This is a genomic window from Amycolatopsis bullii (assembly GCF_014654205.1).
GTDB classification, from domain to species: domain Bacteria; phylum Actinomycetota; class Actinomycetes; order Mycobacteriales; family Pseudonocardiaceae; genus Amycolatopsis; species Amycolatopsis plumensis.
In genome coordinates, this window is sequence record NZ_BNAW01000017.1 from 53,608 (window position 1) to 111,278 (window position 57,671).

The window sequence follows — 57,671 nt, forward strand, 5'->3', positions numbered from 1 at the left end:
CCGCTCCAGTTCGTCGCCGGTCAGCTCGATGCCGAGGTCCTTGAGGGTCGTGTCGAGCTCGTCGGGCGCGACGGTGGAGGTCTTGCTGCTGCCGTCGGGTTTCTCGACGGTGAGTTCCCGCCCGAGGAGCTTGCGGCTGACGCCCGGTTCGATCGTCATGATCACCAGCCGCCCGGTGAACGGCGACTTCGGGTGCGTCGACGTGTAGTGGTGGTAGACCTCGTAGTCGATGGGGTGCATCTCGTTGAGGCGGAATTCGAGGATGTCCTCCTCGCCCTTCTGCAGCGTCCACCAGCCGTTCCGGTGGGTGATCCGGTGCGGCCACCCGGCCTGGTCGACTTCGTGGCCGTCGACGAGCGGCATGGGGTCGAGGATCCCGGCCCCGAACCCGACGTCGGCGAGGAAGCTCTGCTCGTCGACGTCGACGACGAGCGTCATGTGCGTGTAGGGCCCCGGCCGCCGCGGCTGCACGCGCGCGGACAGCCGGTGCACGGTGTAGCCGAGTTGCTCGAGGACGGCGGCGAAGAGGCCACTCTGCTCGTAGCAGTAGCCGCCCCGCCGCCGTCCGACCAGCTTCGCGCTGACGACGTCGAGCGAAATCCCTTGGTGCTGCCCGAGAACGACGTCGATGTTCTCGAACGGGATGGTGTTGACGTGGGCACGCATGAGCGCCTTGAGCGCCGCCTCGGACGGCGCCCGCCGCGGCTGCCCGACGCGCGCGAGGTAGGCGTCGAGATCGACGGCGCCGATGCCCCATTCCCCTTCGGTGGTCATGGATCCATGGTGGACCCTCGACCTTGCTGGAGGTCAACCTTCATGGACGATCTTCCGCACCTCGACGGCGGTGTACTCGGCGTCGGGGATCTTCGCGGCCAGCTCGACGGCGCGCTCTTCGCTTTCGACGTCGACGACGTAGTAGCCGCAGAGGAAGGCCTCCGACTCGACGTAGCCGCCGGTTTTCGTGTGCGCCACCCCGTTCTCGACCCGGACGGTCTTGGTGTCGCCGGGTTCGGCGAGCGCCTTGGTCTCGACCATCTCGCCGGAGTCGGTGATGAGCCGGCTGAAGGCACCGTGACCTTCGTAGACGGCGTTCTTCTGGTCGTCGGTGAGGGTGGCCCAGAGGGTGGGGTTCATGTGGAGGGTCAGCAGGTAACGCATTTTCGGCTCCCGTGGGTGGGTGGCGCGCCCCTGGTGGGCGGCCGTTCGCCGAGGGGTCGGTGCTACCGCTGAAGTCCGGACACGGCATTCCGCGGTTCACTCGTTCGGCCTAGCGCGTCATCGTCGGCTGACGAGCACGTACCGTTCGTCTTCGATCGGGCCACCCCACAGGGCCGGGTCGTCGAGCCGGGTCACGGTCGCCTCTTCTCGCCGGGCCAGGACGAGGCGCTCGCACTCGGCCGCGGTGATTCCGGCCCCGGTGAACCACCGGCCTTCGACGAGCACCAGCCGGCCGCCGGGCTTCAGCAACCGCACCCAGGCCCCGAGCGCGGCGGCCGCGTCGGGCATGGCCCACAGCACATGCCGCGCCAGTACGACGTCGTAGGAATGAGGTGGACACGGCGGATCGGCGGCATCCCCCACCCGGAAGTCCACCTCGGCGGTCTTCCCGGCGGCGACAGCGAGCATCCGCGGCGAGAGATCAACGCCACACACGGCATGGCCGGCCTGCGCGAGCAATAAGGAGAGGCTTCCGGTCCCGCACCCGAGGTCCACGACGGCCGCGGGAGCCGGCGGCATCCGCGGCAGCAGCAGGTCCGACCACGCAGCCCGCACGGCGGGGTCCCGCAGGCCGTGGTCGGGCTGGTCGTCGAAAGTGGCGGCTTCGGCGTCCCAGATGTTCGTCACGGTGACATCGTGCCGGTCCGCACCGACAGTTCCGCGCGCCCGCGGACGCGGTATGAATGCCGCATGGCCTACGTCAGGTTCCAGAGCGCCGAGCCCACCGCCGAAGGGCGCCATCCCGGGTTCTTCGGGTTGATCAACACCTTCAGCAGGGCCGGTCGGCTCACGGCCGAGCAGGAAGAGTTCCGCCGGACCAACCACGCTTGGTACGAGTCCCACTACACCAACCCGACGACTGCCGACCCGACCGTCTACGACCACTCGGTCAACCCGGGGGCGACTGCGTGGTTCAAGGAGTCGGCCGAAGCGCTCGTCGCGCGCGCTGCCGGCTACCTGGAAATCCTCGACGCCCACGGCATCCGGTGCGACAAGCTGGTCTCGCACGAGGCGCCCGGAAGGATCGTCTACGAGGACGACGACCAGATCGTCGTCGTGCCGTTCAGCGCTTGACGGCCGGCCGCAGAAACAAGAAAGCCGCCTTGACCGGAGTCAAGACGGCTTCTTCGTGCGTGGCCAGGGCCGGGGTCGAACCGGCGACCTTCCGCTTTTCAGGCGGACGCTCGTACCAACTGAGCTACCTGGCCGGGAACGCCGGCTAGGAGCCGAACGATCTTGCGACCCTGACGGGACTCGAACCCGCGACCTTCGCCGTGACAGGGCGACGCGCTAACCAACTGCGCCACAGGGCCTTGCATTTACATCGGTACTGCGTACTCCCAACGGGATTCGAACCCGCGTTGCCGCCTTGAAAGGGCGGAGTCCTAGGCCGCTGAACGATGGGAGCCCGGCCGGTTTCGGGTGACCGACCGACCGCGCTCTCAGGTTCCCCTGGGAGCGATTACAAGCATAGGGCACGCCGCCACCGCTTTGCACAGGGGGTTCCTTAAGCCCCCGGCGGCGCTCAGACCTGCACAAACATCGCCAAGTCGGCCAGGCGTCGATCAAGCTCGGCGCGCTCCGGCTCGGTCAGCGCCGACGCCAGCAGTTCGCCGATCCGGTCGTCGGTCAGGGCTTCGGCGCGCTGCCAACGCTCTCGCAGGTCCGGCTTGCGCTCCGCCGACGCGATCAGCTCGTCGGCCGCGGCCTCCGGCCACGCCGTGCGCAGCAGGCGCGCGCGGCCGCCCTCCGGGTCCGCGACCACCGCCTCCGGGACCGACAGACCCAGCGCGCGCAGGGCCGCGAAGTGGAGGCCGCCGCGCAGCTCGCGGAAGACCATCAGCGCGAAGCCGAGGCGCTCGACGTCCCCCGCGGGACGCTCGGCGTTCTTCCACCCCGCGAACAGCGCCAGCCCGCTGGCGTCCGCGGCGTCGACGACCCGGAACAACAGCTCCGCCAAGCGGCCGGGCTCCGATACGGCCGAAAGGCTGACGCGCGACCACCGAGCCGATGACTCCGCGTAGGCGCGAACCGCGGCGGGCGCGTCGAGGACCGCCGTTGCCGGCGGCAAGACGAGGTCGAAGAGCCAGTGCGGGAAGATGCCGAACAACTCCGCGGCCACCTTCGGCGGGACGTCCCCGAGCACCGCCGACCGCCCCCGCACGTACAGCGAACGCGGCGGCAGCCCCACTTCGGCTTCCACCGCGGCCAGCTCCGGCGACGTCATGAACTTCCCGCCCAGTACCTGCACCACCGGCCTGATCCGGTTCGCCAGACTCGCCGCGCCTTCGATGGTCGTCATGCCGTTCCCCTTTCGACACCACAACCGTAACACTGTTACGAAACCTGCGTCAACCAACCCGGAACAGCCTGGCAATCACTGCCCGAAAAGGGCCACAACCTGCGGAAATATCACGGAACGGGCCCGGCGCGACCACGCCGGACCCACCCGCTCAACGCTGAACCGGCGCCTGCCCGTCCTCATCCAGGTTCAGACCCAGCATCTCCAGCAACTGAACACAGTCCTCGACCCCCAGGGCACCATTCGCCACCGCCAGCCGAGCCCGCCGAACCTGATCATCCGACACCCGCTGCGCATCCGCCGCCCCACTCCGCTGCGCCGGCAACGCCCCGGCAAACGGCGCACTCCCCCCATCGGCACCTTCGTACCGAAGGAGGAACTGCCGCACTTCAACAGACCCGCTCATAGCCCCTCCACACGGCTCACAACAACTTGGCCGCGAGGCTAACCAGCACCAGCCACCACACACAGCCCCCCGGAGAGTGAACCTGAGGCCACGCTCCGCTCAACGCAGCGCAATCGGCAACCCCGGAGAAGAACCCCACCCGAACGAACGTCACCCCCCAGCCAAAGTGACACCACACGGGGAAATTTCCCGCTCTCCACTCGCCCAACCACCCAACTCGTGCAACAATCGAAGAGCTGACACACCCCCGGTCAGCGCCTGTGGAGATCCCCTCCGACCCCCGCGTTCCTCCCCCTGGCGCGGGGGTCCTCCATTTCTTGGGCCGCTCCGGGCTTCGCCCTTCGCCTGGCCCAATCATTTCGGTGTGCTGACCCGGGGGGCCGAGCCCCCCGGACCCCCCACGGTGCCTCTGGCTCAGCTCCCAGCGTGGTCCCTTTTGCCTCGGGCGCTGCGCGCCTCGGCCAACCCGTGCCCATCCTCGGGCGGGCGCTGCGCGCCCTGCGAAGCTGTCCCCACCCTCGGGCGCTGCGCGCCCTGCCGGAGTGCTCCCCGGCCTCGGGCGCTGCGCGCCCTGGCCTCTGCGGGGGGAAGGGTGCGTGAGAGGCGGTGATCGACTCGGTGGGTTAGGTGGGGGTTGCTTTGAGTGGTTGGGGGTTGGGCTGAATGGGGGTTTGTTGGGCTGAATGGGGAGGGTGGGGGGCGTGTTGTAGCTCACAGTGGTTTGTGTGGCGAGATACAAACGTTATCGTGGCGGCGTGCCTCTTCCCTCCCTTGGCCGCTTGAGCAGCCGCACGAACCTGAAAGCCGCCGCGTCTTCCGGGCGTCATCGTGGTGCCGCGAAGCCCGTGGACGACGGTGTTGTCGAGGACACTGAACTCACGTCGTACCTGGCGGCGCTGGCGCCCGACAACGACCTCGAAAGCACCGGATCCGGCAAGCGGTTCGGTGAGGCGCAGGTCATCCAGCTGCGGATGAGCCTCGTGGCCAACCAGCAGCTCAAGGACATCGCCGCCGAGCGGCAGATCTCGCCGCAGGCGCTCGCTCAGGAGTGGATCCTCGAGCGGCTCAACTGGGAGGGGCAGGCCTCCTCCGCGCAGGACCAGCGGCAGCACGCCGTCGACGAGGTCGCCGGCCTCACCGACCTCACCGACGAGTTCCACTTCCCCGCCGACGCCTTCGACGCGCCGGCCGTCGCGCGGCGCTGAACCGCAGCGACCACACCGACCCACGAGAAAGGGCCCCCGGCGGAAGCCGGGGGCCCCTTCACTCAGGCCTTAAGACGCGCAAAAGGGCCTGCGAGGCTTGTGCAGCCTCAGTTTCAGATCGCGCGGACCTTCTGGGCCTGCGGACCCTTCTGGCCCTGGCCGACCTCGAACTCCACTCGCTGGTTCTCCTCGAGGGTGCGGAAACCGCGGCCCTCGATCTCCGAGTAGTGAACGAACACGTCGCCTTCGCCGCCGTCCTGCGCGATGAAGCCGAAGCCCTTCTCCGCGTTGAACCACTTCACAGTGCCTTGCGCCACCGCTGTACTCCTCGTTACACAGATCCGCTTCGAATGCCACCGAAGCGGCACCCCGACCGTCCCGGGCGGTTCCAACGAGTCGAGTCAAGAGCGTGTCGGCTCCATGGCTCGCGTCAGAAGTTCCGCGAGTGTGAAGCCACTAACACGCAAAACGACGGCCTGAGAGCAGACTACCGGGATCTGGCCAAAGTTGAACCCCGTGATCGAGGCGAAAACCGGCTCTGGGCACCAAGGTCACCGGAACGTCGTAGGGCTTCCACCCCGTTCCGTCGTACCCACCGGCTAGTCTGGCGCAGCACAGCGGCGCCGTGATCACCGGATACGGCTCGGAGTCGCCCGTGCCCCCTCCGTGAAAGCTCTCCGCGACTATTGTGACGTTCGTCACGCCGTGGTTGCTCAACGTATCCGGTTCACGGGACGTCTCGGAGAGGGGAAGCACTAAAGGGGCAAAGGGGATTGGGTGTGACGGTGAGGATCTCCACGCGGCGCCGGGGCGCTGCTGTGGCACTGGGACTGGTCGCCGCGCTGGCGCTGGGGGCGTGCAGCAGCGAACCGACGGTCTCGGCGAGCGGTTCGTCGGGCGGCGGCCCGACCAGCTCGCCCGCGCCCAGTGCGCAGCCCGCGAAGCTGACGGTGACACCGGCCGGCGGCGCACAGGACGTGGCGCCCGGCGAACCGGTCGGGGTGCAGGTCACCGACGGCACGATCATGTCGGTCACCCTGACCAACCCGGACGGCAAGCAGGTCCAGGGGCAGGCCTCGGCGGACAAGAAGAGCTGGACCACCACCGAGCAGCTCGGCTACGGCAAGACCTACACCTGGACCGGCCAGGTGCAGGGCGCCGACGGCAAGAACGTCTCGATCTCCGGCGCCTTCACCACGGTCAAGCCGAAGAAGCAGATGGCGGCCAGCCTGAACGTCGGTGACGGCCAGACGTACGGCATCGCGATGCCGATCGCGCTGACCTTCCCGAGCCGCGTCACGGACAAGGCTTCGGTCGAGAAGGCGCTGTCGGTCGAGACCACGCCGAAAACCGAGGGCTCCTGGGCCTGGATGCCCGGTGACGCCTCGGTGCACTGGCGGCCGAAGGAGTACTTCAAGCCCAACACGCAGGTGAAGGTCAACGCGAAGATCTACGGCGTCAAGATCGGCGACGGCGTGTACGGCAAGCAGGACGTGTCGGCCAGCTTCGCCATCGGGCGGTCGCAGATCGTCAAGGGCAACACCCAGCAGCACACGATGCAGGTGATCCGCGACGGCCAGCAGATCGCCGACTACCCGGTGAGCTACGGCCTCGACTCCGACCCGGGCCGCGTCACGCACAGCGGCGTGCACGTCGTCATGTCGAAGCACGCGACCTACTCGATGAGCAACCCCCGGTACAACTACACAGACGTCAACGTGCCGTGGGCGGTCCGGATCTCCAACAACGGCGAGTTCATCCACGGCTTGGCGGCGTCGGTCTGGGCCCAGGGCAAGAAGAACATCTCCCACGGCTGCCTGAACCTCTCCCCGGCGCGGGCCAAGGAGTACTTCGACGGCGCGCTGACGGGCGACCCGGTGGAGATCACCGGCAGCACGCAGACGCTGACCTCGAAGGACGGCGACTACAGCGACTGGACCTACGACTGGGCGAGCTGGCAGAAGCTGTCGGCGCTCGCCCACTGAACCACCGCGGAACACCGGGCGGCCGGGAAGTCCACTGCGGGCTTCCCGGCCGTTCGCGTTTCCCCGGGAAACCCGCGAAATCCGATGCAACCCCGGTGATCACCCGCCGCATGACTACGGGCAGAGGCGCAGCGATCCCCAGCTGCGCCCGCGAGAATGAGGAGCTGTCTTGCGTATCCGCATCGCCCTGACCCTCGGCGCGCTCGTGCTCGCCGGCGGCGCCCTGACCGGTGGCATCGCGCTGGCTTCGGAGGCGCAGGCGCCGGCCGCCCCGAGCCCGACCCAGACGACCCGGCCGGGCGAGCCGACCGTGGCGCCCGCCCCGGCCACCCGGACCCGGCCCCAGCAGGCGCCGAGCGCTGTCCCAGCGACGTCGCGCGCCCCGATCGCCGTCCCGGCCCGCCCTGCGCGCGTCCCCCGCGCCGTCCCGGCCGGGCCGACCGGTGACCTGCACCTGCCGGCCGTGTGGGAGACCCGGTAACCAGGTGATTTCCCGCTCCCGTCCGTCGACCGGGCCGGGCTCGCCGTGGGACGGCGAGTTCGCCCGGTACTTCGGCGAGCGCGCGCACAGCCTGCGATCGACCGCCTTCCTGCTCTGCGGGGACTGGCACCAGGCCGAAGACCTCACGCAGGCCGCGCTGCTCAAGCTCTACCTCGCCTGGCCGAAGCTGTCGCGGCACGATGCGCTGGACGCCTACGCGCGCAAGGTCGTCCTGCGCACGTTCCTCGCCGAGCACCGGCGCAGCAGGTGGAAACGGGAGCGGCTCACCGATGCTCCGCCGGAACTCCCGGCGGAGCCCGCCGCGAGCGACCAGGACGAACTGGTCCGGCAGGCGCTGGCCGTACTGGCCCCCAAGCAGCGCGCCGTGCTGGTGCTGCGGTACTTCGAGGACCTGAGCGTCGAGGAGACGGCGAAGGCGCTCGGCTGCAGCACCGGCACGGTGAAGTCCCAGACCTCGCGGGGCCTGGCCACGCTGCGCAACCGGCTCGGCCCGCACTACGGTGCGCTGACCTTCAGCGCCCGCACGGAGGGGAGGTGACGAACATGGACCCCGAAGACGACGTCCGCGCGTTCCTGACCGGCGCGGCCGGCGGCTCGCAGCCGCCGATGCGCCTCGAAGCCGCCGACGTGATCGAGCGCGGCGGCCGGGTCCGGCGACGGCGCAAGCGCTTCGCCGTGGCGGGCACTTCGGCCGCGACGGCGGTCGTCCTCGCGGTGGCCGGTTTCCTGGCCGGCCACCGCGCGGGGCCGCCGGAGCCGGTGCAGCCGGCCGGGCCGGGACTGTCCACGGTCGGCACCACGTCCCCCGCCCCGACGCCCACCGAGCTGCCGGTCCCGGCGACGTCGATCGCCCCGGTGTCACCGTCGGCCGAGCCGGGCCAGACCCGGCCGCGCAGCCCGCGGACGTCCGTTCCCCAGGCGCCGTCCGCGGGCCCGCGGGAGAACTCCCGCTCGTCGCTGCCGGCTCCCACGAGCACGGCCGTGACCCGGCCGGGCGCACCGACGGCGACCACGCGCTAGCCACTCCCCCGACGCACGTGTGCCCCGCCCGGACCACCGGGCGGGGCACACGATTTCCGCAGACCGCTCAGCGCTGAGCCGAGGCCAGCTTCCCGCTGTTGTCTTCGGTGTCGATCTGCTCCATCGGCACCTGCGACGTCTCCGGGATCTTGATGATCGGGATGATCGCGATCAGCGCCGCCGCCATCAGGTAGTACGCCGGCCAGTCCTCGTTGCCGGTGCTCTTGATCAGCGCGGTCACGATGACCCCGGCGGTGCCGCCGAACAGCGACGTCGAGATGTTGTAGCCGATCGCGAACGAGCCGTAGCGCACCCGCGTGGGGAACATCGCCGGGAACGTCGAGCCGATCACCGCGAGGATCAGGACCAGCAGGATCGCCACGATCAGGAACCCGACGAACAGCCACAGGATGCTGCCGGACTGCATGAGCTTGAGGCTGGGCCAGCTCAGCACCAGGAACCCGATGGCCGCGGTGAGCAGCAGGGGTTTCCGGCCGATCCGGTCGGACAGCGCGCCGAGCGGGATGATGATCGCCATCTGGATGACCTCGACCGCGATGATGATCAGCGTCGCCGTATTGTCGTTGATCTTCAACGTGTCGGTGAAGTACGTCGGCATCGTCGTCAGCAGCAGGTAGTCCGCGACGTTCAGCAGCAGCACGATGCCGATCAGGTTGAGGATCATCCGCCAGTTGCGGACGAAGATCTCCTTGAGCGGTGCCTTCTTCGGCGCCTCGCCCGCGGCTTCCATCCGGCGGAACTCGGGGGTGTCCTCGAGCTTGTTCCGCAGGTAGAGCCCGATCAGGCCGAGCGGCAGCGCGACGAAGAACGGGATCCGCCAGCCCCAGGCGTCGACCTGGTCGGCCGACAGGGACAGCGTCACCGAGAGCACCACCAGGTTGCCGAGCACGTAGCCGGCCAGCGTGCCGAGCTCGAGGAAGCTGCCGAAGAAGCCACGGCGTTTCGTCGGGGAGTACTCGGCGATGAACGTCGCCGCGCCGCCGTACTCGCCGCCGGTGGAGAAGCCCTGGATGATCCGCAGCAGCAGGATCGCGATCGGCGCCGCGATGCCCATGCTGTAGCTGCCCGCGTACGTCGGCAGGACGCCGACCAGGAACGTGCAGCCGGACATCAGCAGGATCGTGATGGCGAGCACGCGCTTGCGGCCGAGCTTGTCGCCGAGCGGCCCGAAGAAGGCCCCGCCGAACGGGCGCACGATGAACCCGATCGCCAGCAGCGCCAGCGACTTCAGGACCGCGTTGCCTTCGCCGGGGAAGAACTGCGTGCCGATGCTGACCGCGATCGCACCCGAGGTGAAGACGCCGTAGTCGTACCACTCGGTGGCGTTGCCCATGGCCGACGCCCACACGGCGCGCTTGACGGTTCTCTCGTCCACTGACGGTTTGCCCGTCGTTGCTGCTGGTTCGCTCATGCCGGCGACGACTCCTCCCGTGCAGTGCCCACTGGGCCGTTCGAGCTCATCCGCCCAGTCTCGACCGGCTCTCCGCGGTCGGCAGCCTGAGCCGCGAATTGTCTACGGTGGGGAACTTTCCGGCTACTGAGAGATATGCGTGCCGACATACCTGGCGGGCCGGGCGCGCCCGGCGGCTACTCGCCGGTTAACGTCAGCGCATGAGTCGTGTTTCTCAACCGTGGCCGCCGGTGCCGGTGGAGCCCGCGGTCCCGCACCCCAAGGCGCCGGCGCCGGGCACCGAGCTCGGCGTGCACTTCGCCGAGTGCTTCGGGTGCGGCGACGAGGCCGACGCCGGGCTGCACCTGCGCTCGACCGTCGGCGAGGGCCAGGTGGTGCACTCGCGGTTCACCGTCACCGCGGCCCACCAGGGCGCGCCCGGGCTCGCCCACGGCGGGCTGCTGGCCTGCGCGTTCGACGAGGCGCTCGGTTCGGCGGTCGGCAACCTGATGCGCCGCCCGGCGGTGACCGGCAAGCTCGAGACGGACTTCCGGCGGCCGGTCCCGGTCGGTTCGACGTTGTTCATCGCGGCCCGGCTGGACGGCGTCGCGGGCCGCAAGATCTACGTCAGCGCGGACGGCCGCCTCGACGCCGAGGACGGCCCGATCGCGGTCAGCGCGCGGGCGTTGTTCGTCGTCGTCGGCTTCGAGCACTTCAGCACCCACGGCGACCCGCAGGCGCTGGAGAAGCTCGCCGCGCAGCACGAGAAGAACCAGCGCGAGCGCGGCGAACGCGACTGGGAGATCAACCCCTGACCCTCTTCCGCGGCCGGTCGTGAGTGGTAAAGCGGGTTCGAACCCGCTTTACCACTCACGACGGCGTCAGGTGAGGGTGCGGGGGCGGATGGCGTTGGCCCGGTCGACCAGCTCGATGCGCTCGTCGAGCGTGCCCGCCAGCCGGGCCAGCGCCCGGTAGCACCGCTCGAGACCGAACCGCAGCTCACGTTCCTCGAGCGAGCACCCCAGCACGCGCGCGCCCGGTGTCGGCTTGCCCTGCTTGAGCCACTCGTGCGCGGCTTCGAGCACCCCGGCGGACAGCCGCGTCCGGCGTTCGGCGTCCAGCCGGAGCCGCTCGAGCCGGGCCGACGCGTCGAGCAGGTCGTGCTCGGTGACCGGGGTCTCGCGGCCGTGGGCCTTGGTCACCGTCGTCTTGATCTTGATCGCCGCGACCTGCGCGTCGACGTAGTGGGTCGAGGACGGCGGCACGGTTTCGAGCACCTCGACCGCGCTCGACCGCGCGCCCTGCGCCAGGTACACGCGGGCGAGACCGAAGGCGGCGCTGACGTAGGTGCGGTCGGTGCGCCAGACCAGTTCGTAGAACCGCGCGGCGCCGAAGTAGTCGCCGACGCCTTCGGCGCTGATGCCCAGGGCGAGCTTCGGGGCGATCTCGCCCGGCAGGTCGTCGTACACCGCTTCGAACGCGACGTGCGCCACCCGCGACCGGCCGCCCGCGAGTTCGATCAGGCCGCGGTACCAGTCGATCCGCCAGTCGTGCGGGAAGCCGTTCTTGATGGCCAGGTACTGCGCGGCCTGCAGCTGCCGCTGCGCCTCCGCGAACTCGCCCAGCTCGATCCGGGCGCGCACGATCCGCAGCCGCACCTCGATCGACTCGCGCGGCGCGCCGGCCAGCGCCTCGATCGCGGCCCGCGGGTCGAGCGCGGTCGTGGTGGCGAGCACGCCCGCCGCCGGGTCGTCCGTGTCGACCTGCGGGATCGGCAGCCCGGCGACGACCTCGTCCGCGCCGGGCAGCGGCACGCTGGCGCCGGCTTCGGGCACCACCAGCTGGACGCCGAACGTGCGGCTCTCCGGGCCGAACACCGTGGACACGCCGGGCCGCGGCTTACCGGTGCCGAGCGCCATGATCTCGCGCAGCACCCCGGTGAGCTGGTCAGCCATCTCTTCGGCGGAGAGGAACCGCCGGTCCGGGTCCGTGTGCGTCGCGCGGCGCAGGAACCGGTAATACGAACCGAACAGCGTGAACAGCGGAACGGCGTCCGGTCCGGGCAGGGTCGTCTTGTACTTGGTGGTGTAGCCGGTGAACTCGAAGCTGAGCACGGCGAGCGTGCGCCCGACGGTGAACAGGTCCGACGCCACCGACGCACCCTGCGTCGGCAATTCCGGCGCGCTGTAGCCGGTGGTGAAGAACAGCGGGCTCTCGTAGTCGTCGGTGCGGCGGACCGCGCCGAGGTCGATCAGCTTCAGCTGCTCGTTGGTCTGGATGACGTTGTCGGGCTTGAGGTCGCAGTACAGCAGGCCCTGGCTGTGCAGGTAGCCGAGTGCGGGCAGGATCTCCAGGCCGTAGGCGATGACCTGGCCGATCGGCAGCGGCTCCGGACGGCGGCTTTCCCGGTGGTGGGCGAGCGCGAGCTGCCGCAGCGACTGGCCGCCGACGTACTCCATGACGATGTAGCCGGTGGTCGTCCCGCTGTGGGCGTCCGGGTGCTGCACGAAGTTGTGGATCTTGACGATGTTCGGGTGCTCGACCTCGGCGAGGAACCGCTGCTCGTTGGCCGCGGCCGCCATCGCCGTCGCGTCACCGGTGTCGATCAGTCCTTTGAGGACGACCCAGCGGTCGCTGACGTTGTGGTCCTGCGCCAGATAGATCCAGCCGAGGCCGCCGTAGGCGATCGCGCCGAGCACCTCGTACTGGCCGCCGACGAGCTCGTGCGGCTGCAGTTTCGGGAGGAAGGAGAACGGCGCGCCGCAGTTCTCGCACTTGCCTTCCGGTGCGCCGGGCTGGCCGTCCTTGCCGCGGCCAACCTTCGCGTTGCAGCTGCCGCAGAACCGCTTTTCCTCCGACACCACCGGGTTCGTCAGCACCGCGGACGCGGGGTCGCGCGCGGGCACCGGCGGGACCTCGACCAGACCGGCGCCGAGCCGGCCGCGCCGCGACCGGGACGTCCGCGACGACGTCCGCCGCGAAGTGCCGGGGAACGAACCGGATCCCGAGCCGGAGCCGCTGCCGGTCCCCGTTCCCGTGCCGGTTCCGGTCCCGGTGCCGGTGTGCCGCCCTTCGCTGGTGCGCTCGGGCAGCACGCTTTCGGTGCCGGGGTCCGGCAACGGCGTTCCCGGGCCGGTGTCCGGCCGCGGCACCGGCGGCATGATGCTCTGGGTCTCCGGCGCCGGCGCGGCGAGCACGCTCGTCGGCTGCGGCGCTTCCGGGTCCGGGCGGACGGCCTGCGTCGGCTCGACCGGCGGCGCGACGGGGTTCATGCTGCCCGGCGGACGCGTCGGGTCCTCGGCGCCGGGGATCGTCCCGCGCATGGGTGCGGCCTGGCCGCCCGGTGGCGTCGGCGGACGGCGCACGGGCGCGTGGAAGACGGTCTCTTCGCCGCCGGACGGCTCGCCGTCGTCCAGGCGGCCGGAGATCGACGGCTCCGGCGTCTCCCACCGCACCGGTGGCGGCGGCTGCCAGTTCGGCTTGGCCCCCTGCCCCTCGTCCGGCGCGGCGTGCCGAGGACGGCGCGGCTCCTCCGACACTGCTACCTCCCGGATCCCCTGCGACGTGCGGAGATCGATCCTAGTCGCGCTGTGTTCACTGGTACTGCGGTGACGGCGGCGAAGCAGGTCCGAGACGGGCCTCCACCCAGCGGCGGTAGCTGTCCTGCCAGACGCCGTTGCCGCGGATCTGGTCGAGCACCGCGTTGACGTAGCGGACCAGGTCCTGGCGGTCCTTCGACACGCCGATGCCGTAGTTCTCCTGCGTCAACGGCTCGCCGCGGACCTCGAGCGTCGAGTCCTGCGCGGCCATCCCGGCGAGGATCGTGTCGTCGGTCGACACCGCGTCGACCTGGCCCTGCTGGAGCATGACCAGGCAGTCCGACCAGTTGTCCACCGAGACCGGCACCGGCTTGGCCGCGTCGGTCGCGATCTTCGCCAGCGACGTCGACTTCTTGGTCGCGCACACCCGCTTGCCGCTCAGGTCGGACAGCTTCTGCGCCTTCGACTCCTTCGGGACCAGGATCTTCTGGCCCGCCACGTAGTAGACGGAGGAGAACTCGACGTCCTTCTTGCGGGCGCAGGTGATGCTGTAGGTCCGGACCACGACGTCGACCTGGTGCTTCTTCAGGACTTCCTCGCGCTGCGACGACGGGATCGCGCGGAACTGGACGTGACCGTCGGCCGAGCCGAAGATCGCCTTGGCGATCGCGTAGACCATGTCGATGTCGAAGCCCTCGAGGTTGCCCGACGTGGGGTTGCGGAACCCGAACAGGTAGGTGGTCTGGTCGACGCCCGCGATGAGCTTGCCGCGCTTCTTGATGTCGGACATCGTCGAGCTGTCGGGGACGGCCGTGCTGGCGGCCGGCGCCAGGCTGGCGAGCGGGTTGCAGCTGGTGTCGGAGGTGCCGCCGGCCGTCGCGTCCGGGCCGCCGACGTGCGCGGGCTGCGGCCAGCCCGCGTTGCCGACCGGCGCCGGGTCGACCGGTTTCCCGGGGCTGCCGCAGGACGCCGCCAGCAGCGCGACGAACGCCAGCACGCCCGCCCGGACCGTGTTGCCCCGCCTGCTCACCGGTACTCCCTCAGTCGTTCCCGGATCCCCATGGTGACACCCGCCGCGGCGACGATCGCCAGCACGGCCAGGCCGGGCGCGAGGAAGGTCAGCGCGCGGTCGCCGTTGTGGGTGTCGTCGAGGAAGTCCTGCCTGCCGACGTCGATCGCCGCCTGGAGGCTGTCGTCGAGCTGCCGGAACGCCGGCGCCGAGCCGCCGTTGGCGTCTTCCTGCACGGCGGAGTTCACGGCTTCCTGGTACGCGCCGGCGTTGTCCTGGTCGCGCACCTGCCCGTGTGCCTTCATCCAGTCGGTGGCGGCCTTCGACGCGTCATCGACCTTCGCGGCGCCGGCGCCGTCTTTGATCAGGCCGCGGGCTTCGCCGAGGAGACCGCCCTGGCCGTCTTGGCCGACCAGCTGGACCGCCTTGTCGGCGAAGTCCTTCTCGTACGCCCCGCCGTCGCCGCGGGCGACCAGCGTCAGCGTTTCGTCGGCGCGGGCCTGCAGCGCGGCGATCCGCGCGCGGACGAGCACGTCGACGCGGTGCGAACCGTCGTCCTGGCCGCTGCCGACCAGGCTGCCCTGGACGATCAGCGCGACCGCGCCCCACAGCAGCGACACCACGACGGCGGCCGTCGCGACGACGAGCCCGACGTTGAGCAGCCGGTTGGTGCGCCGGGTCAGGTAGACCTGGGCGACGATCAGTGCGGCCAGCAGCGCGACCACCAAAATCGTGGCGAGCCACGGGAAGCCGGTGGCGCTGTCCTGCTCTTCGATGAGCCGCTCGGTGTCGATCCGGTAGAGGTCCTGGGCGGCGGGCAGGATCTTCGCCCGCATCAGCTCGGACGCCTCGCGCAGGTAGGACGCGCCGACCGGGTAGCCGAGGCGGTTGTTCGCCCGCGCCGTCTCGACGAGCCCGGTGTAGACCGGCAGCTGCTGGTTCAGCACGTCGACCGGGCCGGCCGCGTCGGCGACGTCCGCGGCGTCCGAAGCGGCCTTCGCGAGCGCGGCGCCGGCTTCGGCGATGTCCCGCTCGTAGCGCTGGCGGAGTGCGGGCGGCTCGGTGCCGATGGAGAGGAACGCGCTCGCGGCGGTCGCGTCCGCGTCCGAAAGCGAGCGGTAGACCTGCTGCGACGCCGCGGCGAGCGGCTCGCGGTGGTCGATGACGCCGGAGATCGTGTCGTCGCGGTCCTGCACCGAAAGCGTCGCGACCAGCCCGGCGACGAGGGCCAGCAACACCAGCCCGACGGCGATCACGGTGAGCCGGCCGGGGGTGGTCGCGGCCGAGCGGACGACCGCGCGGACGCCCTGGCCCGGCAGGTCGAGCAGCCCCAGCAGGCCGCTGCGGCCGGCGGTGCGGTCACGGCCGTCCGGCGGCGACGGTGGGGGTCCCGGCGCCGGCGCCGCCGGTCCCGGGGCCGTCGCAGTGCTGGTCATCCCCGAATTCCTCCCCCTGCTGTCCGGGGCCTCGCCCCAGGCCGGGGGCCTGGCCACCCCGGAGCCCCCGAAAAACTCGCTGTGAGCCGTACCCGCAGAAGGTAGCCGAGTCGCCGCACGCACAGCCACCGGCACCGCCCGCTGTCATCAGCACGTGATCTGCGCGGACGTGTTCCTGCGCACACCGGTGATCAGGTCCGGACTTCCGCCAGCACGCGCCAGTGGCCGTCTTCGGGGCCCGACGTCAGCGCGCCGCCGGCGAGCGCGAGCCGCTCGCGCATGCCGGCCAGCCCGAACCCTTCACCTGTCCGGGTGAGAGCCGGGAGGGCGTTGCGGACGTCGAGGCGGACCGCGCCGGGCGCGTGGCTCAGCCGCATCCGGACGTCCTCCCCCGGCGCGTGCTTGCCGGCGTTCGTCAGGGCTTCCCGTGCGATGCCGCCCAGGGCGACGACCGCCGCGGACGGCAGCGGCCGGGGTTCGCCGTCCGCCTCGAAGTCCACGGTGACGCCGTGGTCGCGGGCGTGCGCGGCGGCCACTGCGGCGAGGGTTTCGGTGAGCGGCGGGACGTCCTGGCGGAGCGCGGCGACGGCGTCGCGTGCCTCGGCCAGCCCGTCCGCGGCGAGCTTCCGCGAGCGCCGGACGGACCGCAGCGCACCGTCCACATCAGACCGTTCGGCCAGCAGCGCCTCGGCGAGCTCCAGCTGCACTCCCAGCGCGCCAAGGGAATGCGCGAGGACGTCGTGGAGTTCGCGGGCGATCCGGGTGCGTTCGTCGAGCGCGGCGGCGCGGGCGTGTTCGGCCTGGGCGAGCCGCGTCTGCTCCAGCAGCGCCCGGCTCTGCGTCGCCTGCACCTCGTACTGGCGGCGGTTGAGCCCGAGCAGCACCAGCAGCAGCATCACGCCGGCGTCGGCGAGCGGCTCGCCGAGGGAGTCGCCGGCGAGCGCGTGCGACGTCACCGCCAGCACGACGTCCAGCAGGGCGGCGGCGAGGATCGCGCCGACGCTGACCGAGGTGAGCGTCGCGAGCCGGCCGAGGGCGATGACGGACAGCAGGATCGCCGACGAGTCCCCGGCCCAGCCGACGATCGCCGCCGGCAGCGCGCTCGCCGCGGCGAGCAGCACGGCCGCCGTCTTCGGCCGCCGCTGTGCCTGCAGGACGAAACCCAGCCAGCCCGCGGTCGCGACGCCGTACGCGGTCCAGATGCGCGGGTCGGTTTCCCGCGCGGTGAGCAGGGTCGCCGCGAAGAAGAGCGTGCCGAGCAGCTGCACCACGAGCCAGCTCGGGGCGATGGTGTCGGGCAGGCGGTTCGGCACGGGATCCGCTCAGCCGCGGATGGCCGGGGCGAGCGAGTGCGGGAGCACGGCTTCGGGGTCCGGTGGGCGGCGGACCACCACCTCGACGTCGTCGGCGAAGCGGTAGGGCTTCGCGCCGAGGATGCCGCCGAAGTGACGTCGCAGCCGGGACATCTCCGCGCGGACGGTGACCGTCCGGCCGGCGTCGCCGAACAGGTCGGCCGACAGTTCGGACGCCGACCGGCCGTCGCGGCGGTTGGCCAGCACGTACAGCACCTCGGCGTGGCGCGGGCTGAGCCGGTGCGTCCAGGTCCCCGCGGCGCTGGCCACGGTGAGTTCGGGCTCGCGCGGCGACCGGACGTCGAGCACGACGCGGGTGGGCGGGGCGGCGTCGTGCTCGGTCAGCCGGAGCAGCCAGCCGCCGGGCACCGGCTCGACCGAGCAGCCGCCGTACGCGGGCAGCCAGGTGCGCCCCGGTCCGAGGCCGGTGGGCAGCGCGACCCGGTCGACCGGGGCGAGCCCGGCGGCCGCGGCGACCCAGCCGTGTTCGTCGGCCACCATGGCGCGGCCGCCGACCTTCGCGAGGACCGGGACGGCGAAGCCCCTGAGTCTCTCCAGTTCGGTGCGGTGGGTGGTGCGCAACTGGGCTTCCGCGAGCCGCGTCACGGCGTCGACCAGTGCCAACGTCGTCGCGTGGACGGTCGAGGCCGGACCGGAGAGGTCGACGACGCCGAGCAGCCTGCCGTTGCGCGGGTCGTGCAGTGGCGCGGCCGCACACGTCCAGGAGTGCTGCGCCCGGACGTAATGTTCGGCTGAGTAGACCTGGATCGGGCTGCGGGCGACCAGGGCGGTGCCGATCGCGTTCGTACCGACGGATTCTTCCTGCCAGTCGACGCCTTCGACGAACCCGAGCCCGTCGGCGCGGCGGCGGACCGCGGCGCTGCCGTCGCGCCAGAGGACGGCGCCGCCCGCGTCGGCGATCACCATGATGTGCGCGGCCTGCTCGGCGAGGCTGATCAGGCCGCCGCGCAGCACCGGCAGCGCCTCGGCCAGCCCGCTCGCGCGGCGGCGGGCTTCCAGCTGTTCGAAGCTCAGGACGGGCGCGGCGGCCCGGCTGTCCGGATCCATGCCGAGGCGGCGCATCCGCTGCCAGGATGCGCCGATGACCGGCCGCAGCCTGCTGGGCAGCGCCTGGCCGTTCAGGGCCGCTTCGTGCACTTGCGCGAGGACACGGGCGTGCCGCCGGGGATCCGCCCCGGCCGGCAACGCCGCCTCGAGGTCTCGCTGCCCCAACCGCCGCTCCTTGTGCTGTACCTCCTGGGAGTCTGCCGTTTCGGCCGGATGATCGGTAGGTGGCGCACGTCGCGGTTTTCGGCCGGTCAGTAAGAGACGTAGAAGTCGATCTCGGGGTCGTCCGGGGCGAGTTCCGGTGCCGAGACGGAGTCCTCGATGAGCCTGGCGACTTCGGCGTCGATGGCGTCGAGGACCTGTTCGCGCAGCTCACCGCTGTCGGTGACCCGGGTGCGGAACCGCTGGAGGCAGTCGCCGGTGTGCCGCGGGAAACCCGCCTCGATCAGCGTCGGACCGCCGCCGTCGCGGGCGCGGCCGACCGCTTCTCCGGCCGCTTCGTGGACGGCGAAGAAGTCGGATCCGTCGATGACGACCCCCGGCACGCCGAGTCCCGCCACCCGATCGGCGTAGCCGGAGTTCTCCGTGACGAAGATGGCGGGGAGGTGCCAGGCCGACGCGAGGTTCAGCGCCTCCAGCGTCGTCCCGGGGCCGTCGCCGAGGAACGCCACGCTGACACCGCCGTTGTCCTGTTGTTTCGCGGCGATAGCGGCGCCGCAGATCAGCAGCGGGACGCCGCTGAGCGTGTCCGTCGTGACCAGCCGGTGGCGCCGGATTTCGGCCAGGACGGCCCTCACGTCGACGCCCTTGGCGATGCGGTGGCCGAGCCGCCGGTGGGTGCCGGCGATCGCGTCGCGCCCGTCGAGGTGGAGGCAGACGCCCGCGGCCAGGGCCTCCTCGCCGGCTTGCCGGTGCCCGCCGGTTGCGTGCTTTTCAACGGCCTCTTCGACGGCTCGGATGGTCCGCATCACGCGGTACGCACCCTGGAGGGCGTCCGTCATCTTCGCCGCTCCTTCCCCGGTTCGGTTTCCGTGCGCAGCAGTCCCTTCCGCGCGGCCTCCGCCATCGCCGCCCGGACGTCGACGACCCAAGGCCCGTCGGGTTTGAGCTCCACGAACGCGCTCTCACCGGTTTTGAGCTCGAGTTCACGCTCGCCGTCGAGAGCGATGACACCGCCCGCCGCGGCGAGCTCGACACGCACGCCGGGTCGCAGCAGTCCCCAGCCGCGCACGCCGACCGGCCGCACGAGCCCGGGTGCGATCGGCGCGTGCACGACATACGGCGTCTCCCCGACCGGCCCGAGCTGCAGCGCGACGCCGTCCGGGCTCGACCGCGGGCTCGGGCAGAGCTGGCCTGGAACGCTCGAGAGACCGATGCCGTCCGGCTCGGCGAAGGTGCAGTACAGCTCGGTGAGTGAGGAGGGGTCCCACAACGCCCGTGCTCCGATGTGCCTGCTCAGCGACACGCAGACGTCGACGAGCGCGATCTCCCGGCGTGCTTTCGTGACGACTTCGAGCACGCTGACGCGGTGGGTGACGAGGTCGGGATCGATCTGCCCGGTGGCGATCAGCCCGGCGGCCAGGCCGGCGACGGTCGCCTCCTGCATCTGCGGGAAGGCGTTGTTGGTCCCGGTGGAGAGGGCCAGCAGCGGAACGTCTTCGCAGGCAGCGGCGGCAACGCGGGCGGTCCCGTCCCCACCGAGGACGACGATGACCCCGGCGCCGGCTTCGACCATGCGGCGCACCGCGTTCGTGGTGTCCGCGGCGGTGCCGGTGAGGGCGTCGTCCTCGCAGAAGTCGACCTTCGGCCAGGAGCCACCGCGGCCGAGGGCGCGCAGGACTGCGGCGGAGATGCCGCCGAGATCGGTCGAGACGAGGGCCCGGTCGAGCCCGGTGACGGCGAACGCCGCCAGCAGCCGCTGGACCATGTTCGCCTTCTCTGCGGTGGGGAACACCGACGCCTGCGCGACCAGCCGGCGGATGTCCCGTCCCGAAGCGGGGTTCGCCACGATCCCCGCCACCGTTTCACCCACCTGACCTCCCGTTCTTTCACCGGAGAACAGGAGACTCCGCGAACGGGCGGAGGGGAAGGGTTGCAGGGCGTTGCAGTGTCGGCGGAGGGCGGCCGCAGCGACGGAGATCACACCGCGCGTCTCACCTGGTGATCTTCAGTGGACTGTCCAACCCGGAGGCGCAGGCTGAGAAGAACCAACCGGGGCAAGATCCCGGCAGAGGTCTACGGGACGAGGTCGGCGACGCCTTCGTAGGTGAACCCGGCTTCCGCGACAGCGGCTCGGACGTCGTCGTCCATCAGCGCGGTTTCGGCACGCACGAGCACCCGGCCGGCCGCGACGTCGACGTCCACTGCGGTCACTCCGGGCAGCGCCGTGATTTCTTCGGTGACCGACTGGGCGCAGTGGCCGCAGTTCATCCCGGAAACGGTGTAACCGTGCTCGATCATGGTGCGCAGCCTACGAAAAGGGCCGCCACCCCGAACGGGTGACGGCCCTTTCCCAAGATCAAAGTCAGATCACGGTGACCGACGTGGCCTGCGGGCCCTTCTGGCCCTGGCCGATCTCGAACTCGACGCGAGCGTTCTCCTCAAGGCTCTTGAAGCCGCTGCCCTGGATCTCGCTGTAGTGAACGAAGACGTCGCCGCCACCGTTGTCGGGGGTGATGAAGCCGAACCCCTTCTCGGAGTTGAACCACTTCACAGTGCCCTGAGTCATAAAAAAATCTCCATGTGTAACACCAAAAAACAGGAAGCCACTTCGGCGACCCGGGTCAGCACCGGGACGGTTTGCTTCCTCGACGAGGAGACACTACGCCCGCTAGATTCTGCGAGCGTGACTCAACACGAACACAAAAATCGAGACCTTAAGCAGTAAAGCACACCTTGACCAAGATGGACAAGCCATCTTCACCCGGGCGAGGTGAGCTATTCGCCACTCGCCGGGCGCAGCCCCTCGGTCGCGAACGGCGACGAGCGCCAGGCCGCGTCCCGGTCAAGGGCCACCACCGCGTCGTCGTGGGCCTCCGAGCTGGCGCTGAACAGCACCGGGACGACGCCGGAGGACTTCCGCGCTGCTTCGGATGCGTGCTGGTGATCGGTCACGTCGAAACTCCCCTCGTTCCCTGCCCGCTTCGGCGCGGGTCATGACCGTGATGGTGCCACGCGGCACCGACAGAAACCGGTTGTCTCCCGCCGGGACCCGGCCGGGAAGGTTCAGCGGCGAACCACCACCGGAACACCGTCAGGCTACCCGAGCCAAGGCCCTGCTACCACACGACATTCCCAGCTTTTCCGGAACGAAACCGAGCAAAACCGTTACTGGGCGGGAGGTTGCGGGCGGGCTTGCCCGAGCAGGGCCGAGATCCGCACGTCCGGGGTCACGACGTCGGGGTCGGTGCGCACGTCGATGACGCACGGCCGCTGCCGCACGAGCGCGCTAGCGATGATGGGCTCGAGCTCTTCCCGATCGTCCACGGTGTACCCGGCCGCGCCGAGCCCACGCGCCCACGAGGCGAAATCGGTCAGCGGGATGGACACCCCGGTGAGCCGGCCGTAGGTGCGGGCCTGGTGCATCGCGAGCGCGCCGTGCACGCCGTTCTGGAAGACGACGACCATCACCGGCGCCCGGTACCGGACGGCCGTTTCGATCTCCTGGCCGGTCATGAGGGTGCCGGCGTCCCCGACCATGGCCACGACGGTCCGCCGCGGCTCGGCCAGCTTCGCCGCCACGGCGGCCGGCACGGCGTAGCCCATGGCGGCGTTGCTCGGGCCGAGCTGGCTGCGCGGCGCCGTGAAGCACCAGTAGCGGTGCATGAACTGCGCGAAGTTGCCCGCATCGCTGGTTACGATGGTGTCCTCGGGCGCGAGCTTCCGCAGCGCGCGGACGACGTCGACCGGGTGCACCCGGGTGTTCCCGCTGGTGTCGGGCGGCGTCATGAAGGTGTGGACGGCCGCGTTCGCCGCCGAAGCCCGCCGCGTCCGCGGCGACGCCACCTCCCGCAGCTCCCGCAGGAACGGCTCGACCTCGGAGTCGACGCGGAAGGTGAGCCCCCGCCGCTTCGGGCTGACATCGATGCCGGTGCCGACCATGACCAGCGTCTGCTGGGGGGTCGGGTAGCGGTAGGCCTGGGTCGTGACTTCGTCGAGCTGGGTGCCGAGCGCGAGCACCAGGTCCGCGCGCTCGAGCGCGTCCAGCTGCCGGGCCGGGATGCCGAGCCCCAGGTGACCGGCGTAGCGGGCGTGGTTCTCCGGGAAGGCGTCCTGCCGCCGGAAGGCGTTGTAGACGGGCAGCGCGAGCTCGTCGGCGACGGCGATCAGCTCGTCCCGCGCCGACCGCGCCCGCCCGCCGACGATGACCACGGGGTATTTCGCCTCGTCCACCAGCTGCGCCACGGCGTCAGCCGAACGGCCCAGCGTCCCGGAAGCCGGCGGCCGCACCCGCGCCATCGGCTTCGCCGCGTCGTAGGGCATCCCCCAGATGTCGCAGGGCACGCCGAGCACGACCGGCCCCGGGCGCCCTTCCTGCGACGTCGTCAGCGCGTGCGCGAGCAGCCCCGGCAGCCCGTCCGGGTCCGTCACCCGCACCGTCGACTTGGCGATCGACTCGAACATGGCCGTCAGGTCCGACGTCGGCAGCTCACCGGACGACGAAGGCACCGGCTCGGTCGCCGGCGTCTCGAGCAGGACGACCATCGGCGTCTCGTCCTGGTACGCCGTTTGGACGCCGATGGCCAGGCTCGCCGCACTCGGTCCCCGGCTGGCGAGCAGCACGGCGGGCCGTTCGGTGAGCTTCCCCTCGGCCTCCGCCATGAACGCCGCACCCGCGTCGTGCCGCGCCGAGACCAGCGTGATCTCCCGCTCGCGTTGCAGGGCGTCGAGCAGTTCCAGGAAGGACTCACCGACCACCGCGTACACGCGGCGGACACGCGCCTCGGTCAGGATCCGCACGGCCGTCTGGGCGACGGTCGCTCCCAGTTGGTATCTAATGAGGAGAGCTTAGGCGGGCACCGTTCAGTGCAGTCAAGTGATCTTCACCGAATCCGGACAAGGATAGGCCGAATGTCCGCTTTGACCGACTGGTAGCCGATCAGGGGAGCGAGGACCGCAGACTTGGCCGCGACCGAACATGAAACTGTTTTTACTTATGGTGCCCCGGCGTTGAAGTACGGCACCGGAGCCAGCGACGAGATCGGCTACGACCTGACCCAGTACGGCGCGCACCGCGTGCTCGTCGTGACGGATCCCCAGGTGGCCGCGACCGGCTGGCCCCGCCGCATCGCCGACGGCATCGCCGGCTACGGCATCGAGACCGAGATCTTCGACGGCGTACACGTCGAACCCACCGATGTCAGCATGCAGAAGGCGGTTGACTTCGCGCGCGGAACAGGTCCGTACGACGCCTTCGTCGCCGTCGGCGGCGGGTCCGCCATCGACACCGCCAAGGCGGCGAACCTCCTGACGAGCAACGACGGCGACTTGATGGACTACGTCAACGCGCCCGTCGGCGGCGGCCGCGCACCGGCCCGCCCGCTGAAGCCGCTGGTCGCGGTGCCCACCACCACCGGCACGGGCTCCGAGAGCACCACGGTCTGCGTCTTGGACGTGTTGTCGCTGCGCGTCAAGAGCGGGATCAGCCACCTGCGGCTGCGCCCGACCCTGGCCGTCGTCGACCCGCGGCTCACCGTCAGCCAGCCACCCGGCGTGACGGCCGCCAGCGGCATGGACATCCTGTGTCACGCCGCGGAGAGCTACACGGCCAAGCCGTACACCGAGTTCGAGCGCAAGCGCCCGGAGCAGCGCGTGCCGTACTGCGGCTCGAACCCGCTGGCCGACATGTTCGCCGAGCAGTCGCTGCGCCTGCTGTCGTGGGCCCTCCCGGCTGCGGTGCGCGACGGTTCCGACCTCAAGGCCCGCGAGGCGATGGCCCTGGCCGCGACGTTCGCCGGGCTCGGCTTCGGCAACGCCGGCGTGCACATCCCGCACGCGAACGCCTACCCGATCGCCGGCCAGGTCCGGGATTTCCACCCGGACGGCTACCCGGGCGAAGAGCCCATGGTCCCGCACGGCATGGCCGTCTCGCTGACCGCGCCCGCCGCGTTCCGCTTCACCTTCGACGCGGCACCGGACCGCCACCTGCGCGTCGCGCGCCTGCTGGCACCCGACTTCGAGTGGCCCGGCGACTTCGCCGACCACCTGCCCGCGGTGCTGATCGACCTGATGCGCCAGATCGGCATCCCGGACGGCATCGGTGCCGTCGGCTACACGGAGTCCGATGTGGACTCCCTCGTCGAGGGAACGCTCAAGCAGCAGCGCTTGCTGGCCACCGCGCCCCGCGAGGCCTCCGCGGACGACCTGTCGGACATCCTGCGCGAGTCGGTGTCGCTGTGGTGAGCGGCTACCCGCACTGGCAGACGGTCCCGTTGCGCTGGAAGGACAACGACGTCTACGGGCACGTCAACAACGTCGTCCACTACTCGCTGATGGACACCGTGATCAACACGTGGCTCATCGAGCAGGGCGGCCTCGACATCGAAGCCGGGGCGGTGATCGGGCTGTGCGTCGAGTCGCACTGCGGGTATCACTCATCGGTGTCCTTTCCTGGTTCGCTGCGGGTCGGGTTGCGGGTGGCGCACCTCGGGAAGTCGAGCGTCCGCTACGAGATCGGGATGTACGCAGCCGACGAGTCCTTGGTCGCGGAAGGGCATTTCGTGCACGTCTTCGTGGACCGCGAGTCCCGCCGGCCGACACCACTCGTCGGCAAGCTGCGCGAGGCATTGGAAGCACTGCAACCCGGATGACGTGCACCGCCGCCGTATCACCTCCCTTTCCCGGCGGCCCCGATTCCGGGCTGTGTTGATCCCACGCTTCCGATGATGCATGACGGCACCGACAACTCCGGCCGATCGGCCGGAGTTGTCCACAACCAACCCGAACACGGCGAGTTGTCCACAGATTCGCATCGAGGGGTTCCGCACCCCCTCGACCGCGATAAGCTGGAAAGCGCATGAGATCGGTCCACAGTGGACGAGCTGTTTCCTCACCGGATCGGCTAGTAACACGGATGGCGGCCTAGGAGTCATTCCGGTTGCGGCGGCAGAGTGGTGAGCCGACGGCTCGAGAGTGGTCCCAAGCCCGTCGCCGGAAGGCGTCCCTGCGACGGGCGCGGCACCCGGCACAGAAGTGGACCAAAGGCAAGATGGTGGTCGCGCGTCCGCTTTCGGGGCGCCCCGGGAGCGGACGCGCCACCGCCCAGGTGGCCAGAGTGGGATTGTGGTCGTCGCCGGAAGGCGCCCCGCCGACGACCGCAACCCACCGCAGAAGGCCTCCAGTGGTCGCGGGCCCGTCGCCGGAAGGCGCCCCGCCGATGGGCCCGCGCCACTACCGAGGCAGTCAGCAGAAGCCCCACCCAGGGATCCGCGCCACCACAGGCAGCCGCCCGAAGCCCCTCACGGCGGTGGGCGGCGAGCCGGCCGGCCTCGATCCATGAAGCGCTGCTGCGAGCTTGTGCGCGATCTGCAGGACAGAAGGCCGCCTACGTCACCGGCCTGCTGCAGCCTGCCGGGGCTGCCCACACCGGCCGTCGTGGCGGCCAGCCTCAGCGGTCGGTGGTCGGAGAAGAGGGCTTGCCACCCAAGAAGGGCAACACCTCTTTGCCGTCGAAGAGCGAAGCGAGAGAAAGGAGGATCCCCGCGCCACCCGTCTTGACGTCCATCGAGAGGCGCAGCAACCGGTTGCCCGGGAAGGCGAGACCGCCCTTGTACGGCATCGCGTACCAGGCCAGCCACGCCAGGTGGCGGTCGATCGCCGCCGCGCGGCTTGGGTGGTGTGCGTCCGGGCTCGCGGCCAGCGCCACCGCCAGCCCGCACCGGCCGTTGAGCAGGCCTGGCTCGGCGACGAACTCCGCGAGGCACGCGTCCCTCAAGGCGGGGATGCTGTCGCCGGCCTCCGCGTCCGGGCGGTGCCGGGCCAGCTGCTCGGCGACCAGGAGAATGCCGGCACTGCCGACGCCGGCGTAGGGCAACGTGCGGGTTGCGCCGTCGCGGACCTGCAACGAGCCGTCGTCGGCCTCGATGCATTCCTCGAGGTCACGGCACAGCGCCTGGTCCGCGAACGACAGCCAGGCCGGCTCGCCGGTACGTTCGAAGAGCCGGAGGAACAGCAGCGCCGGCCCGGCCCAGCCGGACAGCAGGCCGGCCCGGGCCGATTTCCCGGGCGGCGCCGCGGTCTCCAGCGCCTCGGCCAGCCGGACGGCCGTGGTCAGCGCCTGGCGGCCGAACTCGTTGTCCTGGCGGACCGTCGCGAAGTGCAGCAAGGTCAGCCCGATGCCGGCCAGGCCGCTCTCCAGGGAGTGGTCGGTCGTCTGCTCGACGAGCCGCGCGGAGGATGCCAGGAGCTTGCCGGCCTCGTCGTGATGGCCGAAGTTCTCCAGCACGTAGGCGATGCCGGAGCTGCCGTCGTAGAAGCCGGGGCGGGTCGGCGGCTCACGGCGGACCGCGTCGATCAACCAGTGTTCGTGCTCGGGGAAGCGGCCGGCACCGGCGACGTCGAGCGCGTGCAGCACGCCGGCGGCGCCGACGCCGAAACACGCACCGCCGACGCGGAACTGTTCGATGTCGCCGGGGAACAGCCGATCTTGGCGGGCGGGGGTGGCGCTGGCCAGGATCGCCTCGGCGATCTGCTTGCGGACCAGCGGCCAGTCCGGTTTGTCGTGGTCGAGCTCGGTGTGGACCGGTGCCGGCTCCGCGGGAGCTTCACGCGGGGCCAGCACCGCGACTGCGGCGTCGGCGTACCCCTCGGGCAGGGAGAACCGGCGGTCGACGAAGTCGGCGATGCGACGGAGCTTGTCCGGCGCGAGCTCGGCCAGGGGCCACAGCGGCAGGAACAGCCACAGCCGCAACGCGGCGAGCGCGTGCTCGTCGATCGCGAAACCGCTGCGGTCGGCCGGAGTGCGGAATCCGGGCGTGCCCGGGCACGGGCGGTCGGCGGACTCGGCGTCGAACGCCGTCCCGAAGCTGGTCAGGGAGATGCGGTCGTCGTGGTCCTCGTCGATCAGGATGTTGCGGGGGTGCAGGCCGCCCAGGACGAGACCGCGGGCGTGGATCTCCGCGATCGTCTTCTCCACGCCCGCGACGATCTCCAGTGCTCGCCGGACGTAGGCGGCGAGGTCGACGGTCGTCGAATTGCTGCTGGTCAGGGGGTAGTTGCGGCTCAGCCAACCAGCCAGCGAAGTGCCCGGCAGGTACTCCGTGACCAGGTAGTTGCGCTCCGCGACGGTGAACCGCTCGACGACCCGCGGAACGCCCGGGATCCCGGCGAGCCGGCCGAGCACTTCGTGCTCTCGGTGCAGCCGTTCGACGGCGTCGATCCGCGACTCGTCGAGGCCCGCGTGCGGGCGGGCCTCCTTGACGACGACCTGGTCGCCGCCCGCCTTGGCGTCGGCGAGCTTGGGGTGGGCGAGGTAGCTGCCGCCGCCGGTCGAAACGCGCAGTGGCCTCGCCGTCCGGTAAGGGAACTGGGCCCGGGCACCGGCATTGCGCGCGGCGATGCTGCTGCGCAAACAGGCCGGGATCTTGACCCACTCGGGCACGGAGAAGGCCGGGTCACGCTTCTCGGGTACGAGCCGGCCGTCTGGCTTGCGGACCGCTGGAACGCGATTGCCGTTGTGCTCGACCCACTGTTCGACGAATCCTCCGTAACGCACGTAGAGGGGGCCGTCGCCGTACCGCAAGGCGTTCGGAATGTCCGGGCCGTGCTCACCCTCCAGCCGCGTCGACAGGTCGGCGAGTACGAGCTCGAGTTCGTGGTGGTCGACCGGGTAAATGGTCGCCAGCTCGGCTGCGCTCTCCGCGGCAGCGTATTTCGAATTCCGTGCGAGCAAAGTCAGCAGCGAGCGCAGGTGCCGGTAAGTGACCATGTGCTCGGCACAGGACTCGTACACCTGCGCCAGCACCCGGCTCGCGTTGTCCAGTCCGGCCGAGACCCGGATCTGCCAGCCTTGCGCGGGAAGCACGAGACCTTGAGGCTGCACCACGCGCCACCCGCCGCGATCGGTGGTCACCCAACCGGTGTCCGGCACCGGCAGCGCCGCGGTGAAATCTTCGACCGGCGCACCGTTTTCCCGCTGTTCGTCGTAGAACAACCGGTCGGCGAAGCAAAACGCTTCGTAGCGCAGGTCCATCCGTGATACCCCTCTGTGCGAGCGCCCGGGCATCGACGTCGCAGCCCCGGCGCGAGCATTATTCCCCCATGCCGAACAGCTCTGGGCCAATCCGCCAACCCGGCGGTTCAGCTGGGCTATCCGAGGTAGGCAAAAAGGGCGCCTACCGACCGGTATCCGAACCCAGGGTAATTTTGTCCAGTCCGACCACCACACCATAGTGGTGTAACGCGAAGACCTTTCCCCAGGTCCACCAGTGGATCACGCCGAATACCCCGCCGAATTGGCGGAATGCCATCAACACCTTTCGGTGATCAACTTTCCCGGTAGGCGCCGTTCGCGTCGGCGATACTGAGGCAGCAGGGCCACCGTGGTGGTCCGCGCCACGCCCGTGGCACCTCGGCACACGGGCCCGCAGGTACCACGGAGTAAGTTGACCGCGGCGGACCGGAAGGAGGAACGGGTGATCTTCGGATTCGCCGTGACGGTCGCCGTGGCTGCCACGCTCGTCGCGCTCTGGAGCTTCGTCCAGTCGGCTCGGAACCGGCTTCCGGACAACCCGCTCCTGATCGCGCTCGCGATCGTCGAGCTGCTGCTGGTCGTGCAGCTGGTGATCGGGATCGTGCTGCTCGCCGGCGGGGACCGCCCCGGCAGCCTGGCGACCTACCTGGCCTACCTGATCGGCTGCCTGGTCGTGCTGCCCGTCGGCGCCGCCTGGGCGCTGGCCGAGCGCAGCCGGTCGAGCACCGCCGTGCTCGGCATCGCCTGCCTGGCCATCCCGGTGATGGTGCTGCGACTGAACGAGGTGTGGAGTGGCGCAACAGCGTAGGACGGCCAGCGGCCCCGGGCGGGTGCTCGTCGCCGTGTACGCGATCTTCGCGCTGGCCGCGACGTCGCGAGCCGGCGTCCAGATCGGCACGAAGTTCCACGAAGCCCCGCTCGCCTACCTGCTCTCGGCGTTCGCCGCGGTCGTCTACATCGTCGCGACGATCGCGCTGGCCCGCCGCGGCGACGGCTGGTGGCGCGTGGCCCTCGTCGCCTGCTCGATCGAACTGCTGGGCGTCCTGACCATCGGCACGCTGAGCCTCGTCGACGCCGCCGCCTTCCGGCACCCGACCGTCTGGTCTGTCTACGGCGAGGGCTACCTGTTCATCCCCCTGGTGCTGCCGGTCGTCGGCCTGTACTGGCTGCGGAAGACCGCCCCGGCGAAGATCGCCGCCTGAGCCCCGACGCGCCCGCGCGCGGAACAGTACGGGAACTGCACGTAGCCCACTCCGGGAAATAAATACGGATTCGACCGGCGACTTTCGTCGGTTCCGGACATTCGCCTGAAACTCGGACACTCATCGAGTTCGGTCCCCACCGGCTTTCCCCACGCGGTTCTCCCCCGCGTGAAAAGGAGTGAGCGTGAAATTCGGCAAGTTCGTCCTGCTGGCCGCGAGCACCGCACTGGCCGTCGTCGGCCTCGGCGGTCCGGCGTCCGCCGACACCACCCCGCAGGCCCAGCCGTCGATCATCGGCGGCAGCACCGCCACCAGCGGTCCCTGGGCCGCCCGGCTGTTCGTCAACGGCCAGCAGAACTGCACCGCGACGATCATCGCCCCGCAGTACATCCTCACCGCCAAGCACTGCGTCAGCAGCTCCGGCACCTACACGTTCCGCATCGGCAGCCTGGACCAGTCCAGCGGCGGGACGATGGCCACCGGCTCCACCATCACGCGCTACCCCGGTTCCGCCGACCTGGCGATCGTCCGGCTCACCACCTCGGTGAACGCCACCTACTCGCCCCTCGGCAGCGTCGGTGACGTCTCGGTCGGCCAGAACGTCTCCGTCTACGGCTGGGGCGCGACCAGCCAGTGCGGCTCCGAGATCAACTGCCAGTCGCGGTACCTGAAGGTCGCGACCGTGCGGGTGAACTCGATCAGCTGCAGCGACTACGCCGGCGGCGTCGCCGTCTGCGCGAACCGCGTCAACGGCATCACCGCCGGCGGCGACTCCGGTGGCCCGATGTTCGCCTCCGGCCGGCAGGTCGGCGTCGCCTCGACCAGCGACCGGGTGAACAACACCGCCTACACCAACATCACGCGTTATCGCAGCTGGATTTCGCAGGTGGCGGGCGTCTGATTTCCGCCAGGAAAGGGCCCGGCCGCGAAAGGCCGGGCCCTTTTCCGCGGGACAACGTCAGGACGTCGAAATGTCGTCCAGCTGTTCCGCGGCCGGCCGCACCGGGTACAGGTCTCCGCCCGGCTCCACCGGCACCCGCGGCAAGGCCGTCCGCGCGGCGCGATCACCCGCGTCGGCCGCCGCGTGCAGGACGTCCAGCGCCGCGTACGGCCGGAAGTCCAGCTCGGGGTACGGCCACGCCGGCTGTCCCTGCGTGGCTCCCGGGATCAGGAAGTCGACGGCGGCGAACAGCGTCGCCCCGTTCGGCGCCGTGTAGTGCCACAGGTCGACGCCGACGTGCTTGCCGATCTGCGCGAGGCGGGTCAACGCGACGAGGTTGAACGCCGAGTAGTGCCAGCTGCGCGTCCGGCTCGTCTCCTGCGGCTGCAGGCCGCCGGCCTGGATCTGCGCCGCGATGCGGCCAGGACCGGCGTCGCGCGCGATGGTCGCGGCCAGCTCCCGCTGCCCGGTGCCCAGGGCGAGCGAGGCGACGAGCATGTCGTAGAAGCTGCCGTGGTTGTTCTGGGCCTTCGCTTCGTCGGTCCCGTTCTTGCTGGTGCGCAGCCAGTCCAGGAACTGCGAGTACCAGCCGGTCATGCCGGCCTGGTCGGTCTTCGTCCAGCCGGGAGCACCGGTGGCCAGGATCGCGGTGGCGTCGACGACCTGGCTCAACGTGTACGAGAACTCGATGATGCCGATGCCGCGGCCGTCCACCTTGCACGGGATGCCCTGGGCGAAGTTCATGTTCGGGTTCATCTTCGTGGCCGCGTCGAGGAACCACGTGCGCAGGTCGAGCGCCGCGCGCTGGGCGTACCGCGCGTCCCCGGTGTAGTACCAGGCGAGCGCGAGCCGGTAGATCGCGGCGAACGCCTCACCGCGGTAGGCGTGGTCGGTGATCTCGTCGACGATCGGGTTGCGCTGGCCGTCACGCTGCACGAACGGGCAGCCCCAGGGGTTTTCGGCGGTCGGCTGCGTGGTCGGCCACCAGTAGGGCGCCAGGCTGAGGTAGTCGTGCTTGTCCCCGCTGGGCGGGACCTGTTTCTTCGACGTGACGCTCCACGGCCCCGCCGTGAGGTCGGTTCTCGCCGCGGTGAGCAGGTTGTCCAGCGCGGTGCGTGACGTCTTTTCGCCGACGAGAGCGGCGAACTTGGTGCGAAGCAGCTGTTTGCCGTCGAGGACGGTGGTCGCGGGTGCGCACACCGGCCCGATGACCGGGACGGTGCAGCCGGTGGGCCGCGGCGCGGCCTCGGCCGGCACAGCGGAAGAAGCGACGAGGCCGAGCGCGGCGAGCGCGGCCACGACGGTGTGGCGGAAAACCATGTCCGCTCCATTCACAAATATGAACATCAGACCTGTGAGTGAATGGAGGGTACGCATGTGAACACGCTCTGGGCAATGCCCGGTTCAGACCACCCAGTCAGTCGGTGAAGTCACGCGGCCGGAAGAAGGCGACGAGCCGGGCGGTCCGGAGGGCGTCCCACGGGTCCGTGGTCGCGAGCACGGCCGCGGCGCCGGCGGGGAACTTGGCCTGGACCGCCGAGGTCTCGTCCCCGTGCCCGGCCAGGTGCAGGGTCAGGTCGCTGACTCCGGGTTCGTGCCCCACGAGCGCCAGCGTGGTGACGTCGGACGGCGTCCGGCGGGCGGCGTTCAAGAACTCGGGGACGTCGGCGCCGTAGAGCTCGTCGTCGTACTCGACGGGCGGCGGCGCGGGGAGTTCGTCGCTCACGCGCAGCCACGTTTCCCGGGTGCGACGCGCGGTGGAGCAGACGGCCAGCTCGGGCACGTGCCCCTCCGCCGCCAGCCACCGGCCGAGCCGGGGCGCGTCACGGAGGCCGCGCGGGGCCAGGGGCCGCTCGTGGTCGGGCAGGCCTTCGGACCAGTCCGACTTCGCGTGCCGGACAACGATGAGCCACCGGGTCGCGTCCATGCCCGTCACCCTAACGGCGAAGGGGCGCTAAAGCGGATCGCTTCAGGGCCCCGGTTCCCGTTCAGCGACCCGCCACCGGGCAGCCCGGACACCGAGGTGGGCGCCTCGGATCGCTGACGCCGGCGTGATTGACCCGATAGGGTGGCCCCCGACCGAAGTCGATCTAGGAAATCTGGGGTGGTCAGCATGGGGAAAATCCGGCGTCTGGCAACGATAGCGACCGGTGTCGTGGCGGGGGTGGCATTGGCAGCCGGATCGGCTTCGGCGGGGACAGCTTCGGTGGACCTTCCCGAAGGGATGACCGCCAGCTACCTCGTCGTGGACCAGGAGACCGGCGCCGCCTTCGGCTCCGACGAGCACAAGCAGTACCGCTCGGCCTCACTCGTCAAGCTGTTCATCGCCCTCGACTACCTCGAATCGCACGGCCCCGACTACCAGATCCCGGCCGACGACCTGGCGCTGCTCGAACCGATGCTGCGCTCGAGCAACGACGACGCCGCCAGCACGCTGTGGGTGCGCGACGGCTGGGACGAGATCGTCAAGCGGATGGTCGTCAAGCTCGGTCTCACCGACACCGCGCCGCCCACCTCCCGCGGCAAGTGGGGCTACACCGCGATCAGCGCCGCGGACATCGTCCGGACCTACCAGTACATCGAGCAGGAGGCGAACCCGAGGTACCGCGCCTTCATCATGGGCAACCTGGCGCAGTCGACCAAGTGCGGTTCGGACGGGTTCGACCAGTCGTTCGGCCTCCCGAGCGCGATCTTCGAGCCGATGGCGGTCAAGCAGGGCTGGTCCGGTTTCGGGGCCGCGCCGGCCCCCGGCCAGGAATGCCACGAGACCGACGCCAGGGTCCTCCGCAGGCTGAGCTCCCCGGAGGTCAGGGCGGCCACCGCGGTCGCGTCCAGCGGCGAGGGCACGACCGGCGCCGTCCAGGGCATCGACCTGACCAGCCGCGCCATGCACACGAGCGGCACGGTGAGCTCGGGCAGCGGCAAGATCGTCGTGGTGCTGACGCTGGAGCCGACCACGTTGTCCTGGCAGGACTCCGCCACGCGGATCACGGACCTGACCCGCGAGGTCTACGCCCAGTCGGCGCTCTGAGAATTCGGGCGGCGCCTGCCGCCACAACGAAATGCCCGCCTCGCGCTTGCGAGGCGGGCATTTCGTTGATAAGGCTATCGGATTCGCCTGATCCCTCCGTCGTATGGCAACTCGTCTTCGAAGTCGCACGACGCCACGGCCGCGTAGTCAGTTCCCCATAGGATCTCCAGGAGACGACTGGTCAACCCGACAACTTCGGCTTGATCGACTCCGTCCGGCGATTCGAGTTCGACCAGGACCGGCCATCGCACGAAGTCGTCACCGGACTGATCCAACGGAAGGCGGTCGACACCCAGGCCGACCGACAAAGCGCCGACGACGGCATCGACAGAGTCTGCTTGGACGTAGAGCTTGCAGAACTCATACGACTTCTCGGACATCACTTCGGGACCTCGATGAACGGAGGATTGGCGAACTCGTCGCCGATTTTCACGATGGACAGGTCCAGCCGACCTGCCACAGCACCGATGAGAGCGACAGCCAAGACTCTTCTTCAGTGTCACAAAGAGAATTCTGCCGCACAGCATCGCTCCCATCGGGACCTACTCGGTCACGGCTCATCCCCTTCTCGAGGTCTCTCAAGCACACCTAACGCCTCCCTCGCGGCGTGTACGACTGAAGCCCAGCCCGGCGCACGAAGATAGTCCTCGTCGGAAAGCTCGGTGCCCATATCCTCGAACAGTGCATCAATTGCTGACGCCAACTTGCGCATCGCATTCGCCTCCTCCACCGAGCGAAGGTAGACACCGACTGCACGCTCAGGATCTTCGAGCACCTGCGTATCGTCATAGAGAACATGAATGCGGTGAGTGAACTCGTCGTAGTGTCCCGGCGGCAACTCACGACGAACCCAGGCGGACCATTGATACTCGGGTTCCGCAAGAGCCTTCACGGCCCGCACAATTTCATTTCTCATGTCGGGAAATTGAATACTTATCATGGCCTATCCCAAGACCTCCACTGCTGCCATTCACTCAGCGGAATGTGCGCATTAGTAGGATCTTGATCGATGGCACCACTGATGGGTCTGCCATCACGCCCGACAACTTTGCCATTTACCCTAACAATCACGTGATCCACCTGCTGACTTGGAAATGGCGAGTTTGGATTCCCTTGGTCGATTCTAACCCCGTTGCCTTGATTTTTCGGGTCTTGCCAGCGGAAACCAACGCCCTTCTTGTTCGGATTGCCGGCACCCCAGCTTTCCGGCAGCTTCCCCCCGGTTTCGGGAAACCATTCACCGCAGTTGTGAACCAGTACCGGCGCAGAACCGGCAAGTACATAGTAGGTGTGGATGTTGTCGACCGTGAGGTTGTAAGTCCGGTCGGATGCAGTGTAACGACGCACGGACCCGACGGCGATCGGAGCACCGCCGGGCGTGGCGAGCTGGTCGCCGACATGCAAGTCGGCGGCGTCCTTCCAACCATGGATCGTCACTTCCCAGAAGGGGTGGTGTGCCGTCGTGGCGATGGTCTTCAGGCCATCCGATGTCAGGACTGCGATGTCAACGAAGTCACGGTCGTCGTCGGTTACGTGCAGCGCCGTCACGACGTGACGCTGCACGACACTGTCATCAGGTACGGCGTTCTCGACTTCGTCACCGACCTCGACCTGCGCGATCGGCTTGGTGCTCCCATCCGCCATGAGCACCGGAGTAGAGCCGGCGAAACTGTTCGGGCACCCCGTGCGCGAGCTCAGTGGCGTCCTCATCGAACTGCCGTCGGCGGCAGCCGTGGCGCCGGCGGTCTCCTCGCCCACCGCCCCGGCGGCCGACCCTAATCCCATCGCGCCGAGCATCAGCAGACTGGTCAAGTTGTCCATGACCATGTCGTCGAAGTTCTTCTCGTGCACACACTCGTCGTAGTGCTCGACGCAGTACGTCGCCGCGATCACCTTGGCGCCGGCGGTGTCCTCGCCGTGTTCGAGGAGGTAGATCCACGCCAGCCGACAGCCGCGCTGGCCGTAACACGCCATCTCGTCGCCGGTACCGGTGGCTGTGTTCCAGAACGGCCGCGGCCCGTCGATCTGCTGTGCAAGCGACGACCAGAGACTGATCAGGCGTTGAGGATCGTTGGTGACCGGGGAGTACTTCTTGATGTGCCCCCGAACGACCTCGCGTTGCTTGCTGCAGGCGGAGCCGCGTTTGCAGCCGCTGTTGGCGGCGATGTGGCGGAAGCTGTCGATCGACTGCTGGCTGTACCCCCGCTGCTTCATGAAGTACGCGCGGTTGTCGACGTAGTTCGGGTCCGACATCGCCTCGCCGGTCCCGCACAGCACCCCGTCGGGACCGCACGCCGCCCCCCACATCAACCCGAGCGGGTCGCTGAACGAGATCGGGCTGTTGTTGCTGTAGCTGTAGGCGTTCAGTGCCTGCGGGTTGCCCGTGTCCAGCATCGGGTCCGCGGTGAGGAACCGGCCGGACAGCGGGTCGTAGTCGCGCGCGCCCAGGTGGGTGAGGCCGGTCGTGTTCTGGTAGCCGCCGACGAAGCCGTGTTTGTCCGGCCAGGTCGACGGTGGTGTTCCGCGGCTGGTGCCGTACGGGTCCTGCCAGCGCTTGGTCACCTTGAGCTGGCTGCCGGCGTCCACGGTCGCGTACGTCGTGCCCTGGTGGTCGGACAGCTTCCAGCTCAGCACACCCGACGACGCCCGGGTCGCGATGACCTGGCCGTTGTAGCTGTAGAACCGCGTGCCCGAGGCAAAACTGCCGCCGGTGGGGACGAACAGCTCCATGTCCCCGACCGAGAGCGTCGTTCCGGAGGGATCCTTGGTGATCAGCAGGTTGCCGTCGGCGTCGTAGAGGTAGCTGCTATCCCCTCCGTTGGCCTCCTTCGCCGTCGCGACACGGCCCTCGGCGTCGTAGGTGAACGTCTGCGCCGCACCCGCCGGGCCGCGCGACTCCGTGCTTCCGGTCTTCGTGTAGCCGTAGCTCGTCTGGGTTGTCCCCGACGGCCCGGTGGTCGTGACGGCCTCGACAGCGTGCGGCCGTGAAGCACCCGGGGCGGGGTAGGTCGAGGCCGTCGTGATGTCGCCGGTCGTGGTGTGCTGGACCTGGGTCTTGCGGTTGCCGGTGTCGTCGAAGGTCCAGGACGTCCAGTACGGCGCCACACCGTCGATCCCCGCCGTCGTCGGCTGGGCCGCGCAGTCCCCTGAGGACGGCGTCCACGCTTCGGTGAGCCGCTGCAGGTAGTCCTGGCGGAAGCACTGGACGTCGGCCTTCGAACCCGGCGGGGTGTCGGCGATCTTCGTGAGGTTGCCGACCTGGTTGTAGGTGTAGACGCGGTTGGCGATCCAGTAGTCCGACGACGTCGAGCGCTGCGCCTGCACCGTCGCCAGCTGGTTGGTGCCGTCGGTGTAGGTGTTGGTCACCGAGACTTGGTAGGGGCTGGCGTCGTCGTTGAAGTTGGTCCGCAGCACCTGTCCCAGCGGGTTGTACGTCGTCTGGGAGACCAAAGTCGTGCCGCCCCCCGAACCATTGCCCGCCAGCATGGTCTTCGGGGCACCGTTGTCGTAATAGGCGAACGACAGCTCCTCGGGAGGCAGACCGCCCTTCTCCGGGGTGTTCATGGTGCGCACGGCGCCGGAGTTGGGGTCGTAGGTGATCCCGAACTGGTAGCTGCCGGAGAGACCTTTGTCCCCGGACGGGATGGTGACCTTGCTGCCGGTGGGCCGCCCGGCGGTGTCGTAGCCGGTGGTCTCCTTGGTGTAGGCCTTGGTGCCGACGTAACGGGTGGAGCTGGTCAGCTGCCCGGGCAGCAACGTGTCGTAGGTCCACCCGGCGATCTTCGTGCCCGTCAGCGCCGGGCCGTCGTACTCGGCGGTCTTGCGGCTGAGGTTGTCGTAGGTGTAGCTGATCACCCGGCTGCGGGCGTCGGTGGTGGTCAGCAGCCGGCCGGCGGCGTCGTAGGTGTAGGTCGTGCGGCCGGTGTCCGGGTCGGTTGAGGCGGTCTTGCGGTCCTTCAGGTCGTACTCGAAGGTCCAGACGTTCTTGCCGGTCGTGTCGGTGATCGTGGCCTGCTTGCCGCTGCGGGTATAGGTGTAGGTCGTGGTGTCGGCCGGGGAACCCGGGGTGTACTTCGCCGGGTCCTTGTACTGCAGCAGCTGGACGGTCTGCCCGAGCCCGTTGGTGATGGTGGTCGACGCGGTCCCCCCGGCCGGCGGGATCGTGGTCGTGCGGTCGCCGTCGGGGATGGTCGTGGTCCGCCACTGCTCGACCGCGTGCAGCAGATAGGCGCTGCTCCGCGGGCTGCCCGCGCTGTCGAACGTCGCCAACGTGGTGTTCGGCACCGACGCGTCATCGGCGACGTACAGCGTCGACGACGGCGCCGCGCTGTTCCAGTAGGCGTTGTGCGTCTTGTACGTCCGGCCCTGGGAGTCGTAGAAGGTGTCGGTGATGATCCGGCCCGGGCCGTCGTCGGTACGCGGCGCCTGGGTCTGGATCGTGCGGCCGAGACCGTCCACGAGGGTGTACGAGGTGGCGTACTGCCCGTTCGCGAGCAGGGTCTGGGTGGTGACGTTGCTGACGCCGCCGGTGTTGCGGACGCTGTAGCTGTAGACGACGTCCGCCGGCGCGTTCGCCGCCTTGCTGTGCCCGGGTTTCCACACCGACAGGACGCGGCCGAGGGCATCCTGGGTGGCGTCGGTGCGCAGCCCGCTGGCGTCCTTGCTCGCCACCGTGATGCCGGAGACCGGGTCGAGGTACTTGGTCGAGGTGAACTTCGGTGCTCCGGCGGCCGCGGTGACCGGGGGTGTGGTCGTGTCGACCTGGGTGACCGGGCCACCCTCGGCCGGGGTGTAGGCCGTCGTGCTGGTCAACCCCAGCGCGTCGGTGGCGCTGACCGCCCGGCCGTACTTGTCGTACACCGTCGTCGCGGCCGGCGACTTGATCTTCTCCGTGCCGCCGGCGGGCCAGTCGTCGAGGCTGTCGATCTGGGTGATGTTGCCTTCGCTGGGCGCCGCGCCGAAGGCCTGCTTGTCGTAGTAGGTCCGGGTGTCGCTGATGATGTTGCCGGGCCCGGGCGGGTTGGCCTTGTCGTCGCAGGCGCCGGAGATCTTCTGCACCTGGCTGGAGAAGTTCAGCAGCCAGGTGGTGGTGTTCTCCAGATAGGTCGTGAGGGTGCAGCTGGTCTGCTTGGGGTCGCTCGTGTCGCCCTCGGTCTGCACCGCGGTCGCCAGCCCGTACTTGCCGTGGGTGGTGTGCGTGCGCGACACCCGCCACGTGCTCGTCGTGTCCAGCCAGGTCCGGGTCCGGGTCGTGTCGGTGCCGGTGTAAGCCGCGGTGCGCCCGTCGGCGTCGGTCGCGGTCGGATCGGACACCCACGGCTCGGTCAGGCTGCCCCCGACGACCTGGCCGTCGCGGTAGGTGACGGTCTCGCGGGTGAAGCCGGCGGACTCCTTGCGGTCGGTGACCGATTCGTGCCAGTTCGGGCTGGTGACCGTCGCGCCTTCCATCCCGCGCAGGTAGTACGTCTCCGTGGTCACCGGCGGCCCGGAGGGGTCACCGCCCGCCGGGCCGAGCCCGGTGGTCGTCTTGACGTCGCCGTAGCCGCGCCACTGCGACCACGTCCGGTACTTCGGATCGGAGAACGGGTCATCGTCGTAGTGCCAGGCCGCGCCGCCGAGGAAGTCGTAGTGCGTCACCTTCTGCTGCGGCTGCTGCGTGGTGTTGGCGTCTTCGATGACGTCGGTGACCCGGAACTTGTTGAAGTAGTCCAGCACCGGATCCGTCGCACCCGGCGGGTTCCAGTACACCGGATAACACGACAGCGTGTTGCCCTTCAAGTTCGCCGGATCCGGCATCGGACCGCCGGGCTTGCACTCGGGATCGGCGTACTTGACCGAGGTCAGCCCGCCCTGCGGGGTGGTGATGGCGTCGATCCGGTTGCGGGTCAGCGCGGTGTACTGGGTACTGGCGTTGACCCGGTTGGCCATCGACTTCGCGTGGAACGTCGTCGGAGGCAGCGTGATCGCCGCACCCACGGTGTTCGGGCTCGAAATCCGGCCCGTCTCCGTGATCGAATCCAGCCACAACGCCGTCTTGTTCCCGTCCGTGGTCGGCGGGAACGACTGCGCCAGCGCCCACTCACGAACCGGCTTCCACCCCGCGCCACCATCGGACACCAACGTCGTGATCTTGGTGTAACGCTTGCGCGAGAAGAACGACGGCGAATTGTAGACACACACCGCACCCGACGCGCAGATCGTCTCCGACGGCACGTCCGGCCACGACGTCGCCGTCCCCGAGTTCAACTGCCCGGGGTCACACGTGATCGCGCCACTGGGGAAGCACCGTTCGGCCGTGTCGAACAGCACCTGCGCGGGTGCGTGGCTGAAGGTGTCGGCGACCTTGGTGTTGAACCCGTACTCGATCTTCTGCAGGTAACCGCCGCGGGTGTATTGCGTGCCGGGGTTGTTGGCGGTCGAGGCGTTGCGGTTGAGCCCGTAGAAGTTCGTCTCGGGCTGGTAGTAGTACGCGATCGCGTTACCGTGCGGATCGACGACGTAGTCGAGGTTCCACCGCCACGCCCGGTTGCACCACGACGCCGCGTAGGTCGTGGCGTTGCACGGCTCGATACTGTTGTTGCCGAACACCGGCGCGGTCCAGGTCGACTGGGTTTCCGGCTTGCCCGTAGCCCAGCCGGGCAGGTGGTTCAGGCCGAAGAAGTACTGGACACCGTCCGGTGTGGTGACCTTCCAGTACTCGCCGAACTTGTCGCCGTTGGCGCCCCCGGTCAGGCGTTCGACCCGGGTGCCGTCATCGTCCTTCGGGTGCCACGTCTGGGTGTTCTTGTCCAAGATCAGGTCACCGTTGGCACCGGCGAAGGAAATCGTGGCGTTGTCGTTGTACCAGCACAGATCACCGGTCTTGGTCTGCCCGTTGTTGCCACCCAAGTCCTGGCTGCAGCTCTTGTAACGACGTTCGATGAACCCGCCACCCGACAGGCTCCACCCGTCACCGACACCCGAAGCCTGGTTGTTCGTCGCCGACGTCAGCCCGTCCACCGAACTCGAGGAATAGTTCAAGCTGACCGAAGGAGCGGTTCCACCCAACGCAGCGGGCACGCCGATCGGATACGAGTAGTCGAAGTCCGCTGACGAACCCCCTGCCGACCACGAACCGGCCGGTTTCAGGTCGGTCGCGCCGAAGTCACCGCCACCGCTCTTGGTGTCGGCTTCCGCGGCCACCAGCATCGAACTCGTCGCCTGTTGCGCATCGGCCGAGACGTGCCGGGTCTTGGTGTTGTTGTCCGAGGCCAACGGCCTACCGACGTGACATTCCGGCTTGTCCGGCGTCGTCAGCAGACACGACGGGTACTGCACCAGGTGCAGGCGACCACCGAAGTCACCACCGTAGGCGTCACCGAACGCCCGGTAGTCGACGTCGACGTTCACCGGCCCGCTCGTGTCCCCGGCCACCGGCTCCACCTTGACCAGCACACCCTTGATCCCGGTCTTCGCCGTCGTGGCCTGATCGAGGGTGCTGATCCGCACCTTGCCCGGGGCATGAGCAGCGTCGGCACGGGACCGGGCCACCGCGACGGCCTGACCGGCAGGCACCTTCGCCGCGGCCGCGGCCGCGGGAAGGTCGACCTCGGCGGTGGCCGCCGCCGGCCAGCTGACCTTCGCCGGAGCGCCCGACCCGGCCGCAGCCACGGGTTTCGCGCGGAAACCGCCGTCGACACCGTTGACCGAGCTGGTCTGCTGCAGCGGCGGCAGGTCCCAGCCCAGCCCGTGCCAGCCACCGGCCGCCGCTTCCGCCGCCGCGGTCTGCGCCGAACCCAGCAGCACGACGGCCAGGCCCAGGGCCAAAGCCCGTCTGCTCCTGGTGAAGCGCACAAAGCCACGCGAGTGAGTCATCTCTGCCTACCTAAAGTGTGGTGGGCGCTCGACGCGCCGAAGCCGGTGCTAGTGGGTGACGCCGAAGAGGTCGCCGGGATCGTCGGCCCGCTTGTCGAAGCTCATGGCGGTGCCCCGGAGTCCGGCATAGACCCGCACGCCCGCCAGGCCGCCGTACCAGGTGTCGCTGCGCCGTCCCGTCCACACGCCGTGGCCGAGAACGAGACCGCTGGAGTCCCGGGCCACGACGCCACCACCGTCGGGCGTGTTGACGTAGAAGTTCTGCTTCTTCCCGTTCACGTAGAGCGCCATGTAGCCGGTCGCGACGTCGTAGGTGGCGACCAGGTGCGTCCACGTGTTGTCGGCCGCGTCGGCGTCGCTCAACACGATCCGGCTGTCGTTGCCGGTCGCGGACGGGGAAATCAGAAAGCTCCACTTGCCGTGCTGGGCACCCGATGCGTCGGCCCACGGCCGGTAGCCGAGCAGCAGTGGCGAGAACTGGGTGTCGATCGTGCCGACGACGGCACGGGGAGAGGGGTCGAGCGGACCGTTCACGGAGGCGTCCGCCGCGGTCCAGGTGTGCTTGACCCAGGCTTCGACCGTGAAGGACTTGTCGGTCCGCAGGTTCGCGGGCTTGGTGGTCGCGACTTCGCCGCCGCTGACGGTGAACTGCGCCGCACACCCCGTCGGGTTCCCGGCGGCGTCGGTGTCCGTGCCGAGGGATACCCCGCCCGACGGCGTGCCCGCGCTTTGGGTGACGGTGTCGACGTACCGCAGGCCGTTCAGCGCGGCGATCTGGTCGTCGGTGAGCGTGTGCGCCCAGATCCGGCCCTGGTCGAGCAGGCCCTTGAACAGGTTCTTCGCCCCGGGCTCGGCGCCGAGCAGCAGCGGCCCGTTCGCCGTCCACGCCGCGGCCACCGAAGCATCGGCTTCGCGTTTTCCGTTCACCGCGAGCCGCAGGCGTGACGTGGTCTTGTCGAAGGTCGCCGTGAGCAGGGTCCAGGCCCCCGCCTGGGGAACGGACGTACCGGTCGCCCAGGTCATCGCCGTGGTCGCGGTATCGGCCGGGGACATCCCGAACGCCCAGCGGTTCGCGGCCTTGTCGTAGCGCAGGACGAAGTTCGCGCCGGCGCTGCCGGCCTGGGACAGGACGGTGTAGCCGGCGTTGAGATCAGTGGGATTGACCCACGCCGACACGGTGAACGACTCCGCGGTGTTCACCACCGGGCCGGGAGTGGTGCCGTAGCCGGTGGCGCCGTCGAGCTGCAGCCCACCGCCGTCGTGGCCCGGTACCCAGCCATAACCGCCGGTGAGGGTGACGGAGTTGCCGTAGCCGGTGCTGTCGGTGGCGGTGTTCCCGCTGGTCTGCCCGAGCGTCCAGCTCGCTTGCAGCGACGGGACGTGCGAGGTCGCGGAGATCAGCTCCGGCCCGCACCCCTCGGCCAGGGCGTAGTTCGCAAGGGGGACGGCCACGCCGGCCAGGTCGTGGACCTCCGGCCCGGACAGGGCCCGCTGCCACACCTGCAGGTCGTCGAGCGACCCGTGGAAGAAGTCCGTGCGGGCCCCGGCCCACTTCGCCGCGCCCAGCACGGCCGGCCCGGTCGCGGCCCAGGGCTGGGCGATCACCGTGCTCTGCTTCGCGCCGTCGACGTAGAGCGTCGCGAGGTGGGTCGACGCGTCGTACGTTCCCGCCACGTGCGTCCACACCCCGATTTGGGGTGGGGCGCCCGAGAAGGCCCAGACCGATCCCGGCGCGGCCGAATCCCCGGTCGAGACGCGCATCGCCCAGGCGTTGTTTTCCTTGTTGTACTGCAGCGCGATCGCCATCACCTGGGTCCCGTCCTGGGCGAGGACGGTCTGCGAATGCGTGGTGTCGGTGAGCTTCGCCCAGGCCGCCACCGTGAACGACTTCGACGGGTCGAGCACCTGATCGCCGGTCTGGGCGTAGCCGCTGGTGCCGTCGAGGTCGATCGCGCCCTTCACACCGTCGCTGTAGCCGCTGGTGTCCGGGTGGGTCCAGCTGGTGCCGTGGTTGTAGCCCGCCCCTCGGGTGACACCACCGGACGTGGTGGCCGGGTGCGTGGGCAGGGTCGCGTTGCCCGGTGTCGACGAAGCGGCGTCGACCAGAGTGGTGCCGGACGGTTCGTCGGCGCCCCACGCGGCGACCAGGTTCTTGCCCGGGGTGAGCGGCTGGACGTGGTAGGAGCAGGACGGGCCGTCCAACGCCGGGTTGGATTCGGCGAGCACCACGCAGGTGGCGTTCGGGCTGGGCATGCCGGCCTTGTTGACCGACTTGACCTTGATCAGGTTTTGGTTGCCGTTGGCCGCCACCACCTTGATCGCCGTCGTGGCGACCATCTTCCCGCTGCCATCGACACCCTGGGTGGCCGGCGCGGTCGGTGAGCCCTGGGTCTGGGGCTCGGAACCGTCGGTGGTGTAGATGAAGTGGTCGATGTCGTAGAAGTTCTCGGTGGCCATGCCGGTCCACACGTCGAACTCCACCGCGTCACCCTGGACCTTCGGGTCGGTCGAGGACGCCATCGCCAGCACCGGTGGCGCCGGGACCTTGGTGTCCACGACGAACTCGCAGTTGCCGACCCAGTTCGACCACAGCTCACCGTCGTAGGCCTGCATCGACCAGTTGTAGATGCCGTCTTCGTTGATCCACCCCGAAGGGACCGCGGCCAGCTGCGCGGTCGCCTTCTGGTTCGGGCCGGCCGTGCCCACCGGAACGAGGTTCGCGGCGTTCTCGTGGATGTAGACGTTGTGGCCGAGCGCGCCGTAGGCGAGGGCGAACTTGCCGTAGACGGTGCCACCGTCCGGATCGGACAGCCGCCCCGCGATCTGCGGCGTCTTCGTGTAGACCCACGGCCGGTTCGCCCCCGACGTGCAGGGCAGCGTCCCGTTCTGCATCGACAGGCTCGCCGGCGGGTTCGGGTAGGAGTCGAAGTTCACCGCGAAGTAGGGGTTCAGGTCGAACCGCCGCCACGCCGCCATTCCGTCGCCCTCGTTGGCGGCCGCGAGCACGAACCACGTGCTCTGCCAACGGTTCGCCGCCGCGTCCTGCGCTGCCCGGGTGGCGTTGAACTGGCCCGCCACGCCCGGCGTGTCGTTGCAGTTCGCGACGTTCATCGTCGACACCTGGTAACCCCAGCCCGGCTGCGCAGCCCACGTCGTGTCGGGTGAGGCGGCGTTCGACAACCACAACCCGGTCGGCTTCGCGGTGTCACTGCATTTGGCACTGTGCTGGATCGTGGTGTTCAGCGTCGCGCTGTGCACCACCGTGCCACCCAGCCGCGCGGAGTTCATCTGGATGTAGGACCGGGACGTCCCGGCGGAGTCGAAGTTCTCGTAGCCGGCCTTCAGGTTCGACAGGTCTCCGCCCGTGGCGTTCCAGTTGTGCGCGTCCCGGAACCCGGACTGGACCACCACGTGCGCCTGGATCCCGCACGAGTCGCACCAGCTGTCCGGATCGAGCAGGACCGGGTACCGGGTGGCCGGGTCGTTCAGGAACGCCTGGTCCGGGGTGATGGTCACCTTGTCGCTGGTCAGAGCGACGTCCATCACGGCTTCGCGACGGCCGCCGCCCTCGCCGAGCTCCCGCTCGGCGGCCGAGCCGTCACCGGAGGAGTCCCACATCCGCGAGGCGTCCCCGGAGAACATGACCTGCCCGGCCGCGTCCTTGACCTCGAGCCCGTCGGTCGGTGCGGCCTGCGCGGGAGTGCCCCGGCCCTCCCCTTCCGCAACGCTGACGGTGGTGTTGCGCGTGTGGAGACCGAACGGGATCTCCCGCAGCTTGGGGTTCTTCGCCGCTTCCGGCGTCTTGATGACCAAGTTTTCCGTGAAGCCTTGAGGAACTGCTTTCACGGTCAGGTCGACGCCGGGAAGCACTTCCGGGTAAGTGGCGGTGTCGCCATCGAGCGTCGGCACCGGCAGATCGTTCGACCATTTCAGGCCGACTTCTTTGTTGTCCTGCCCGGCTTGCACAATGGGTTTCGCCGCGGACCCGGCGCCGCCGGGGTTGAGCTTGACGTCGATCGTGATGGCCTTCGGCCCCACGGTGCCGTCATCCCGCCGCACCAGCGTGGTGTCGATCGGCGTCCACGTGCCGGCCTGCTTGACCCGCACGGGGTGGACGTACTGCGTCATCGTCCACGAGCCATCCGGGTTGGCCGTGGTCAGCGACGTTTCGGTGGTCTCCGACGTCACCTCGACCGGCTTGTTCCCCTGCCGCGCATAGGCGGCGGCGGTGACCTCGTCCGGAGCCGCGTCCGGGACGGTGGGGCCGGCCGCATGGGCTGTCGCGTACGTCGTGACAGTGCCGGCAGCAACCGCTACACAGACCAAAAAAGCGCGCGAACGCGCACCAAAAGAACTCACGAGATCCCCCTCGCCAAAGAGCACCAGCACACAGCCGGGCCCCCGACGAACCCAAGATCACCCTTGCCGATGACGGTCCAAAAAGGAATAGGCCAAGCGGGGTATTCACCGCACAGTAACCAGCTCGGCAAAAATCCCTCAATTCCGATCAAAGGATTATTTTGCTCAAATAGGACAATAGAGGCCTGTCACTGCTTGCATCCGGCGATACACTCATAGCTATGAAAGGAGGCGCGGAAGCAGAAAGTGAACCCGTCGTGGCCAGGTGCGCGCAGGAGGTGGTGGCTGGTCGGCGCAGTCTTCACGAGTTCGATCCGGTGTTCGCTCGGGCGACGGTCTACGGGCGACGACCTGCTCGCCCCGGTGTCGAGACAGTCGACATCGTCGGCCGTGGCCGGTGGACGTTCGTGTTCTCCACACCGCAGCGGCTCGCCACGCACTTCGGAGATTGCGACGTCTATGCGACCACTGGCGCCGACCTTCTCGGACAGCTGCCGATCGGTATCGGCGTGATGCTCGATCCGGGCGACGAGCATCGGCTCCCGATCCTGAATCGGATGGTGCCCCCTCAGGCGCTCACCGCGATACGGCGACGAGCCGAGCAGAGGCGCACCGCCGAGGTCAACGTCAAGCGCGAGGAGGGCGTCGAGTGAGTGTGGACGGGCCAGGCTTCCACGTCGACGTCGACGTACTGGACAACGCGGGCAAAGGAATCACCCAAAGCGTCCATGACCAGGAGACATTCGAGCTGCGCGGCTTGTGCGGCGACGCCGAACTCTACGGCCATGCCGGCGTGCACGGTGCGCTTGCGGACTACTGCGCGCGGTGGAGCACGGGGCTCGACACGTTGACCGGGGATGCCGGCGTGATCGGCGATTGCCTCACGCATGCCGCGGACGCCTACCGGGGAATCGACGAGGCGGCCGCACGGCAGGTGCCCGCGGATCCCGGCAGCGCGGCGATCGGTGATTGATGGCCGAACTCGGTGAGACTTCTGATCCGCGCGTCCTGGTTCCCGGTGACCCGGCCGCGATCGAGGAGAACGCCCGGGTACTGAATGCCCGGTCGCGGGGAACCGGGCAGGCCGGGGACAGCCTCCGCCGAATCGACACCGGCTCCTGGGCCGGTCCGGCCGCGGCCAAGTTCCACGACAAGTTCAGCTACGAACCTGCCAAGTGGCAAGCCGCCTCCGACTCGTTCGACGCGGTCGCCGAAGCACTCGACGGGTACGCGCAGACACTGCGCTGGGCGCAAGGTCAGGCGAGCGAAGCCATCCGGCTGTGGGACCGAGGCCAGGCCGCAACGGCGGACGCGAAGGCCCGCCATGACCGCGACGTCACCAACGCCGACACCCAGAACCGACAGCACGCCGCCAACGGTGACCCCCACCAGGGTGACCGTCGCGCCGTTCTCCGACCCCGGCGAGGCCGACCGGCAAGCGGCGCGCGAGACACTGAACCGCGCCCGCCAGCAGCTCACCGAGGCCGGGGACCGGACTGCAGAGACCACCTCCGACGAGGCCGGCGGCGCGCCCACGGCCTCGGATTGGCTCGACGACGTCGGCGGCTTGTTCGCCGACTTCGGCGAAGGCGCCTGGAACGCGTTCAAGGGCTTCGGTGAAGGCGTGTGGAACCTCGTCTACGCCATCGGCGACCCAGGCAACCCCGACCACGAGGGGCTGACCGACATCGCCTCGGCCGCGTGGCACAACATCACCCACCCGGTGGACTTCGGCAAGAGCCTGATCGCCTGGGACGACTGGGCCGATCACCCTGGCCGGGCCACCGGCCAGATCGTCGGCGGCCTGCTCATCGGCGGCGCAGCCGGCAAGCTGCTCAAAGGCACCCGCGTAGGAGAGAAACCCGACCCGGCCGCGCCGAAACTGCCGCCGGTGAAGGCTGCGCTGAAGGAGTACTTCGACCAGGGCACACCGCCGAAGGCATCCGATCTGGCCCGTTACGCGGAGTCCAAGGGATGGACGAAGCAGCAGACACCGAACGGCCCGCCGAAGTACGTCGACGAGAACGGCATCGTCCGGATGACCCTCAAGGAGGGCAGCGGTCGCGCCCCTGGCAGCGAGAACCCCCACGTCGAACTGCGCAACGAGGACGGTGTCCGCATCGACCCGCAAGGCAACCCGGTCACCAGGAAGAGCCTGGGAAACCACACACCGATCACCTGGGACAACTGAGCACATGACGAACTACACCGAGTTCCCCGACCTCGCCGACGTCTACCTCGAAGACAGCTTCGTCCTCGCCATCGACGAGACACCCACCTCGCTGACCTTTCGGCTCGAGGCCGTACTGACCGAGTCACACCCGCGCTATCACCAGCCGCGACCGGACGAAGCACACTGCTACGCCGACGCCGTGCTGACCATCTCCGACGCCACCAGGATCGAATGGGTCACCCGGTCGTCCCGGACCTACCGCGACGCCACCGGCGAAGAAGATCTCGGCAACATCGACAGCCTCCAACGTCACGACGATCACTACGAGATCGCCGGGGACTGGGGCCACGTCCGGATCTACTCGAGCGTGGCGCCGCGCTTCACCCTTACCTCCGAAGCCACGAACCCCTCGAACCCGCACGGCAACACGACCGCTTGATCGAGCCACCGGCTCTTCAGCTGATTCGCGTGTTCTCCTGGCAGTGCGACCGTCCAGGACATGCTCGGTCTGCGCGGGCTACCGCCGGGTACTACGGGTCTCCGCTGCGTCTCCGTTCGTCATGCCGCGCCGAACCGCTCCGGCACCGTCAACGACCTTCGGGCCCCACCCGCGGGCACACCACACCCGGTGAACACAAGATCGGAAACCCACCGCAAGAGACACCGATCGCACACCGCCGGTTTCCCGCGACGGCAACAAAATGACCACAACCGCCGGATCGGGCATCCGCTCCGCAGGTCAGACGCATGATCGTAGTGGGCCGCCTGGGGCTCGAACCCAGAACCTACGGAGAATAAGCCCAGGTCAGCGGCTAGTTCTCGTCATCTGTCGATACCAGTCTTCACCTGCACCGACGTCCGCGCGAGACGATCATGGCCGGTCACTGGTTCTCGTCGTTCTGCGTCGTTTCCCGGGGGAAAACCGGGGAGATGATCATGCCCTCTTCGCGGCTCTTGCTACCAGCTCGCGCGTTCCTACTCTACCGCCCACAGCTCCCCCACCATCCCGATACGAAGCTAGCACGCGGCCGGTGGCGTCGGGTCAAGGCACGCTTTCCAGCCTTGACGCGGCGTCACCGGCCGTTGTCACGATCAAGCTTCGGGATGGTGCTTACCGCCGAACGGGCGTAACACGGTGGCACCCGACGGCGACCCGGGTTGTACGACTCATCGGCGAGGGAGGGCTCGACGTTGACTGAATGGCTCAGACACGCCGCCGGCGGGCGGCGCTGCGCAACTGCACCGAAGGCGGCCCCGCCGCCCGGCCGGTCGGCAGAGCGGAGCGGAGCCGGCCGTGCCGGGCACGGGCGTGGCCGCCAACGGGAGCAGCTACGCCAGGCGACCGGCGCGCCGCCCGGCGGCGCAGCCTTGATCCCATAGAGCCAAGTTCGGCAGCGAGAACCGAATGTCCACCGCCACCTGGGTAGTACCACTGAGTGAGACAAGTTGTGAGCTGACTGGCGGTATGCGCTTGAACGAGTAAGAGTGACACTCATGTGTGAAGTAGACTGTGAAGCATGAGGAGTCTCGATGGATAGACCACTTGATCTGGCCCCCGTCGAGGAGGTCTTGCTCCCACACGCCCCGCTGATCACGGTGCTGGCCCAGGTTCGCTGGCCTGAAGTTACTCATCTCAAGTTGAATATTGACGACGTAGTGACCCGCGTCGGGGAGCGACTGGCAGACGACTACCCACTCTATTTGCGCGAAAAAGAATTCCAACTCGCAATAACTCCGCGCGGCCCCATACAGCAAGAAAGCGGGACCATTTACCAGTTTAAGTCGGCGGATCAAAACTGGAAGGTGTCCCTCTCGCAATCTTTTGTGACCCTTGATGTTAAAAACTACACATCGCGCAAGGACTTTATCGGAAGATTCGAACAAGTTCTACAGGCCGTTGACTCCGCCGTCAAGATTCCCTTCGTCTCGCGCATTGGCTTTCGGTACGTAAATCGTATCGAGGAATCCGATGAGTACTCACAACTCACTGACCATGTCCAGTTTGCAGCACTGGGTGGCGGAGCAGTGCCCCTTGCGAAAGGCGTCGAGCTCAATCACTCTCTCAGCGAGGCAATATACAAGAAGGGTGACGTGCAACTTCTAGCACGATCAGCACACTTGCCCCCCGGAGCGACTACTGATCCTGCTATATCTGCTGCGAGCAACCGGAGTTGGATATTAGACTTAGATGCATTCCAAGAGGGTGAGATAGAATTCAATACTGCTGACCTGGCGACGAAGATGTCAGACCTTGCCTCCATTGCATATAGCTTCTTTCGATGGGCGATCGACGACGACTTTTTGCGAATGTACGGAGGGGACGTATGACAGCAACAGTCTCGATTCCTGCCGTAAAGAGTGGAGTAATTGGGATAAGCCTATTCGCAACGACGATTACCGGGACCGCAGTAGAGCCTAACGCGCGACTAGTCGGCCTCGAATACTCATCGGGCTATGGACAGTCTCGTCGACCTGAGCGTTCCAATGATCAACACGAAATTGTCTTGCCCAGCCTCGCTATTACCACGATAGCAGAGGAGCCTGAATCGTCACAGGCACAATCTCCCGCCTCTCTAATTCAGGAGATCCGAAAGAGTACAGCCCTAACTTGGGATCAGCTAGCTCGCCTATTTGGTGTATCGCGCCGAGCGGCTCACCTTTGGGCAGCCGGCGGGAAGATGAATGGTTCGAATCTTGAGTTGCTATCAGAGATCGCCTCTCTAGTTTCAAGCCTGCCAGGAACGTCGCCGACCGAAAGAAAGGCAAACCTGCTTCTTCCGAGGTCTAATGGACGAAGCCTGTATGACGAAATCAGAAGCAGGCACGCGTCACGTCCCGACGATATCAACAGAAGCTACGAACCGGGCCCGGAGGGGGCAGTGCACGAGTGAGCGAGAGCGAAGCTACTGCAGCAACGGACGAATCGACTGTTCCCACGCCGGAGCCGATTCGCAGCTGCGCCACGCTTCGACAAGGAGACGTTGTCACCATTAAGGAGATTAATATCATCTCCGATAGGGCAAAAACTTGCAAGACACCTTATGGCGTCGCCATAGTGTCGCAGACCTGTGACATCGTCCTAGAAAATCGCCCGAACATCTCGGTTGCCGCTATCAGGTTCCTAACCGGAGGCGACGCCAAAAAAGCGCGCGACGGAGCGCAGAGTCGATACGTTGAGATACCTTTCTACCACGCCGATGCATTCATCGACCTCGAGTATATTGCAACTATTGAGAAGTCGAAGCTGACAGACTTTCTGGCAACCCAAGGTGTGGACCAGAAAAACGCAAACGAAGTACGGCGCGTAGGACTTGCGATCGGCAGACGCTTCAGCAGATTCGCTTTCCCCGACGAAGTAAATCCATGGCTTCGCCCGCTTAGTTCTGAGATTCGAAAAAAGTACGATCGCGTTACCTCGCCACTTGGACGCGCACTCCAGGAGCTCGTAGAGGTACGGATTGAATCCGCAGACTGGACATCGCGGCCACTAAATCTAATCGTCCACGTGATCATGAAGGCAGGCTCGGTTCCTGAATTTAACCTCGATGATGACGATGACGAAGGCAGCGAAGTGCGACCAGAGCTGGTCAGTTTTCTCAATCTGGGAGGAGAAATTGAGAAGACTCCCGCTCAGGTCGCCAGCTACCTCTACTCTATAGACTTCGACCAGCCCGACTCTTTTAATAGCTTTGAGCTCTATAATATCTGGCATGGACTTGCTCAGGCGCTTGCCCGGCTGTGCAAACCTTCGGATCGTGACGCAAAAGACCCAAAGGTCAGGGAAGCTGTTGCAAGCGTAGAGGCACAACTGTGGAGCGACGACGAGTTCCCGCTTTCACGCTGTCGCCGCAGTGAGATCCTAGATATCGACGACTTGTCAGGTCGTACCCCTCTGGCCGACCTAGGAATCTGGCCAAAGCCCGATGCTGATCCCGCTAGCGAACATCCATCACATAGCGAAGCTCATAACGGTCCGCAGGAAAGAGGATATCTGCGGTTTCTACTGCCAGGTCGTCTTCGGCGCCGAATCGGTCAGCGACACGGAACGTCTGAGTAATCTGAACAACAGGCCGGTTTGCTGGGATGTCGAGGAGCTTGGCCTCCTCGGCAGTCGGCGTGCGAATGTCGAGGCGCTCCTCGACCTGGTTGACCTCGTGCCCAATGGCCGAGAACCGGTCGACGATGCCCTTGTCGGCGTGCGGCCCCTCGTGCGGCAACTCGATGTCCGTCCCGCCCGTGATGGCTAGCGGCTCCCACGCCAGGCTGCTCGTGACCGGCTGCGGCGGGTTCCCCATCCGGATGAAATAGCGCGTGCAGGTGACCGGGTCGCCCTCGCTGATGCCCAGCCGCTCGGCGATGTTGGCCGGCGCCGTCGTCTTGGTCGTCTTATGCTCGACCTGCATCTCGACGTTCGCGGCCTCGGCCTCACGCACGTACGTGCGGGCCTCCTGACCTCGGAAGTAGCGCAGCGGCGCGATCCGCGTCAGCTTGTCCAAGCGGCGGACGAACACACCCTTACCCCGGATGCCATTGGCGAAGCCCCACTCCCGCAGCAGGCGCATCGCTGCGCGCGCGGTGATCGGTGAGACGTCGTGGATCTCGCAGAGCTGAGCCTCGCTCGGCAGCTTCTCCCCGTCCCGCAGCTCGCCGCTGATGATCCGGGCCCGGTACTCCTTGGCAATCTGCTTGTAGCGGGGCTCGTCGTTGTCCGGGAACTCCGGGTGGTCGCCGAACAGCAGCTCTGACATGTCTCCTCCTGGTCGTCGGCGGTCATCGTCTCATGAACCTCGTATGTTGACAGCTTCACATACGAGGTTTATCTTCGTATACGAGGTTGGTTCGGATGGACCAACGCAAGCCCGGACAGCGGGCACCACGAAGAGCAAAGGGACACACGATGGCGATCACCAGGGGACACCGGTTCGAGATCAGCTTCGACGACGCCTTCCCGCAGGGGTTGGTGCTGGTCGGCGACGTCTCGCCGGACAACGAGTACCAGTCCAGGGAGGACAAGGCGGCTGGCCGGCCAACTCGGCAGCGCGTCGACGAGGTCACCGGGAAGCGGCAGTGGAAGGCCACCGTCACGGACCCGGACGAGACGAAGGCCAAACGAGCCTCGTTCGAGATCACGCTGTTGGCCGACGTGCAGCCGGTGCCGACCACGGCGGAAGCGCTGCCGGGCATGCGTCCGATCGAGCTGGACGGCTTGACGGCTGAGCCGAAGGTCGCTGGTCAGGGCGAGTTCAAGTACCAGTCGTATGTCTACCGGGCGACCGGCTTCAAGCCCGCGGCTACCGGTGGCGGCGCGAAGTCCGCCCGGACGAACACCGAGTCGACGCCCAAGGCCGCGTGATGGGAGCCCTGGTTCCCAGGAACGGCAGCATCGCGCTGGCACCTGGGCACCTGGTCGAAGCCTGGGAGGCGGCCTACCGACGCTATGGCGACCTGTCGACAGGGGCAGGCGGTCAAGCCGACGGCCGTACCGCTCAAGCTTTGGCTGCCGCTTCGATCGACGTCGCGGCTGCCTGGCGAGACCTCGCGAGTCAGGGGCAGCTCTCCTGGTGGGTGCTCGCAGCCGTCACCGCCGCAATCGAGGGGTTCGAGGAACAGGCGCTCCTGTGGCAGGCGCGCTCAGACAGCGAGGAAGGACAAGGCCATGGCGTTCAACGCGACGTGGGCCCCCGGGCCGGAAGCGGTCGCGGGAATGCAGGTCGTCGGAATCCACCACAACCAACCCGCGCTCGTGATGTACCTGGACAAGGACAGCATCGCGATCACGACACCGGGTGGCCCGGCGACGTGGCCGGAGTTCGTCAGGTTCCTCCGCGAACTCCGCGACGCGGCTGACGAAATGATCGAGGTTCTGCAGACCGAGCCGAGCGAGCCCGGCACCTAAGTCCGGCACGGGGACGGCTGGAAGTTTGGCCCTGCCACCGTCCCCGTGCCTCCCGTCCACTCCACAAGGGAGGTGAAGCGGTGAATGCCAGGCTACGGCTCTCCTGCTGGCGACGCGACCACCCGTACCGAGACAAGCGCCTGCGCCGCATCCGGCTCAAGTGGCTGGTCTGCCGTATGTGCGGACACGCGTCGTTCCTCCAGGTGGACGGCTACCACGTCTGCCGCAACTGCGTTGCCCATATCGACCGGGCGATAGCCGACCGGGAGCGGCGTTACCGAGAACAGCACAAGTCCAACTAGAGCAGTCCACTTTAGACACAACGTGCGCTGGGGTCGCACGGCGATGCCGCACGCCCAAATGCGGCGACCAAAAGGCAAGGCGCAGAAGCGGGAACTCGGCTACCAACCACGCCGCTCCTGCGCTGTCCACAACCGCGAGGTGTGAACAATGCAGACGCTAGACGATGACAAGCAACCATCGCCAGTGGGGGTCACCCGCTCGCGGTGCTCGGAATGCAAGCGGTTCGCTCGGCTGCTACCGGGTGAAACCAAGTGCGCCCCGTGTCTGGGTGCGTTGCCGCTGGATCTCTCGGCGGTGCTGCGGGGTGGTCGGCGATGACCTCCCCCGGAATGCTCGTGATCGCCCTGGCCGGGCTCGGCCTCGGGGTGTGGGTGCTGGCCAAGATCGGGCGCGCGTTGGCGTCGTTGGCTGAAGCGCTGGCCGCCATGGTGGTCGTGTTCGTGGCCCTGTGGTGGGCCTGCAAGGTCGTGTTCTGGCTGTTCTCCCAGGTCGTGATCCACTGGCGCACCTCGTTGACCGTGATCGCGGTCTACCTGTGGTGCGTCTGGGTCGGCTGGGTCTGGCTCGTGGTCAACCTCGGCGGCCTGGCGCTCATCCTCGGCGTGTGGCGGCTCCTCGACGTGACCTCGTTCGACCAGTGGTGCGGCCGGCCGTTGCGCTCGTGGTGGCTGCGCTGGGCGGTCTATCACCTCAAGCTGCCCGGATGGCTGCACGCCTGCGGCCTCAGCGTCCGGGACGCCGCGCTGCCGGTCGAGGTGACCGTGAACCTGGTGGGTCGCCGGAAGGCTTCGCGGGCGACGGCTCGGCAGTCCGGGGTGCAGGTGCCCAAGGTTCTCGGCGTCCGTTCGGGCCCGTCGTGGGATGAGGTCAGGGTGCAACTCGTGCCCGGCCAGAAGCCCGAAGACTTCGACGACGCGGCCCGGGCGTTGGCCTCGGCGCGGAAGGTTGCGCGGTGTCAGGTGCGGGAACTGGAGCCGAACGTGGTCTCGATCGACTTCCAGCGCCGTGACCAGTTGGCGGCGCTCGTGCACTCCCCCGCGCTTCCGGAGGGGCAATCCTCGGTGGATCTCCGCAAGGTGTGGGCCGGTCGGACTGAGTACGGGCATGACTGGCGGGTCCCGTTGCTCGGCTCTGGTGCGCACTGCCTGACCGCTGGCGCCTCCGGTGCGGGCAAGAACTCGGTGATGTGGTGCCCGCTCGTCGCGGCAGCCCCGGCGATCCGGTCGGGCCTGGTTCGCATGTCAGGGATCGACCCGAAGGGGATGGAGCTGGCCTACGGGCGCGGGATCTTCGCTCGGTACGCGGTATCGGGGAAGGACGCGCTCGAGGTGCTCGACGGCCTGGTCGAGGAGATGGAATCCCGCAAGCGCGCGTTCGCCGGCCAAGTTCGCACCATTCCCCTGTCGACCGAGTACCCGCTTGAGTTGCTGGAGTTCGACGAAATCGGAGCACTGACGAAGTACACGGACCGCAAGACCCGCGAACAGATCGTCGAGCGAGTGGCGCTGCTGAACACCCAAGGGCGGGCGCTCAACATCTCCGTTCGCGGCTATGTGCAGGAACCGACCAAGGACACCGTGCCCGTGCGGGAGCTGTTCACCCGCCGCGTGTGCCTGCGGGTTACGTCGAAGACGCACGTCGGCATGGTCCTCGGCGACGGCGCGTACGAACGGGGCGCGTGGGCCAACCGCATCGGTGACAGCGAGGCCGGGGTCGGGTTCGTGTGGGGCGAGGGCATCCGCGAACCATTGCGCGTCCGCGCGGGCTGGGTGTCGGACGAGACGGTCAAGGCGCTGGAGCAGTACGTCACCAACGGCGGCACGGCTCGTCCGGTGCTGGGCGGCGAGGGGGTGGCCGCGTGAACCGGCTGATGGTCTTCCTCGACACCATTCGAGACCACCTCGACCTGCACCAGCTGCCGCCCGTGGCGACGCTGACCGTGCGGACCTGGTCGGACCCGCTGACGGTCCAGCTCGACGCCCACCTGCTGTCCGACGTGGCCGGGTCATTGCTGACCTGGGCCAACACTCTCGATGACGTGACGGCCTCGCTCTGGCGCACCTCGGACGGCGACTCGGTGCATCTGTCGGTCAATGGCCGGACGCCGTGTGGCATCCCGGTGCACGTCTACAGCGGCGTTGCCTATGACCCGGCGGTGTTCCCGGACCTGCCCGCCGGGCAACGGCAGGACATGCCGGTGTTTCAGCTGCGGCAATGGTCTCGCTCCGGGGAGGTGGCCGCCTGATGACCGACCAGCAACAGACCCAGCCGGCCGGAACGCGGGCTGAGCGGATGCGGACACCGCTGGCTGCGGACGTGATCCGGGCGACGGCGGAGAAGCACGGCGTCTGCGTCCGCCCGTTCACCATGGAAGTGGGCGACACCGAGACCGGCGAACTCCACTATGTCCCGGTTCCCTGCGGCTCCACGGTCGAGTCGGTGTGCCTGCCGTGCGCTCGGAAGGCGAAGGCGCTTCGGCAGGCCCAGTGCCGCGAGGGCTGGCACCTGACCGAAGAACCCATTCTCGCGGCCGAACCGCCCTCGGAGGACCACACGGAGTTGCTGACCTACCGCGCCGACCTCGTCGCGGCCTACCGAGACGTCGTCGAGCACGACCCGGCGGAGGCGGAGGAGCTGCGGGAGGAGATCGCGGGGGTCGATGCGGAACTTCGGCAACTCGGGATGCGCGGTCGGCTGCCCGCCCTCGACGTCCCGACCAAGCGAGCCGTGAAGCGGTCGACCAAGAGGAGGCAGGACGCGCCGAACCTGCCCCGCCGGAAAGTCGCGAAGACCACCGTGGGCCGGGAGTACGCAGGGAAGTTCAGGCCGTCGATGTTCGTGACGCTGACCTGCGACACCTACGGCCCGGTCCGGGGCGACGGCTCCCCGGTCGACCCAAGCCGATATGACTACCGGCGGGCCGCTCGGGACGCGGTGCACTTCTCCGCGCTGGTGGACCGGTGGTGGCAGAACCTCCGGCGGGTTGTCGGCTGGGATGCGCAATACTTCGCCACGGTCGAGCCGCAGAAGCGGACGGCTCCGCACCTGCACGCGGCAATCCGCGGAGCGATCCCGCACGACGTGATCCGCCAGGTCACCGAAGCCACCTATCACCAGGTCTGGTGGCCCAACCACGACCAGATCGTCTACACCGAGCGGCTGCCGGTCTGGGACGGCGACACCCGGGCGTTCCTCGACCCGGACACCCGGCAACCGCTGACGGCCTGGGACGACGCCGTAGAAGAGGTGGAGAACCCGGCGCACGTGGTGA

General features: G+C 68.5%; 49 protein-coding genes, 3 tRNA genes and 1 pseudogene (2 of these 53 only partly in view). 24 read left to right on the forward strand and 29 right to left on the reverse strand.

Going from position 1 to position 57,671, the window contains the following annotated elements:
- The 3 genes from IE317_RS20445 to IE317_RS20455 form a co-directional block, all read right to left on the reverse strand.
- Positions 1 to 774: the 5' portion of an arylamine N-acetyltransferase family protein gene (locus IE317_RS20445; RefSeq protein ID WP_191312403.1), read on the reverse strand. 18 nt of this gene lie to the left of the window's left edge; 774 of the gene's 792 nt are visible here — the first part of the coding sequence; its start codon is at positions 772 to 774; the stop codon falls past the left edge of the window.
- 33 nt (positions 775 to 807) lie between these two features.
- Positions 808 to 1,158, reverse strand: coding sequence for a YciI family protein (locus IE317_RS20450; RefSeq protein WP_191312406.1), 351 nt, complete (start codon positions 1,156 to 1,158; stop codon positions 808 to 810).
- Between the two features lie 117 nt (positions 1,159 to 1,275).
- Positions 1,276 to 1,845, reverse strand: coding sequence for a class I SAM-dependent methyltransferase (locus tag IE317_RS20455; RefSeq protein ID WP_229902811.1), 570 nt, complete (start codon positions 1,843 to 1,845; stop codon positions 1,276 to 1,278).
- 63 nt (positions 1,846 to 1,908) lie between these two features.
- Between IE317_RS20455 and IE317_RS20460 the strand changes: the two genes are divergently transcribed.
- Positions 1,909 to 2,292: a hypothetical protein gene (locus IE317_RS20460; protein ID WP_191312410.1), complete on the forward strand. Its 384-nt coding sequence runs from the start codon at positions 1,909 to 1,911 to the stop codon at positions 2,290 to 2,292.
- Positions 2,293 to 2,352: 60 nt separating this feature from the next.
- On the opposite strand, the gene IE317_RS20465 is transcribed toward IE317_RS20460, so the two are convergent.
- From IE317_RS20465 to IE317_RS20485, 5 genes are all read right to left on the reverse strand, one after another.
- A tRNA-Phe gene (locus tag IE317_RS20465) sits at positions 2,353 to 2,426 on the reverse strand.
- Positions 2,427 to 2,457: 31 nt separating this feature from the next.
- Positions 2,458 to 2,531: transfer RNA gene (locus IE317_RS20470), tRNA-Asp, on the reverse strand.
- Positions 2,532 to 2,553: 22 nt separating this feature from the next.
- Positions 2,554 to 2,626 (reverse strand) — tRNA-Glu (locus tag IE317_RS20475).
- 117 nt (positions 2,627 to 2,743) lie between these two features.
- Positions 2,744 to 3,520: an SCO6745 family protein gene (locus IE317_RS20480; protein ID WP_191312411.1), complete on the reverse strand. Its 777-nt coding sequence runs from the start codon at positions 3,518 to 3,520 to the stop codon at positions 2,744 to 2,746.
- A gap of 151 nt (positions 3,521 to 3,671) precedes the next feature.
- On the reverse strand, positions 3,672 to 3,926 hold the full coding sequence (locus IE317_RS20485; RefSeq protein WP_086838175.1) for a hypothetical protein: 255 nt from the start codon (positions 3,924 to 3,926) through the stop codon (positions 3,672 to 3,674).
- A 755-nt stretch (positions 3,927 to 4,681) separates the two neighbouring features.
- On the opposite strand from IE317_RS20485, the gene IE317_RS20490 reads away from it, so the two are divergent.
- Positions 4,682 to 5,131, forward strand: coding sequence for a hypothetical protein (locus IE317_RS20490; RefSeq protein WP_191312414.1), 450 nt, complete (start codon positions 4,682 to 4,684; stop codon positions 5,129 to 5,131).
- Between the two features lie 113 nt (positions 5,132 to 5,244).
- Here IE317_RS20490 and IE317_RS20495 read toward each other — a convergent pair whose 3' ends face one another.
- Entirely contained in the window at positions 5,245 to 5,448 is a 204-nt protein-coding gene (locus IE317_RS20495; protein WP_003097368.1) for a cold-shock protein, read from the reverse strand.
- Positions 5,449 to 5,916: 468 nt separating this feature from the next.
- On the opposite strand from IE317_RS20495, the gene IE317_RS20500 reads away from it, so the two are divergent.
- The 4 genes from IE317_RS20500 to IE317_RS20515 all read left to right on the forward strand — a co-directional run bounded on the left by IE317_RS20500 (position 5,917) and on the right by IE317_RS20515 (position 8,638).
- Positions 5,917 to 7,116, forward strand: a complete 1,200-nt coding sequence (locus IE317_RS20500; RefSeq protein WP_191312416.1) for a L,D-transpeptidase — start codon at positions 5,917 to 5,919, stop codon at positions 7,114 to 7,116.
- 169 nt (positions 7,117 to 7,285) lie between these two features.
- Positions 7,286 to 7,597, forward strand: a complete 312-nt coding sequence (locus tag IE317_RS20505) for a hypothetical protein (RefSeq protein ID WP_191312418.1) — start codon at positions 7,286 to 7,288, stop codon at positions 7,595 to 7,597.
- A 4-nt stretch (positions 7,598 to 7,601) separates the two neighbouring features.
- On the forward strand, positions 7,602 to 8,156 hold the full coding sequence (locus tag IE317_RS20510; protein ID WP_191312420.1) for a SigE family RNA polymerase sigma factor: 555 nt from the start codon (positions 7,602 to 7,604) through the stop codon (positions 8,154 to 8,156).
- A gap of 5 nt (positions 8,157 to 8,161) precedes the next feature.
- Positions 8,162 to 8,638 (forward strand): hypothetical protein, encoded by a 477-nt coding sequence (locus tag IE317_RS20515; RefSeq protein WP_191312422.1) that lies wholly within the window; start codon positions 8,162 to 8,164, stop codon positions 8,636 to 8,638.
- Positions 8,639 to 8,705: 67 nt separating this feature from the next.
- On the opposite strand, the gene IE317_RS20520 is transcribed toward IE317_RS20515, so the two are convergent.
- Entirely contained in the window at positions 8,706 to 10,034 is a 1,329-nt protein-coding gene (locus tag IE317_RS20520) for an MFS transporter (protein WP_191312423.1), read from the reverse strand.
- A 236-nt stretch (positions 10,035 to 10,270) separates the two neighbouring features.
- Between IE317_RS20520 and IE317_RS20525 the strand changes: the two genes are divergently transcribed.
- Positions 10,271 to 10,864 carry a PaaI family thioesterase gene (locus tag IE317_RS20525; RefSeq protein WP_191312425.1) on the forward strand — a complete coding sequence of 198 codons (594 nt, stop codon included), beginning with the start codon at positions 10,271 to 10,273 and terminating at the stop codon, positions 10,862 to 10,864.
- 66 nt (positions 10,865 to 10,930) lie between these two features.
- Here the strand turns inward: IE317_RS20525 and IE317_RS20530 are convergent, their stop codons facing one another.
- From IE317_RS20530 to IE317_RS20580, 11 genes are all read right to left on the reverse strand, one after another.
- Positions 10,931 to 13,588, reverse strand: coding sequence for a tetratricopeptide repeat protein (locus IE317_RS20530; protein ID WP_191312427.1), 2,658 nt, complete (start codon positions 13,586 to 13,588; stop codon positions 10,931 to 10,933).
- A 55-nt stretch (positions 13,589 to 13,643) separates the two neighbouring features.
- Positions 13,644 to 14,585: a glutamate ABC transporter substrate-binding protein gene (locus IE317_RS20535; RefSeq protein WP_191312570.1), complete on the reverse strand. Its 942-nt coding sequence runs from the start codon at positions 14,583 to 14,585 to the stop codon at positions 13,644 to 13,646.
- Positions 14,586 to 14,614: 29 nt separating this feature from the next.
- On the reverse strand, positions 14,615 to 16,033 hold the full coding sequence (locus tag IE317_RS20540) for a hypothetical protein (RefSeq protein ID WP_191312429.1): 1,419 nt from the start codon (positions 16,031 to 16,033) through the stop codon (positions 14,615 to 14,617).
- Positions 16,034 to 16,224: 191 nt separating this feature from the next.
- On the reverse strand, positions 16,225 to 17,346 hold the full coding sequence (locus tag IE317_RS20545; protein WP_191312431.1) for a sensor histidine kinase: 1,122 nt from the start codon (positions 17,344 to 17,346) through the stop codon (positions 16,225 to 16,227).
- Between the two features lie 9 nt (positions 17,347 to 17,355).
- Positions 17,356 to 18,618 carry a GAF domain-containing protein gene (locus IE317_RS20550; protein ID WP_191312433.1) on the reverse strand — a complete coding sequence of 421 codons (1,263 nt, stop codon included), beginning with the start codon at positions 18,616 to 18,618 and terminating at the stop codon, positions 17,356 to 17,358.
- Positions 18,619 to 18,704: 86 nt separating this feature from the next.
- Positions 18,705 to 19,454, reverse strand: coding sequence for a thiamine pyrophosphate-dependent enzyme (locus tag IE317_RS20555; RefSeq protein WP_191312435.1), 750 nt, complete (start codon positions 19,452 to 19,454; stop codon positions 18,705 to 18,707).
- Positions 19,451 to 20,485 carry an ATP-NAD kinase family protein gene (locus IE317_RS20560; RefSeq protein WP_191312437.1) on the reverse strand — a complete coding sequence of 345 codons (1,035 nt, stop codon included), beginning with the start codon at positions 20,483 to 20,485 and terminating at the stop codon, positions 19,451 to 19,453. Before IE317_RS20560 ends, IE317_RS20555 begins: the two co-directional genes overlap by 4 nt.
- Before the next feature lie 203 nt (positions 20,486 to 20,688).
- On the reverse strand, positions 20,689 to 20,913 hold the full coding sequence (locus IE317_RS20565) for a heavy-metal-associated domain-containing protein (protein ID WP_191312439.1): 225 nt from the start codon (positions 20,911 to 20,913) through the stop codon (positions 20,689 to 20,691).
- A 64-nt stretch (positions 20,914 to 20,977) separates the two neighbouring features.
- Positions 20,978 to 21,181 (reverse strand): cold-shock protein, encoded by a 204-nt coding sequence (locus IE317_RS20570; RefSeq protein ID WP_086855961.1) that lies wholly within the window; start codon positions 21,179 to 21,181, stop codon positions 20,978 to 20,980.
- Positions 21,182 to 21,390: 209 nt separating this feature from the next.
- Positions 21,391 to 21,567 carry a hypothetical protein gene (locus IE317_RS20575; RefSeq protein ID WP_191312441.1) on the reverse strand — a complete coding sequence of 59 codons (177 nt, stop codon included), beginning with the start codon at positions 21,565 to 21,567 and terminating at the stop codon, positions 21,391 to 21,393.
- A 213-nt stretch (positions 21,568 to 21,780) separates the two neighbouring features.
- Positions 21,781 to 23,439, reverse strand: a complete 1,659-nt coding sequence (locus IE317_RS20580) for a thiamine pyrophosphate-binding protein (RefSeq protein ID WP_191312572.1) — start codon at positions 23,437 to 23,439, stop codon at positions 21,781 to 21,783.
- Between the two features lie 183 nt (positions 23,440 to 23,622).
- Here IE317_RS20580 and IE317_RS20585 point away from each other — a divergent pair, with 183 nt between their 5' ends.
- Positions 23,623 to 24,855: a hydroxyacid-oxoacid transhydrogenase gene (locus IE317_RS20585; RefSeq protein ID WP_444859543.1), complete on the forward strand. Its 1,233-nt coding sequence runs from the start codon at positions 23,623 to 23,625 to the stop codon at positions 24,853 to 24,855.
- Complete coding sequence (locus IE317_RS20590; protein WP_191312445.1) at positions 24,849 to 25,262, forward strand: acyl-CoA thioesterase; 414 nt, start codon at positions 24,849 to 24,851, stop codon at positions 25,260 to 25,262. Before IE317_RS20585 ends, IE317_RS20590 begins: the two co-directional genes overlap by 7 nt.
- A 797-nt stretch (positions 25,263 to 26,059) precedes the next feature.
- On the opposite strand, the gene lanKC is transcribed toward IE317_RS20590, so the two are convergent.
- Positions 26,060 to 28,642 carry a class III lanthionine synthetase LanKC gene (gene lanKC, locus IE317_RS20595; RefSeq protein WP_191312447.1) on the reverse strand — a complete coding sequence of 861 codons (2,583 nt, stop codon included), beginning with the start codon at positions 28,640 to 28,642 and terminating at the stop codon, positions 26,060 to 26,062.
- Between the two features lie 442 nt (positions 28,643 to 29,084).
- Between lanKC and IE317_RS20600 the strand changes: the two genes are divergently transcribed.
- The 3 genes from IE317_RS20600 to IE317_RS20610 all read left to right on the forward strand — a co-directional run bounded on the left by IE317_RS20600 (position 29,085) and on the right by IE317_RS20610 (position 30,745).
- Positions 29,085 to 29,450 (forward strand): hypothetical protein, encoded by a 366-nt coding sequence (locus IE317_RS20600; protein WP_191312449.1) that lies wholly within the window; start codon positions 29,085 to 29,087, stop codon positions 29,448 to 29,450.
- A 22-nt stretch (positions 29,451 to 29,472) separates the two neighbouring features.
- The gene (locus IE317_RS20605) at positions 29,473 to 29,844 is read left to right on the forward strand and encodes a hypothetical protein (RefSeq protein ID WP_229902821.1); all 372 of its coding nucleotides are present in this window, start codon (positions 29,473 to 29,475) and stop codon (positions 29,842 to 29,844) included.
- Between the two features lie 226 nt (positions 29,845 to 30,070).
- Positions 30,071 to 30,745, forward strand: a complete 675-nt coding sequence (locus IE317_RS20610) for a S1 family peptidase (protein WP_373309085.1) — start codon at positions 30,071 to 30,073, stop codon at positions 30,743 to 30,745.
- A 57-nt stretch (positions 30,746 to 30,802) separates the two neighbouring features.
- Here the strand turns inward: IE317_RS20610 and IE317_RS20615 are convergent, their stop codons facing one another.
- Positions 30,803 to 32,104, reverse strand: a complete 1,302-nt coding sequence (locus IE317_RS20615) for an alginate lyase family protein (RefSeq protein WP_191312455.1) — start codon at positions 32,102 to 32,104, stop codon at positions 30,803 to 30,805.
- Between the two features lie 97 nt (positions 32,105 to 32,201).
- Complete coding sequence (locus IE317_RS20620; RefSeq protein WP_191312457.1) at positions 32,202 to 32,711, reverse strand: SixA phosphatase family protein; 510 nt, start codon at positions 32,709 to 32,711, stop codon at positions 32,202 to 32,204.
- Between the two features lie 279 nt (positions 32,712 to 32,990).
- Between IE317_RS20620 and IE317_RS20625 the strand changes: the two genes are divergently transcribed.
- Complete coding sequence (locus IE317_RS20625; RefSeq protein ID WP_229902814.1) at positions 32,991 to 33,815, forward strand: hypothetical protein; 825 nt, start codon at positions 32,991 to 32,993, stop codon at positions 33,813 to 33,815.
- Between the two features lie 74 nt (positions 33,816 to 33,889).
- Here the strand turns inward: IE317_RS20625 and IE317_RS20630 are convergent, their stop codons facing one another.
- The 4 genes from IE317_RS20630 to IE317_RS20645 all read right to left on the reverse strand — a co-directional run bounded on the left by IE317_RS20630 (position 33,890) and on the right by IE317_RS20645 (position 45,857).
- Positions 33,890 to 34,195, reverse strand: a complete 306-nt coding sequence (locus IE317_RS20630; RefSeq protein ID WP_191312461.1) for a hypothetical protein — start codon at positions 34,193 to 34,195, stop codon at positions 33,890 to 33,892.
- Positions 34,196 to 34,365: 170 nt separating this feature from the next.
- Complete coding sequence (locus tag IE317_RS20635; protein ID WP_229902815.1) at positions 34,366 to 34,755, reverse strand: SCO4402 family protein; 390 nt, start codon at positions 34,753 to 34,755, stop codon at positions 34,366 to 34,368.
- Entirely contained in the window at positions 34,752 to 41,621 is a 6,870-nt protein-coding gene (locus IE317_RS20640; RefSeq protein WP_229902816.1) for an RHS repeat-associated core domain-containing protein, read from the reverse strand. The genes IE317_RS20635 and IE317_RS20640 overlap by 4 nt, the downstream gene beginning before the upstream one ends.
- A 96-nt stretch (positions 41,622 to 41,717) precedes the next feature.
- Positions 41,718 to 45,857, reverse strand: coding sequence for a LamG domain-containing protein (locus tag IE317_RS20645; RefSeq protein WP_229902817.1), 4,140 nt, complete (start codon positions 45,855 to 45,857; stop codon positions 41,718 to 41,720).
- Positions 45,858 to 46,249: 392 nt separating this feature from the next.
- Here IE317_RS20645 and IE317_RS20650 point away from each other — a divergent pair, with 392 nt between their 5' ends.
- The 6 genes and pseudogenes from IE317_RS20650 (at position 46,250) to IE317_RS20670 (ending at position 50,529) form a co-directional block, all read left to right on the forward strand.
- Positions 46,250 to 46,681, forward strand: a complete 432-nt coding sequence (locus IE317_RS20650) for a hypothetical protein (protein WP_191312466.1) — start codon at positions 46,250 to 46,252, stop codon at positions 46,679 to 46,681.
- Positions 46,678 to 47,001: a hypothetical protein gene (locus IE317_RS20655; protein WP_229902818.1), complete on the forward strand. Its 324-nt coding sequence runs from the start codon at positions 46,678 to 46,680 to the stop codon at positions 46,999 to 47,001. Before IE317_RS20650 ends, IE317_RS20655 begins: the two co-directional genes overlap by 4 nt.
- Positions 47,001 to 47,348 (forward strand): annotated as a pseudogene (locus IE317_RS45485) (putative T7SS-secreted protein); the annotation flags it as partial. The gene IE317_RS20655 and the pseudogene IE317_RS45485, both read left to right, overlap by 1 nt.
- Before the next feature lie 58 nt (positions 47,349 to 47,406).
- Positions 47,407 to 48,219 carry a hypothetical protein gene (locus IE317_RS20660; protein ID WP_191312468.1) on the forward strand — a complete coding sequence of 271 codons (813 nt, stop codon included), beginning with the start codon at positions 47,407 to 47,409 and terminating at the stop codon, positions 48,217 to 48,219.
- A gap of 4 nt (positions 48,220 to 48,223) precedes the next feature.
- Positions 48,224 to 48,640: a hypothetical protein gene (locus IE317_RS20665; RefSeq protein ID WP_191312470.1), complete on the forward strand. Its 417-nt coding sequence runs from the start codon at positions 48,224 to 48,226 to the stop codon at positions 48,638 to 48,640.
- A gap of 1,091 nt (positions 48,641 to 49,731) precedes the next feature.
- Positions 49,732 to 50,529, forward strand: a complete 798-nt coding sequence (locus IE317_RS20670) for a TIGR04255 family protein (RefSeq protein WP_191312472.1) — start codon at positions 49,732 to 49,734, stop codon at positions 50,527 to 50,529.
- Between the two features lie 1,607 nt (positions 50,530 to 52,136).
- On the opposite strand, the gene IE317_RS20675 is transcribed toward IE317_RS20670, so the two are convergent.
- The gene (locus IE317_RS20675; RefSeq protein WP_191312474.1) at positions 52,137 to 52,949 is read right to left on the reverse strand and encodes a GntR family transcriptional regulator; all 813 of its coding nucleotides are present in this window, start codon (positions 52,947 to 52,949) and stop codon (positions 52,137 to 52,139) included.
- A gap of 149 nt (positions 52,950 to 53,098) precedes the next feature.
- Between IE317_RS20675 and IE317_RS20680 the strand changes: the two genes are divergently transcribed.
- The 5 genes from IE317_RS20680 to IE317_RS20700 all read left to right on the forward strand — a co-directional run.
- The gene (locus IE317_RS20680) at positions 53,099 to 53,554 is read left to right on the forward strand and encodes a hypothetical protein (protein ID WP_191312476.1); all 456 of its coding nucleotides are present in this window, start codon (positions 53,099 to 53,101) and stop codon (positions 53,552 to 53,554) included.
- Between the two features lie 303 nt (positions 53,555 to 53,857).
- Complete coding sequence (locus tag IE317_RS20685; RefSeq protein WP_191312478.1) at positions 53,858 to 54,097, forward strand: hypothetical protein; 240 nt, start codon at positions 53,858 to 53,860, stop codon at positions 54,095 to 54,097.
- 617 nt (positions 54,098 to 54,714) lie between these two features.
- Positions 54,715 to 56,262: an FtsK/SpoIIIE domain-containing protein gene (locus IE317_RS20690; RefSeq protein ID WP_191312480.1), complete on the forward strand. Its 1,548-nt coding sequence runs from the start codon at positions 54,715 to 54,717 to the stop codon at positions 56,260 to 56,262.
- A complete protein-coding gene (locus IE317_RS20695) occupies positions 56,259 to 56,645 on the forward strand; it encodes a hypothetical protein (protein WP_191312482.1) in 387 nt (128 codons plus the stop codon). Before IE317_RS20690 ends, IE317_RS20695 begins: the two co-directional genes overlap by 4 nt.
- A protein-coding gene (locus IE317_RS20700; RefSeq protein ID WP_191312484.1) for a replication initiator crosses the window boundary here: on the forward strand, positions 56,645 to 57,671 show its 5' portion. Its footprint extends 605 nt past the window's final position; 1,027 of the gene's 1,632 nt are visible here — the first part of the coding sequence; the start codon lies at positions 56,645 to 56,647; its stop codon lies off the right edge, out of view. Before IE317_RS20695 ends, IE317_RS20700 begins: the two co-directional genes overlap by 1 nt.

Excerpts from the sequence above, each read along its gene's own strand:
- IE317_RS20450 (WP_191312406.1), bottom strand. The coding sequence starts at position 1,158 with ATGCGTTACCTGCTGACCCTCCACATGAACCCCACCCTCTGGGCCACC.
- IE317_RS20460 (WP_191312410.1), top strand. The coding sequence starts at position 1,909 with ATGGCCTACGTCAGGTTCCAGAGCGCCGAGCCCACCGCCGAAGGGCGC.
- IE317_RS20480 (WP_191312411.1), bottom strand. The coding sequence starts at position 3,520 with ATGACGACCATCGAAGGCGCGGCGAGTCTGGCGAACCGGATCAGGCCG.
- IE317_RS20485 (WP_086838175.1), bottom strand. The coding sequence starts at position 3,926 with ATGAGCGGGTCTGTTGAAGTGCGGCAGTTCCTCCTTCGGTACGAAGGT.
- IE317_RS20515 (WP_191312422.1), top strand. The coding sequence starts at position 8,162 with ATGGACCCCGAAGACGACGTCCGCGCGTTCCTGACCGGCGCGGCCGGC.
- IE317_RS20525 (WP_191312425.1), top strand. The coding sequence starts at position 10,271 with ATGAGTCGTGTTTCTCAACCGTGGCCGCCGGTGCCGGTGGAGCCCGCG.
- IE317_RS20540 (WP_191312429.1), bottom strand. The coding sequence starts at position 16,033 with ATGACCAGCACTGCGACGGCCCCGGGACCGGCGGCGCCGGCGCCGGGA.
- IE317_RS20555 (WP_191312435.1), bottom strand. The coding sequence starts at position 19,454 with ATGACGGACGCCCTCCAGGGTGCGTACCGCGTGATGCGGACCATCCGA.
- IE317_RS20565 (WP_191312439.1), bottom strand. The coding sequence starts at position 20,913 with ATGATCGAGCACGGTTACACCGTTTCCGGGATGAACTGCGGCCACTGC.
- IE317_RS20570 (WP_086855961.1), bottom strand. The coding sequence starts at position 21,181 with ATGACTCAGGGCACTGTGAAGTGGTTCAACTCCGAGAAGGGGTTCGGC.
- lanKC (WP_191312447.1), bottom strand. The coding sequence starts at position 28,642 with ATGGACCTGCGCTACGAAGCGTTTTGCTTCGCCGACCGGTTGTTCTAC.
- IE317_RS20615 (WP_191312455.1), bottom strand. The coding sequence starts at position 32,104 with ATGGTTTTCCGCCACACCGTCGTGGCCGCGCTCGCCGCGCTCGGCCTC.
- IE317_RS20620 (WP_191312457.1), bottom strand. The coding sequence starts at position 32,711 with ATGGACGCGACCCGGTGGCTCATCGTTGTCCGGCACGCGAAGTCGGAC.
- IE317_RS20630 (WP_191312461.1), bottom strand. The coding sequence starts at position 34,195 with ATGTCCGAGAAGTCGTATGAGTTCTGCAAGCTCTACGTCCAAGCAGAC.
- IE317_RS20635 (WP_229902815.1), bottom strand. The coding sequence starts at position 34,755 with ATGATAAGTATTCAATTTCCCGACATGAGAAATGAAATTGTGCGGGCC.
- IE317_RS20650 (WP_191312466.1), top strand. The coding sequence starts at position 46,250 with ATGAAAGGAGGCGCGGAAGCAGAAAGTGAACCCGTCGTGGCCAGGTGC.
- IE317_RS20665 (WP_191312470.1), top strand. The coding sequence starts at position 48,224 with ATGACGAACTACACCGAGTTCCCCGACCTCGCCGACGTCTACCTCGAA.
- IE317_RS20670 (WP_191312472.1), top strand. The coding sequence starts at position 49,732 with ATGGATAGACCACTTGATCTGGCCCCCGTCGAGGAGGTCTTGCTCCCA.
- IE317_RS20675 (WP_191312474.1), bottom strand. The coding sequence starts at position 52,949 with ATGTCAGAGCTGCTGTTCGGCGACCACCCGGAGTTCCCGGACAACGAC.
- IE317_RS20680 (WP_191312476.1), top strand. The coding sequence starts at position 53,099 with ATGGCGATCACCAGGGGACACCGGTTCGAGATCAGCTTCGACGACGCC.
- IE317_RS20685 (WP_191312478.1), top strand. The coding sequence starts at position 53,858 with ATGGCGTTCAACGCGACGTGGGCCCCCGGGCCGGAAGCGGTCGCGGGA.
- IE317_RS20690 (WP_191312480.1), top strand. The coding sequence starts at position 54,715 with ATGACCTCCCCCGGAATGCTCGTGATCGCCCTGGCCGGGCTCGGCCTC.